Source organism: Clostridium sp. CAG:221, from assembly GCA_000435835.1.
In the GTDB taxonomy this organism is placed as follows: Bacteria; Bacillota; Clostridia; order Clostridiales; family Clostridiaceae; genus Clostridium.
In genome coordinates this window covers 1-57,671 of the sequence record FR883401.1, presented here as the reverse complement: position 1 = coordinate 57,671, position 57,671 = coordinate 1, and the positions used below count along the sequence as shown (strand labels likewise).

The 57,671-nt window shown below is 28.0% G+C and carries 53 protein-coding genes, 1 pseudogene and 1 riboswitch; of the genes and pseudogenes, 48 read left to right on the top strand and 6 right to left on the bottom strand.

Features of this window, described 5'->3' with window-relative positions; all coding sequences use genetic code 11:
• Positions 1-784: 784 nt before the first annotated feature.
• The 3 genes from Q5O44_RS07465 (at position 785) to Q5O44_RS07455 (ending at position 6,642) form a co-directional block, all read left to right on the top strand.
• On the top strand, positions 785-2,815 hold the full coding sequence (locus Q5O44_RS07465; RefSeq protein ID WP_022167781.1) for a site-specific DNA-methyltransferase: 2,031 nt from the start codon (positions 785-787) through the stop codon (positions 2,813-2,815).
• Between the two features lie 5 nt (positions 2,816-2,820).
• On the top strand, positions 2,821-5,799 hold the full coding sequence (locus tag Q5O44_RS07460) for a type III restriction-modification system endonuclease (protein ID WP_022167780.1): 2,979 nt from the start codon (positions 2,821-2,823) through the stop codon (positions 5,797-5,799).
• Positions 5,800-6,030: 231 nt separating this feature from the next.
• Entirely contained in the window at positions 6,031-6,642 is a 612-nt protein-coding gene (locus tag Q5O44_RS07455) for a DNA-3-methyladenine glycosylase (protein WP_022167779.1), read from the top strand.
• A 31-nt stretch (positions 6,643-6,673) separates the two neighbouring features.
• Here Q5O44_RS07455 and Q5O44_RS07450 read toward each other — a convergent pair whose 3' ends face one another.
• Positions 6,674-7,102: a tol-pal system YbgF family protein gene (locus Q5O44_RS07450; protein WP_022167778.1), complete on the bottom strand. Its 429-nt coding sequence runs from the start codon at positions 7,100-7,102 to the stop codon at positions 6,674-6,676.
• 166 nt (positions 7,103-7,268) lie between these two features.
• Between Q5O44_RS07450 and Q5O44_RS07445 the strand changes: the two genes are divergently transcribed.
• From Q5O44_RS07445 to Q5O44_RS07400, 10 genes are all read left to right on the top strand, one after another.
• Positions 7,269-10,517 (top strand): DEAD/DEAH box helicase, encoded by a 3,249-nt coding sequence (locus tag Q5O44_RS07445; protein WP_022167777.1) that lies wholly within the window; start codon positions 7,269-7,271, stop codon positions 10,515-10,517.
• Between the two features lie 15 nt (positions 10,518-10,532).
• A complete protein-coding gene (locus Q5O44_RS07440; protein ID WP_022167776.1) occupies positions 10,533-11,273 on the top strand; it encodes a DeoR/GlpR family DNA-binding transcription regulator in 741 nt (246 codons plus the stop codon).
• A gap of 72 nt (positions 11,274-11,345) precedes the next feature.
• On the top strand, positions 11,346-11,924 hold the full coding sequence (locus tag Q5O44_RS07435; protein WP_022167775.1) for a TetR/AcrR family transcriptional regulator: 579 nt from the start codon (positions 11,346-11,348) through the stop codon (positions 11,922-11,924).
• A gap of 21 nt (positions 11,925-11,945) precedes the next feature.
• Positions 11,946-12,926: a hypothetical protein gene (locus Q5O44_RS07430; RefSeq protein WP_022167774.1), complete on the top strand. Its 981-nt coding sequence runs from the start codon at positions 11,946-11,948 to the stop codon at positions 12,924-12,926.
• 307 nt (positions 12,927-13,233) lie between these two features.
• Positions 13,234-14,106 (top strand): DMT family transporter, encoded by an 873-nt coding sequence (locus tag Q5O44_RS07425; RefSeq protein ID WP_022167772.1) that lies wholly within the window; start codon positions 13,234-13,236, stop codon positions 14,104-14,106.
• Between the two features lie 11 nt (positions 14,107-14,117).
• A complete protein-coding gene (locus Q5O44_RS07420) occupies positions 14,118-14,993 on the top strand; it encodes a lipopolysaccharide assembly protein LapB (RefSeq protein WP_022167771.1) in 876 nt (291 codons plus the stop codon).
• A 12-nt stretch (positions 14,994-15,005) separates the two neighbouring features.
• A complete protein-coding gene (locus tag Q5O44_RS07415) occupies positions 15,006-15,782 on the top strand; it encodes a lipopolysaccharide assembly protein LapB (protein WP_022167770.1) in 777 nt (258 codons plus the stop codon).
• Positions 15,783-15,883: 101 nt separating this feature from the next.
• Positions 15,884-16,255 carry a methylglyoxal synthase gene (gene mgsA / locus Q5O44_RS07410; protein WP_022167769.1) on the top strand — a complete coding sequence of 124 codons (372 nt, stop codon included), beginning with the start codon at positions 15,884-15,886 and terminating at the stop codon, positions 16,253-16,255.
• Between the two features lie 214 nt (positions 16,256-16,469).
• Positions 16,470-16,754, top strand: coding sequence for a hypothetical protein (locus tag Q5O44_RS07405; protein WP_022167768.1), 285 nt, complete (start codon positions 16,470-16,472; stop codon positions 16,752-16,754).
• A 101-nt stretch (positions 16,755-16,855) separates the two neighbouring features.
• Positions 16,856-17,815 carry a M28 family metallopeptidase gene (locus Q5O44_RS07400; RefSeq protein ID WP_022167767.1) on the top strand — a complete coding sequence of 320 codons (960 nt, stop codon included), beginning with the start codon at positions 16,856-16,858 and terminating at the stop codon, positions 17,813-17,815.
• Between the two features lie 11 nt (positions 17,816-17,826).
• Here the strand turns inward: Q5O44_RS07400 and Q5O44_RS07395 are convergent, their stop codons facing one another.
• Positions 17,827-18,684, bottom strand: a complete 858-nt coding sequence (locus Q5O44_RS07395; RefSeq protein WP_022167766.1) for a S66 peptidase family protein — start codon at positions 18,682-18,684, stop codon at positions 17,827-17,829.
• 157 nt (positions 18,685-18,841) lie between these two features.
• On the opposite strand from Q5O44_RS07395, the gene Q5O44_RS07390 reads away from it, so the two are divergent.
• The 14 genes from Q5O44_RS07390 to Q5O44_RS07325 all read left to right on the top strand — a co-directional run bounded on the left by Q5O44_RS07390 (position 18,842) and on the right by Q5O44_RS07325 (position 31,669).
• Complete coding sequence (locus Q5O44_RS07390; RefSeq protein WP_022167765.1) at positions 18,842-19,174, top strand: hypothetical protein; 333 nt, start codon at positions 18,842-18,844, stop codon at positions 19,172-19,174.
• Between the two features lie 168 nt (positions 19,175-19,342).
• Positions 19,343-19,756, top strand: coding sequence for a hypothetical protein (locus Q5O44_RS07385; RefSeq protein ID WP_022167764.1), 414 nt, complete (start codon positions 19,343-19,345; stop codon positions 19,754-19,756).
• A gap of 261 nt (positions 19,757-20,017) precedes the next feature.
• Positions 20,018-21,394 (top strand): cobyrinate a,c-diamide synthase, encoded by a 1,377-nt coding sequence (locus Q5O44_RS07380; protein WP_022167763.1) that lies wholly within the window; start codon positions 20,018-20,020, stop codon positions 21,392-21,394.
• Between the two features lie 7 nt (positions 21,395-21,401).
• Entirely contained in the window at positions 21,402-22,460 is a 1,059-nt protein-coding gene (cobT, locus tag Q5O44_RS07375) for a nicotinate-nucleotide--dimethylbenzimidazole phosphoribosyltransferase (protein WP_370545569.1), read from the top strand.
• Positions 22,461-22,562: 102 nt separating this feature from the next.
• Positions 22,563-23,084 (top strand): bifunctional adenosylcobinamide kinase/adenosylcobinamide-phosphate guanylyltransferase, encoded by a 522-nt coding sequence (locus Q5O44_RS07370; protein WP_022167761.1) that lies wholly within the window; start codon positions 22,563-22,565, stop codon positions 23,082-23,084.
• Positions 23,085-23,111: 27 nt separating this feature from the next.
• Positions 23,112-23,891 (top strand): adenosylcobinamide-GDP ribazoletransferase, encoded by a 780-nt coding sequence (locus Q5O44_RS07365; protein ID WP_022167760.1) that lies wholly within the window; start codon positions 23,112-23,114, stop codon positions 23,889-23,891.
• On the top strand, positions 23,888-24,907 hold the full coding sequence (locus tag Q5O44_RS07360) for a bifunctional adenosylcobinamide kinase/adenosylcobinamide-phosphate guanylyltransferase (protein ID WP_022167759.1): 1,020 nt from the start codon (positions 23,888-23,890) through the stop codon (positions 24,905-24,907). The genes Q5O44_RS07365 and Q5O44_RS07360 overlap by 4 nt, the downstream gene beginning before the upstream one ends.
• A gap of 175 nt (positions 24,908-25,082) precedes the next feature.
• Positions 25,083-25,526 (top strand): zinc-ribbon domain-containing protein, encoded by a 444-nt coding sequence (locus tag Q5O44_RS07355; RefSeq protein ID WP_022167758.1) that lies wholly within the window; start codon positions 25,083-25,085, stop codon positions 25,524-25,526.
• 60 nt (positions 25,527-25,586) lie between these two features.
• Positions 25,587-25,720: riboswitch (cobalamin riboswitch) on the top strand.
• A 171-nt stretch (positions 25,721-25,891) separates the two neighbouring features.
• Positions 25,892-26,863 (top strand): adenosylcobinamide-phosphate synthase CbiB, encoded by a 972-nt coding sequence (cbiB, locus tag Q5O44_RS07350; protein WP_022167757.1) that lies wholly within the window; start codon positions 25,892-25,894, stop codon positions 26,861-26,863.
• 25 nt (positions 26,864-26,888) lie between these two features.
• A complete protein-coding gene (gene cobD, locus Q5O44_RS07345; protein ID WP_022167756.1) occupies positions 26,889-27,950 on the top strand; it encodes a threonine-phosphate decarboxylase CobD in 1,062 nt (353 codons plus the stop codon).
• Complete coding sequence (locus Q5O44_RS07340) at positions 27,950-29,056, top strand: alkaline phosphatase family protein (RefSeq protein WP_022167755.1); 1,107 nt, start codon at positions 27,950-27,952, stop codon at positions 29,054-29,056. The genes cobD and Q5O44_RS07340 overlap by 1 nt, the downstream gene beginning before the upstream one ends.
• A 37-nt stretch (positions 29,057-29,093) precedes the next feature.
• The gene (locus Q5O44_RS07335; RefSeq protein ID WP_022167754.1) at positions 29,094-30,611 is read left to right on the top strand and encodes a cobyric acid synthase; all 1,518 of its coding nucleotides are present in this window, start codon (positions 29,094-29,096) and stop codon (positions 30,609-30,611) included.
• Positions 30,604-31,140, top strand: a complete 537-nt coding sequence (locus Q5O44_RS07330; protein WP_022167753.1) for a cob(I)yrinic acid a,c-diamide adenosyltransferase — start codon at positions 30,604-30,606, stop codon at positions 31,138-31,140. The genes Q5O44_RS07335 and Q5O44_RS07330 overlap by 8 nt, the downstream gene beginning before the upstream one ends.
• Before the next feature lie 322 nt (positions 31,141-31,462).
• Positions 31,463-31,669 carry a cysteine-rich CWC family protein gene (locus tag Q5O44_RS07325; protein ID WP_022167752.1) on the top strand — a complete coding sequence of 69 codons (207 nt, stop codon included), beginning with the start codon at positions 31,463-31,465 and terminating at the stop codon, positions 31,667-31,669.
• Between the two features lie 72 nt (positions 31,670-31,741).
• Here Q5O44_RS07325 and Q5O44_RS07320 read toward each other — a convergent pair whose 3' ends face one another.
• Entirely contained in the window at positions 31,742-32,032 is a 291-nt protein-coding gene (locus Q5O44_RS07320; protein WP_022167751.1) for a hypothetical protein, read from the bottom strand.
• A gap of 125 nt (positions 32,033-32,157) precedes the next feature.
• Positions 32,158-33,903, bottom strand: a complete 1,746-nt coding sequence (locus tag Q5O44_RS07315) for an ABC-F family ATP-binding cassette domain-containing protein (protein ID WP_022167750.1) — start codon at positions 33,901-33,903, stop codon at positions 32,158-32,160.
• A 288-nt stretch (positions 33,904-34,191) separates the two neighbouring features.
• On the opposite strand from Q5O44_RS07315, the pseudogene Q5O44_RS07310 reads away from it, so the two are divergent.
• The 4 genes and pseudogenes from Q5O44_RS07310 to Q5O44_RS07295 all read left to right on the top strand — a co-directional run bounded on the left by Q5O44_RS07310 (position 34,192) and on the right by Q5O44_RS07295 (position 37,145).
• Positions 34,192-35,626 (top strand): annotated as a pseudogene (locus Q5O44_RS07310) (carbon starvation protein A).
• Positions 35,627-35,839: 213 nt separating this feature from the next.
• Positions 35,840-35,974, top strand: coding sequence for a hypothetical protein (locus tag Q5O44_RS07305; RefSeq protein WP_022167748.1), 135 nt, complete (start codon positions 35,840-35,842; stop codon positions 35,972-35,974).
• Complete coding sequence (locus tag Q5O44_RS07300; RefSeq protein ID WP_022167747.1) at positions 35,931-36,332, top strand: glycosyltransferase; 402 nt, start codon at positions 35,931-35,933, stop codon at positions 36,330-36,332. Before Q5O44_RS07305 ends, Q5O44_RS07300 begins: the two co-directional genes overlap by 44 nt.
• 57 nt (positions 36,333-36,389) lie before the next feature.
• A complete protein-coding gene (locus tag Q5O44_RS07295) occupies positions 36,390-37,145 on the top strand; it encodes an EFR1 family ferrodoxin (RefSeq protein ID WP_022167746.1) in 756 nt (251 codons plus the stop codon).
• A gap of 122 nt (positions 37,146-37,267) precedes the next feature.
• Here the strand turns inward: Q5O44_RS07295 and Q5O44_RS07290 are convergent, their stop codons facing one another.
• Positions 37,268-37,411, bottom strand: a complete 144-nt coding sequence (locus Q5O44_RS07290; protein WP_022167745.1) for a hypothetical protein — start codon at positions 37,409-37,411, stop codon at positions 37,268-37,270.
• 376 nt (positions 37,412-37,787) lie between these two features.
• Here Q5O44_RS07290 and Q5O44_RS07285 point away from each other — a divergent pair, with 376 nt between their 5' ends.
• The 11 genes from Q5O44_RS07285 (at position 37,788) to Q5O44_RS07235 (ending at position 50,639) form a co-directional block, all read left to right on the top strand.
• A complete protein-coding gene (locus Q5O44_RS07285) occupies positions 37,788-38,375 on the top strand; it encodes a 50S ribosomal protein L25 (RefSeq protein ID WP_022167744.1) in 588 nt (195 codons plus the stop codon).
• 248 nt (positions 38,376-38,623) lie between these two features.
• On the top strand, positions 38,624-39,844 hold the full coding sequence (gene fliB, locus Q5O44_RS07280) for a flagellin lysine-N-methylase (protein ID WP_022167743.1): 1,221 nt from the start codon (positions 38,624-38,626) through the stop codon (positions 39,842-39,844).
• Between the two features lie 112 nt (positions 39,845-39,956).
• Positions 39,957-41,339 (top strand): MATE family efflux transporter, encoded by a 1,383-nt coding sequence (locus tag Q5O44_RS07275; RefSeq protein WP_022167742.1) that lies wholly within the window; start codon positions 39,957-39,959, stop codon positions 41,337-41,339.
• A 104-nt stretch (positions 41,340-41,443) separates the two neighbouring features.
• Positions 41,444-43,114 (top strand): ABC-F type ribosomal protection protein CplR, encoded by a 1,671-nt coding sequence (gene cplR, locus Q5O44_RS07270; protein WP_022167741.1) that lies wholly within the window; start codon positions 41,444-41,446, stop codon positions 43,112-43,114.
• 159 nt (positions 43,115-43,273) lie between these two features.
• A complete protein-coding gene (locus tag Q5O44_RS07265) occupies positions 43,274-44,077 on the top strand; it encodes a hypothetical protein (RefSeq protein ID WP_022167740.1) in 804 nt (267 codons plus the stop codon).
• Between the two features lie 11 nt (positions 44,078-44,088).
• Positions 44,089-45,219, top strand: a complete 1,131-nt coding sequence (locus Q5O44_RS07260; protein WP_022167739.1) for an ATP-binding protein — start codon at positions 44,089-44,091, stop codon at positions 45,217-45,219.
• Between the two features lie 3 nt (positions 45,220-45,222).
• Complete coding sequence (locus Q5O44_RS07255) at positions 45,223-46,632, top strand: VWA domain-containing protein (RefSeq protein WP_022167738.1); 1,410 nt, start codon at positions 45,223-45,225, stop codon at positions 46,630-46,632.
• 178 nt (positions 46,633-46,810) lie between these two features.
• Positions 46,811-47,428, top strand: coding sequence for a hypothetical protein (locus Q5O44_RS07250; protein ID WP_022167737.1), 618 nt, complete (start codon positions 46,811-46,813; stop codon positions 47,426-47,428).
• A gap of 124 nt (positions 47,429-47,552) precedes the next feature.
• Complete coding sequence (locus Q5O44_RS07245) at positions 47,553-49,097, top strand: sodium-dependent transporter (protein WP_022167736.1); 1,545 nt, start codon at positions 47,553-47,555, stop codon at positions 49,095-49,097.
• Positions 49,098-49,213: 116 nt separating this feature from the next.
• Positions 49,214-50,131 (top strand): lipopolysaccharide assembly protein LapB, encoded by a 918-nt coding sequence (locus Q5O44_RS07240; protein WP_302637640.1) that lies wholly within the window; start codon positions 49,214-49,216, stop codon positions 50,129-50,131.
• Positions 50,132-50,216: 85 nt separating this feature from the next.
• The gene (locus Q5O44_RS07235; protein ID WP_022167734.1) at positions 50,217-50,639 is read left to right on the top strand and encodes a hypothetical protein; all 423 of its coding nucleotides are present in this window, start codon (positions 50,217-50,219) and stop codon (positions 50,637-50,639) included.
• Positions 50,640-50,752: 113 nt separating this feature from the next.
• On the opposite strand, the gene Q5O44_RS07230 is transcribed toward Q5O44_RS07235, so the two are convergent.
• A complete protein-coding gene (locus tag Q5O44_RS07230; protein WP_022167733.1) occupies positions 50,753-51,232 on the bottom strand; it encodes a GNAT family N-acetyltransferase in 480 nt (159 codons plus the stop codon).
• Positions 51,233-51,521: 289 nt separating this feature from the next.
• Here Q5O44_RS07230 and Q5O44_RS07225 point away from each other — a divergent pair, with 289 nt between their 5' ends.
• The 6 genes from Q5O44_RS07225 (at position 51,522) to Q5O44_RS07200 (ending at position 57,651) form a co-directional block, all read left to right on the top strand.
• Positions 51,522-52,505, top strand: a complete 984-nt coding sequence (locus Q5O44_RS07225) for a MerR family transcriptional regulator (RefSeq protein ID WP_022167732.1) — start codon at positions 51,522-51,524, stop codon at positions 52,503-52,505.
• A gap of 121 nt (positions 52,506-52,626) precedes the next feature.
• Complete coding sequence (locus tag Q5O44_RS07220; protein WP_022167731.1) at positions 52,627-53,328, top strand: ABC transporter ATP-binding protein; 702 nt, start codon at positions 52,627-52,629, stop codon at positions 53,326-53,328.
• A gap of 9 nt (positions 53,329-53,337) precedes the next feature.
• Positions 53,338-55,887, top strand: a complete 2,550-nt coding sequence (locus Q5O44_RS07215; protein WP_022167730.1) for an ABC transporter permease — start codon at positions 53,338-53,340, stop codon at positions 55,885-55,887.
• A gap of 185 nt (positions 55,888-56,072) precedes the next feature.
• Positions 56,073-57,059, top strand: coding sequence for a CRISPR-associated endonuclease Cas1 (gene cas1, locus Q5O44_RS07210; RefSeq protein ID WP_022167729.1), 987 nt, complete (start codon positions 56,073-56,075; stop codon positions 57,057-57,059).
• Positions 57,060-57,350, top strand: coding sequence for a CRISPR-associated endonuclease Cas2 (gene cas2 / locus Q5O44_RS07205; RefSeq protein WP_022167728.1), 291 nt, complete (start codon positions 57,060-57,062; stop codon positions 57,348-57,350).
• Entirely contained in the window at positions 57,328-57,651 is a 324-nt protein-coding gene (locus Q5O44_RS07200) for a CRISPR-associated protein Cas4 (RefSeq protein WP_022167727.1), read from the top strand. The genes cas2 and Q5O44_RS07200 overlap by 23 nt, the downstream gene beginning before the upstream one ends.
• Positions 57,652-57,671 lie beyond the last annotated feature (20 nt).

Sequence of the window (57,671 nt, the reverse complement as noted above, 5' to 3'; positions counted from 1 at the left end):
AACAAAAACTTGAAACATTACAATAGAAAAACATATTTATGTCTAATGTAAAAGATTTGAATGACCTATTTGATAATAAGGCTTATTTTTATAGACAGGAAGTTATGAACGATTAGTGGAATGTGGAGGAAAATTAATAGATGACTTTTAAGTTTTTTCAAAAGTATCATCTTTAATAGCAAATAATTATTCTGGTTTTTGTGGTTCATATGATATGAAACATAATATACTGCTAAGTGCGTGTACTTTTCATATTCAATATAAAGTAGAGCTTATTTAGATGTACTATAGCTTTGAATGCCAAGGAGTGCCGTATTATGGAAGCAATTCTTAAGGAAATATATGTAGAGAAAAACTGAGGCCTGCGAATATTAATAAGATAACTAAAGTTGTAAAAGAAATACAGATACCTATATTTCAAATGGATTTTGATGATTTAATCGCAGAATTCAATTTAGTTTCCCAAAATATATCAGTTGAAATTTTTAAATGCCAGTATAAAAACTTAAAAGATATTATCAACCTATAAAAAGTAAAAGAACATTAAACAAATAATCTAGAAAGTATCCTGTTAAAAATAAAGCTTAAAGTTCAGTTTCAAACATTTATATTATTAACTTATCCTTCTTTTATTCATAGACCATAAAAAATTTTATGGTCTGTTTTTTATACGTTTTGAAAAAGGATATTATTTTGGAAATGGTTAAAAGTTTCCTTAGATAACTGAAATAAAATTACATATATGGTAAAATATATAATATGATTTGTGGAAAGGGAGAATTGTATGTTAAAAGAAAATATTGAGAAAAACTCTAAGGTTAAACCTAATTCTTATCAGGTAAAAGTATTAAAGGAATGTTTTCCGCAATTTTTTAATAAAGAAATTGAATTTAACTTTGATAAATTTAAAGAATTTATACAAGCAAGTGATATAAATATATCAAAAGAGGGGTATGAATTAAATTTTTTAGGAAAATCTTATGCGCGATTACAAGTAGGTACAGAAACAAAGACTGTGATTACACCAAATATTGAACATAATAGAATTGAAGGTAATAGGAAAAGTGAGAATATTTATATTGTTGGTGATAATCTCGACGCATTAAAACATTTGCTTAAATCATATGAGGGACAAATTAAATGCATTTATATAGATCCACCATATAATACTGGTAATAATGATTTTATATATCCTGATAATTTTGAATACAATACAGAATTATTAGCTAAACAGGCTGATATTACTGAAGAGGAAGCTAATAGAATTTTAAATATGGCTGGTTCTAGTACACATTCAGCATGGTTAACATTTATGTATCCAAGATTATTTTTAGCGAAAGATTTACTGAAAAAAGAGGGATTCATTTTTATTTCTATAGATGATAATGAACAAGGCAATTTGAAACTATTATGTGATGAAATTTTTGGCGAAAATAACTTCATAGGAAATATAACTGTTCAAACTAACAAAGGAGGACAAGATTATTTAGCTTTAGCTAAGACGCATGAATATTTATTATGCTATTCAAAAAATGAAGATGCATTATTGAATAAATTGGATAACGAAAATTTATGTAGAACTATGGAAGATAAATTAGGAACTTATGAATTAAGAGAATTGAGAAATAGGAATCCTAAATTTAATAAAGCTAATAGACCTAACTTGTATTATCCTATCTATGTTAATCCAAATGAGTTTGATGACAATAAATGTAATAGTATTTCTTGCGAAAAAACGGAGGAATTTACAATTGAAGTATTTCCGTTAAACAGTAAAGGCGAAGCAAGTTGTTGGAGATGGGGACTGCCTAAACTAAAAAAAGAAACTAATGGACATACAATAGATGAGTGTCCTATAGTTGCTCGTAAGAAAAAGGATGGAAATTATAATATATATGAAAAATATAGGGGAACTCAAAGTAAAGCTAAAACAATATGGGAAATCGAAGATGGAGAATATATTTGGGATAAAAGTGAATACAGGACTGAAAGTGGAACAAAAAGATTGAGTCAACTTTTAGGTAAGGCATATTTTGACCATCCAAAGCCAGTTGAACTTATTGAAAGAATTATAGAATTAGCTTGTGATAAAAGTGATATAATATTAGATTTTTTCTCTGGATCTGCAACTACTGCAGAAGCTGTTATGAAATCAAATGCTGTAAAGAATAGGAATAATAAATATATATGTGTGCAACTTCCTGTTAATCTTGATGAAGTTTTAGATAATGCTAAAAGTAATGATAAGGAAAAATACAGACAAGCAATAGAATTTTTAGATAGTATAAAGAAACCTCATTTACTTAGTGAAATAGGGATTGAGAGAATAAAGAGAGCAGCAGAAAATATAGAAGCAGATACCAAAAAGCATATTGATTATGGGTTCAAGATATATAATTTAAATACACCTAATCAGAATACTCTTGATAAAATAATTTCATTTGATAATGCTATAAATACATTAATACCTGAAAATTATGAAGAGATGTTTGCGTTTAACAATGCTAGTGGAAAAGAAACAATACTACAAACATGGAAGATTGATGATGGTTATGGATTTATGGCAGAAGATATTGAGATTACTCTTGATAAATACGTATGTAATTTATGTGAAAATACATTGTATTTAATAGATACTGGTATTACTAGAGAGGATATAATGTCACTTATTGAAATGATTGAAAATGGTAAAATTAATATAGATAGAATAATTCTTTTTGGATATTCTTTTAGTTATAATCAACTGGAAGAACTTAAAAAGAATATAGCTTTAATTAAAAATGTAAATTCAATAAGAGTGATTGAGAGGTTTTAGTTAAAATGAAAATAAAATTAAAATCAAATCTTGAGCATCAAAATAATGCAATTAAAGCTATAGTTTCTGTATTCAATAATGTGCTTATAAATAGTAGTAATAATATATATCAAAATCCTATTATAGATTTAAATGATGATGATATTATTAATAATATTAAATTAATACAATCAGGAGGATGTGAGGGAATAGAGCCTATTTATGATAGGTATAGAAATACTATTAATAATAAAGAAATGCTAAATTTGGATATAAGGATGGAGACTGGAACAGGGAAAACATATGTTTATACTAAAATGATGTTTGAATTAAATAAATTATATAAGTTTAAAAAATTCATAATAATAGTTCCGTCTACACCTATTAGAGAAGGGACAAGGCAATTTATTTTATCAGATTATGTAAAAAAACACTTTAGTGACGATTACAATAATAAAGTATTACAACTAGATGTTTTATGTGCTCAAAATACAAAAAAGAATGGTAGAAAAATGATGCCAGCTGCTATTACTAATTTTGTTAGTGGAACAAAATTAAATGGAAATAGGATTAACGCTTTGTTAATGAGTGATAGTATGTTACTTTCAAAAGCTACAATGGAAAAGAATGATTATGATCAAACATTATTAGGACATTATACTCAACCATATCAGGCAATAGAAAGTACAAGACCTATAGTAATAATAGATGAACCTCATAGATTTAAAAGAGATAATAAAGCATATAAGTGTATTATTGAAAAATTGAAGCCTCAGTTATTAATTAGATTTGGAGCTACTTTTCCTGATAAAGTAGATGGAGTAAAAGATTACGAAAATCTGATATACAATCTAGATTCTAAAGTTGCTTTTAATAAACAATTAGTAAAAGGTATTGAAGTTGAATATTTACCTAATATAAATGAAAAAGATACCAAGATTAAACTTATAGATATTAATAATACAAATCCTAAAAGTGTAACTTTTAGAAATGAGTCTAATAAGAAAAAGTATAGTATGAATATTGGAACATCAATGGCTAATATTAATAAAAATTTTTCCAATATATTTGTTGAAGAAATAGGTAAATGTGATGATATAGCTAATTCAGTAAGGCTTTCTAATGGTACAATAATTAAAATGAATGATATAATTTATCCAAATATCTATGGAAAGACATATCAAGAGTTGATGCTATCTCTAGCATTAGATAGACACTTTGAGAAAGAAAAGGAGAACTTTTTAAGAAAAATAAAAATTAAAACTGTAGCACTATTTTTTATTGATAATAGGTATTCATATAGAGGGGAAGAAAATAATGGAGAATTAAAAGTATTATTTGAAAGGTTGCTAAAGAATAAAGTAAAAGAAATTATTCATAATATTGATAATGATACGGATAATAAGGATGAACTAAAAGAGTATAGGGAGTATCTAGAAGCAACATTGAATAATATTTCTAAGACAAATGGTGGCTATTTTTCAAATGATAATTTTGTAAATGATGAAGATATTAAAATAGAAATTGATAATATATTAAGAGATAAGGAAAAACTATTATCTATAAAAGATAAAAATGGTCAATATAATGTATTTAGATTTGTATTTTCACAATGGACATTGAGAGAAGGTTGGGACAATCCTAATGTTTTTACAATCGCGAAACTAAGATCGAGCGGTAGCGAAATAAGTAAGCTACAGGAGGTAGGAAGAGGGTTAAGGTTACCTGTAGATATAAATGGAAATAGGGTTTCAGATGAGCAATTTTACTTAAATTATATTGTTGATTATTCAGAAAAGAACTTTGCAGTGAAAGTATTAAATGAAATTAATGTTGATTGCATAAAAAATAAAAATATAAAATCTGAAATTGAATTATACTGTAATAAGAATAATATAGAATTTAAAGATATGTTTGTTAAATTGTATTTGGGTAATTTAATAGATAATGAATACAATATTATACCCGATAATCTGGAAATTTTGTATTCAAAATATCCAGATTTAATTTCTGGAATATACAATGATAAGATTATCGATAAAAATAAAAAAGAAAATTCAAGAGTAGGAATAAGAAAAGACAACTTTAATGAATTAAAAGATTTGTGGACAGCAATAAATCAAAAGTTTTATCTTGCATTTGAAGAATTAGATGAAGTAAGTTTAATTGAGGTAATTGTAAGTATACTAGATAAGAATATTAATTCTGAAATGGAAATAACAACTATTAGAACAAAAACAATTTGTGAAAATAATGAAATTAAGCTGAAATCAACAGAAAGTAAAGTTTATGAAACTAATGAGTTAATTCCATATAATGAATTTTTAATGAGAATTGAGAGAAGTACTAGTATTCCAATAACTGTATTTAATAAAGCTGTAATAAAATATAATAATAAAAATAAAATTGGTAATGATTTTTTTAACGTGAATTCTTTAAAAATTTTTATATCAGAGTTTCTCGAATGGAAAAAATTAAATTTTATTCATAGATTTACTTTTAAAAAGTTAGATGTTGATGTTAGGGAAACAGCATTGACTTATAGAGGTGGTAAAGTAAGAGACTACATTCAACAGGCAGATGTAGGAATAAAATGTTATTATGATAAAGAAACACCTCAAAAATTCTTGTATGATAAGTTTGTTTATGATAGTGAATTGGAAAAAGAAAATATAGAGAAGAGTGGTATTGATGAAGTAATTGTATTTGGTAAGATACCTAGAAGAAGTATAAAAATACCTCTTTTTTGGGGTGGAACATATAGTCCTGACTTCATGTATTTAATTAAAAAAAATGATGAAAGTATTCAATTGAATTTTATAGTTGAAACTAAGGATGTTAAATCTGAAAGCACTTTGAGAAAAGAAGAAACTGATAGAATAGAATGTGCAAAAGTATTCTTTAAAAAACTTAATCAAATAGAAGGATTAAAAGTTAGGTTTGATAAACAATTGAAAAAAGATAATATTGTTGTAATGATTAGAAAGATATTAAATTCTAAATAAAATATATTAATCAATATAAGTAAAAGTACGTTTATAAGAAAAATGATAAGAAAAGCTAGAATATTAGTTGAGAATGTCTAAAGATTACGTGTTTTTAGACATTCTCTATTTTAATATAACTGATAATTCTAAATAAACTAATATATGAATTTTTTTAGTTAAAAAGAGAAAGCTATTTATATACTTCAATAATTATAATAAATGTAAAAGGGAGAGGAGAGTGATAAAGTAGTGAAAGTAGATAGGGAATTTTACACTAGAGATTGTTTAGTTGTAGCTAAGGAATTATTAGGTAAGGTATTAGTAAGAAAAATTAATGGTAAAATAATTAAGAGCAGAATAGTTGAAACAGAAGCTTATATTGGAATGATTGATAAAGCTTCTCATGCATATAATAAGAGGCTTACAGAAAGAACTAAGCCGTTATTTATGGAGGGGGGAGTATCTTATATATATTTTATTTATGGACTGTACTATTGTTTTAACGTAGTAGCTGATAAGAGAGACTATCCAGCAGGAGTGCTTATTAGAGCAGTGGAACCTTTAAATGAATTTGAGTATTTATCACAAATACGGTTTGAAAAACCATATTCTGAGCTTACTAAAAGTCAAGTGAAAAATCTTACAAATGGACCATCAAAATTATGCATGGCTTTACATATAACTAAAGAAGAAAATATGAGAAAGTTATATGAAAATGAAGAAATATATATTGAAGATGATGGATTCAAGGTTATTGAAATTGTTGAAACTACAAGAATCGGGATAGATTATGCTGAGGAGGCTATTAATTTTCCGTGGAGATTTTACATAAAGGATAACATATATGTATCTAAGAAATAAAAAGTGCTGCCAGGATTTACTGGCAGCATTTTTATATGCATTCAATAATATCTCCACCCATGCATTCACAGCATTGGTCTAAGCATATTAAATCGCAACAACTTATATCAAAATCGCAGCAGCAATCATCACAGCAACAGCAAGAGCAACCACGGTTTCTTCTTCTATAGCCACCATGATAATAATCATCACAGTAATGCTTATGCCTTGACATAAGATTAGCATATGATTCTTTAATGAAGTCATTAGATGGATCTAATGATATGGCATTATTAAAGTAATATATGGCACTATCATACCATGATTTATTAAAGAGCATAAGACCATACATGTAATTCCACATGGCATTTTTTTCAGTGATGGAATTAAGCTTTTCTTCTGCTAAATCTATTTTTCTTTTCTTTATAAGATTAATTATTTCTTTAAATATATTTTCATCATAACTTTTACTAATTTCCATGGATAAATCATCTCCTTAAGGTATATTACAATTTTATGTATTTATATTTAATTATATACAAGTGAAAATAAGTTAACAACTTACTTGGGTAAATAATAATGTTTAATAAAAGAAAAACTTGGTATATAATATAATAGTTAATTTACTAAAAGCGTGAGGTGGAGCAGTGAATATTAGAGAGCTAAATAGTTTAATGACAAGTCATGATATAAAAAATAGGCTCCCAAGGGGACGAAGATCCGTAAATGAAGGGTTAGTACATCAAGTCAAATCTATGGTAGATCCACAGTATGACTCTTTAGATATTTATGGGAAGGTTATGTCAAGTGAAAGCAGGGAAATGTATAGTACCAATATTTCCATTGATATAAAAAATTTAAAATTAATATATACAGAATGTGACTGCATTGATTATAAAGACAATGCAGATTTTAATTCAAATTATATATGTAAGCATGTAGCTGCTACATTTTATAGATTTATAGATATCTTAGAAGAAAGACTTAAAGAAGAGAGCAGAGGTCAAGGTTTAAGTGCTAGAAAAATAGATATGGATTATAGCAAAAAACTGTTAGATCAGTTAGATGAAGATGATAATAAAAGAGAAATGCTAAATATAGAAGTTTCTTTAGAAAAGAAAAGCTATTTTAGAGGCGAGCCTTTTTTTGAAGCAGATTTTAAAATAGGTAGCAATCATCTTTATGTAATGAAGAACATTCCTGAGTTTGTTAAAGCAAGAATAAACGAAGAAAAATTAATTTATGGTAAAAATTTTATTTATGATCCTAAAAGACATTATTTTTCAGATGAGGATGAAAGAATAATAGATTTTATTGAAGAATATGCGGGGTTAAATGAAGCTTTAGGAAGTGGTCCTTTATATGGAAGAACAAGCAGTGGACCAATTTCTAAAAATAAGATGCTGGTGATACCATCACAGACATTAAGAAGATTTTTAGAGTGCTTATCCCATAAGAGAATAACATTTATAGAGAAAGATGAAGAAAAAAAGATAAAAATAAAGAAAGAGGATATGCCACTAAAGTTTAAATTGGAAGAGGACCATGACAGCATTAATTTAAGCATATCAAACAATCTTCCAAGGCCACTTACATATAAAAGTGATGTATATATTTATGATGATGTAGTATATCTACCGTCAAAAAAGCAGGCTCAAAAATATAAACTATTTTACTCAGCCTTAAAGGATAACGAAAAAATATCCTTCAAAGGTGAAAAGAAGAAAGATGTGTTTACTAAGATAATTCCTGCTTTAGATATAATTACAAAAGAAGTTAATCTTGATGACAATTTAAAGAAGAATATTGTAAAAGAAGATTTAAAGATACAAGTATTTTTTGATAGAGATAAGAAAAGTACTTGGGCTGATGTAAAGATGAATTATGGCGAAGAATCTTTTAATCTTGCTAAAGGACCAAATAATGAACAATATATAATAAGAGATTTAAATAAAGAACAAAATATTGAAAATGTTTTAAATAGACATAGTTTTTATAGGGATAAAGGAAAGTTTATCTTTAATGGTGATGATGATAAGTTATATGAATTTCTTTTAAGTGATTTAAAAGATGTAAAAGAGTGTGGAGAGGTATTTTATTCTGATAGGTTTAAAGATAGAAAAATTTATGGGTCTACATCTATGAAAGGATCCATAAAGAAAGATGGTAATAGCAATTTCTTAGAGTTTACCTTTGAAGTGGAAGAAGTTGATAAAGCAGAATTTGCAGATATTTTAAGAGCTTTTAAGGAAAAAAGGAAATTCTATAAATTAAAGAATGATTCATTTGTTAATTTTGCTGATGAAAAGGTAAAAGACTTTTTCACTTTAGCAGAAACATTGTCACTAGATAATAATATGGATGAAAATAGAATTAGGATTCATAGAAATAGAGCTGCATTTATAAATGAAGCAATAGAAAGTGGCAATATGTCTTATATAGATGGAAAAGAAATTGTATCACATATTTCTAATAAACTTAAGACTATTAAGGAAGTTAATTATAGCATTCCAGCAAAATTAAATGCTAAACTTAGAGATTATCAAATAACAGGATATAATTGGTTTAAGACTTTAAGTCATTATGAATTTGGTGGGATTTTAGCAGATGAAATGGGACTTGGTAAAACAATTCAAACCATAACATTCTTGCTTTCAGAAAAAGAGAATAATAAGAAATCACTTATAGTGACACCAACTTCATTAATTTATAATTGGAAAAGTGAGTTTGAAAACTTTGCTCCATCAATGAGGATTGCTGTACTGCATGGAAGTAAAGAAGAAAGAATTGAAATTATGGAAAATATAGAATCTTATGATGTTATACTTACAACTTATGGGACACTTAAAAATGATTATGAATGGTATAATGACAAAGAATTTGATTATTGCATCATAGATGAAGCACAGCATATAAAGAATCCTCAATCTATAAGCAGTGAAACTGTAAAAGAGATAAAAGCTAAAGTCAAATTTGCCCTTACAGGTACACCAATAGAAAATAATCTCTTAGAATTATGGTCAATTTTTGACTTTGTAATGCCAGGATACCTTTATAATAAAAATAGGTTCCAGGAAAGATTTATTGGAACTAGGGAAGGAACTGTAGCTCTTAAGAAGATGATACAACCTTTTATTTTAAGAAGGCTTAAGAAAAATGTTATGATGGAATTGCCAGATAAAATAGAAAAGAAGTATTATGTGGAAATGAATGAAGAGCAGAAGAAAGTATATTCATCTTATATTGCTGATATAAAGGAAAAGATGAATGACAAAGATATTAATAAAGATAAGATAACCATATTTTCATATTTGACAAAGTTAAGGCAGTTATGCTTAGATCCATCTGTTATTGTTGAGGGGTATAATGGCGGAAGTAGCAAGATAGATACAGCACTTTCTATAGTTTGTGATGCCATTGATGCAGAAAGGAAGATACTTTTATTTTCGCAATTTACATCAGTACTTGACAATATAAAAAAGACATTAAAAGAAAATAATATAGATTATTATTATCTAGATGGTGCAACAAAAGCACAAGAAAGAATAAAACTTGTTAATGATTTTAATAGTAAAGATGATGTTAGCGTATTTTTAATATCTTTAAAAGCAGGAGGAACAGGACTAAATTTAACATCAGCAGATATGGTAATTCATTTTGATCCATGGTGGAATCCAGCCATAGAAGATCAAGCAACAGATAGAGCCCATAGATTTGGACAAAAAAGTAATGTAGAAGTAATAAAACTTATTGCAAAAGGGACCATTGAAGAAAAGATAATTAAGCTACAAGATGATAAAAAGGAAGTAATTGGAGAAGTAATGAATGGAGATTATAAGAATGGAAGTTTACTTGGAACATTAAGTGAAGAGGAAATAAAGGAATTATTCTTATAATTGGGAGGGAAGAAAATGCTAATTGAAGAGAGAAAGAAAATAATATTAGAAAAGTTAAAAATCAATTCTATGGTAACTTTAGCAGAGCTCATAGATGAAATTGGTGCCTCTGAATCAACCATTAGAAGAGATCTTCAAATGCTTGATAAGGAAGGAAAGTTGAAAAAGGTTCATGGAGGAGCAGTAGCCATTGGAGATGACTATTTTAAAAATGACTATAAGGTTATCCTTAGACAGGAAATAAATAAAGGTGAAAAAAATGAAATAGCAAAGTTTGCCTCTAAAATAGTTGAAGATGGTGATACTATATATATAGATGCTGGAACAACTACAGAGCATATGATTGATTATTTAAAGAATAAGCAGATTACTGTAGTGACAAATGGAATTGCTCATGCTAAAAAATTAGTTGATATGAATATAAAAACTTTTATTTTAGGTGGGGAAATAAAAGGCGTTACAGAAGCTATTGTAGGTGTTAGAGCTGTAAAGGACCTTGAAAGCTACAATTTCACAAAGGGATTCTTTGGTGCAAATGGAATAAGTTTAGAAAATGGATGTACTACTCCAGATGCCAACGAAGCTATGGTAAAAACAGAAGCAATCAAGAAATGTGGCAAGGCATATATACTTGCAGATAAAAGTAAATTTGATGAAAATAGCTTTATAACTTTTTGTAAGATGGAGGATGTAATAATAATTACTGATAAAGAAGAGTGTGAAAAATATAAAACAGAAATATTTAAGATAAAGTAGTAAGGCTATGATTTGTGTCTAATAATTAATGCAGATACTTAAAATAAATCTAGGGAGAAAAGGGAGGAAGAAATGAATAAAACAAAAAAGGCAATATTTAATGCTGCAATAAAAGTGTTTTCGATAGAGGGATATGATAGTGCCACAGTAGAGGAAATAGCTTCAGAAGCAGGAGTGGCAAAAGGGACATTATATTACAATTTTCAGGGTAAAGAGGAAATTTTTAAATTTGTAATAGATGAAGGAATGAAGCTAATAAAGAATGAAGTGCTTGATGCCATAAAGGATATTGATGATCCTCTTGAAAAGTTAAAAATATCAGCTAAAGTACAGCTAAGATATGTGTATAATAATAAAGAATTTTTTAGAGTAATAATGAGTCAAATATGGGGAGATAAGAATCGTCATCAAGAAATGAGACAAGAGATTAGAAGACTTGTAAATATAAACTCAAATAGAATAAATGATATAACTAAGGGAAAAGCAGATAAAGATGTGTTAGAAGTTTTAGGATGCTGCTTTATAGGGGTGTTATTTTCTTCAGCATTATATGAAATTTTATATGAAGACCAATATTCAGAAAATTATATAGTAGATAGATTTATGGAGTATGTTAATTTTTCAATAGAAAAGATTAATAAAAAAGTATAATTAAGAAAAGAGATAATGTTTATGAATACAAAAAATATCACTTATTCAGCTGTTTTTTCAGCTATATTTGTTTTGCTAAGTATAATAGCTATTAGTACCGGTATTGCATATTCCTTATTCCTAGATATAATAGTACCTATATATGTATGTATTGTATTTTTAAAGCTTGACAGAAAGTATGCAGTATTTATGAGCATTACGTCACTTATGATTGTTTTTTTCATTTTAGGTAATGTGGTAGCAGCAATTTGGATGGCACAAGGTATGATAATTGGATTTATATGTACTTTATTTATTAGTAGGGATAGCTGCATTTTTGATGATTTATTGTTTTCATCAATACTGGCCACTTTTGTAATAATATTTGTGGATATATATTTTTCAGCGCTTACAGGATATAGTTTAATTAAAGATTCAGAAGAACTTTTAAAAACTGTAGTAAAGACATTAAGTACATATAATCCATTAATGGTATTGCCAGATTATTATTCATCACTAATAATTTATTTAAGTATTGCAACTATACCAGTAGGAACAGTAATGGTGGTTTATTTAGGATCTATGACATTGGGAAATAAATTAATGATTTTAGACAAAAATACTAAAAGAAAGTTCAATATAATAAAACAATTTAAAAAGTATGGTTCACTATTATGTTGCAGTAAAGAAGCTTATATATTTTCTATAGTATATGTGATTATAGTAGAGTTAATTAAAGTTTTTAATATTAAAATAACAATAGATTATTTAAGGGTAGTTATTATGTCTATGGAAGTAATATTCTTTTACTTTATTGTTAAAGATTCACTTTCATTTGTTATGAAGTATATAATAATAAGAAATAAATCAATGGTATTATATAAAATATTATTAATATTTTCAGTGTTTTTATTATTAACAAATTTTAAAATTACAGTTTTATTACTTATTATTTCATCATGGATAATAAATAATAAAATAGATTTAAGACAGAGGCAGATAAAGGCTTTAGAAGCAATTTAATTTTTTAAATAAAAAAACAGTAAAATTAATTTTTACTGTTTTTTTATTTTTTGGAATTTACATAATTAAAGTTTCATATATATAAATATAAATAAATTCAGAGGTGATATAAATGAGTATTTATGTATTGAAAGAGTATGTTGAAAAGTGCATAGCTTTAGGAAAAGAAGCAACCTTTGAAGGATTAAAGAAGTATTATAGCAATAAAAGTAGCAATAAAAAGATATAGATAGCATTTAAGTGGAATTTATAAACTAATTATGTTATTCTAAATTATATTAAAAAATTTAGAAGGAGAATATATAATATGGATAAAATAGGAAGTAGAAATAAGGGAATAATTTTAATTATTATTTCTGCCTTTGGATTTGCTATGATGTCTGCTTTTGTAAAATTAGCTGGTGATCTACCGTCATTTCAGAAAACGTTTTTTAGAAACTTAGTTTCGTGTTTTGTAGCAATGTTTTTTATCATAAAGCACAAGCAGAGTTTTTTTGGCAAAAAAGAAAATCAGAAGATATTAATAACAAGATCAACCTTTGGTACTTTAGGTATAATATTTAATTTTTATGCCATTGATAAACTTGTGTTATCAGATGCAAATATGCTTAATAAACTAAGCCCATTTCTTGTCATTATTTTTTCGGCATTATTTTTAAAGGAGAAAATTAACTTAAGACAATTGATTTCAATAATTATTGCCTTTATAGGAGCCTTATTTATAATTAGGCCTGAATTTAACATGGCAGTAATGCCAGCTATAGTTGGAGTGTTAGGAGCAGTATGTGCTGCAGCAGCTTACACATGCTTAAGATTCCTTGGAGGAAAGGAAAAACATTATACAATTGTATTTTATTTTTCAACCTTTTCTCTAATAGTAATAGCACCATTTATGATTGCTGTATATAAGCCTATGAGTTTTATGCAGTTTGTTTATTTAATATTTGCTGGAATATTTGCCACTGTAGGGCAGTTTGGTATTACTTTAGCATATAAATATGCACCATCAAAAGAAATTTCAATTTTCGATTACTCCAATATAATTTTCTCAGCTATAATAAGCTTTGTAGTATTTGGAGTTTTACCAGATTATATGAGTATAATAGGATATGTAATAATCTTTGGGGCATCCTTATATATGTATTTGTATAATAGAAAATTAGATAAGGAAAAAGCATAGGAGAAATAGTTATGAAGGACAATTATGAAAATATAGAAGAGGTTTTTACAGAAATGCTAAAATACAGTGTTGATGAAGCCTTTAAATATTGTGATGAAGGATATGATGAAACTAAAAACCCAGAATTCCTTCTTTATAAAGGACATGCACATCTTGTTTCAGGAGAGTATGAAGAAGCTATATTATCAGTAGATAAGGCTTTTGAATTAGGATGCGATTATCAAGTATATGGTTATAATGTAAAAGCTGAAGCACTACTAGAATTAGGTTTGTATGTAGAAAGTAGAAGATACTATGAAAGAGTAATAGAATTGTCGCCAGACAATTATATAGCTACTATATTCCAAGTGGAACTTGATATTAGAGAAGAGTTCTATGAGGACGCTATTAGTAGAGCAGAAGCATATATAGAAAACTATGGAAATAATAAAGATGAAGTAGCAGATCTAAAATCAGCTATAGCATGGACATATATGGTAGATTTAAATTTACCACATGAAGGCTTTGAATACTTTAAGGAAGCTATAGAGCTAAATGAAAATTGCAGCAGAGCACATACAGGAATAGGTATTTACTATAATCATATTAAGGAATATGAAAAAGCCATTGAAAGCTTTATAAAAGCTATTGAATGTGCACCTGAAGATGGAGAAAACTATTTTGGACTTGCGGTATGCTATAAAGAAATAGGAAAATTTGAAGAAGTGGAAAAGAATTTAATTATGGCCAATGCACTTTTGCCAGAAGATAATAGAATATTATATGAGTTTGCTTTTGAACTTTTACGTCAGGAAAAAAAGGAAGAGGCAATAGAGATGTTTAAAGAAATACTAATATATAATCCAGATGATGAAGAAGTGGCAGGTTTAATCAGTTCACTTAATTAGGAGGAAATTATAATGGAAATAAGAGAAGAATTTTTATGGGGATACGCGGAAAAATTAGAAGAAGATGCAGCTACAGCACTTGCCTATGCCATGGAAGAGTTAGAAAATAGTAAAAATCCAGAAATACATGTTTATGTAGCTGATGCTTTAATGGCATTAGATGATTATGAAGGTGCAGTGGAAGAAATTAATGAAGCTCTAGAAAAGAATATAGTTAATGTTAATTACGCTAAAAGTTTAAAAGGTGAAGCACTATTTTATTTAGAAAGATATGAAGAAAGTAAGAAGGTATTTACAGAAATTTTAGATAGCAATCCTAACAGCTTTTTTGTGGTAGCATACCTTACTGACATAGATATAAAGCTTGGTAAATATGCAGAAGGTATTGCAAGAGCTGAAAAAGTTCTTAGCTCAAATACATTAAGCAATTCAGATGCAGCACATATAAAAGCAAATGTAGGCTGGATCAAGCTAAAATATTTACATAAAGCCAGTGAAGCAATGGTAGATTTTGAAGAGGCCCTAAAATTAGATGCAAATATGGGTAGTGTCTATATAGGCATAGCAGAATATTATATGTCAAATAAAGATTATGAAAAAGCTTTAGAAAATTATGAAAAAGCAATAGATTTAGATGAAGGTAGTGTTGACGTTTATTATAATTTAGCAATGTGTCTTAAAATGATGGGCCATAAGGAAGATGCTTATGAATATTTCAATATAGTTTATCAATATGATCCTAGCTATAAAGATGTAAAAGAAATAATAGATGAATTAAATAGGAAATAATATTAAGAAAGATGTTTTTATAAGTAAAAACATCTTTTTTAATATATAAATTAAAAAAAGTGATATTATATAGGTAAATAGGGAATATGGAGGATGAAAAAATGAGAATAGCTTTAATAGCACATGATAAGAAAAAAGAAGAAATGATTGAATTTACAAAAAAGAATGAAAGTATTTTAAAAAAAGTAGAACTAGTTTCTACAGGAACAACTGGGCTTAAAGTAATGGAAAATACTGATTTAAAAATTTATAGATATAAGAGTGGACCTTTAGGAGGAGATCAGCAAATAGGTGCTTTGGTGGCAGACCATAATATAGATATGATAATCTTTTTAAGAGATCCACTAACATCGCAGCCACATGAACCGGATATAATGGCACTTTTAAGATTATGTGACGTATACAAGGTACCACTAGCAACCAATGTAGCATCAGCTCAACTTTTACTTGACGCCATTGACGTAAAATTATAAAAATGAAAAATCCCACTCAAAATATGAGAGGGATTTTTTTTGATTATATATAGTCTTAAATAAAATACTCGTAAATGAGTATAAACATTAATAAAAAAATCAGTTCAGCAATTAACCATAAAAAGAAATAGGAAAAAATATAGTATACATAATAATGAAATATAAAGAGTAATACTTAAATAAAATGTTTATACTAACTTAGAGGTGATAGTTAATGAATTTAAGTACAGGAATAAATCTTCAAAAAGAATTAAATGCAATTATGAGAAGAGTGAAAAAACCTAAAATCCATGATAAGGAAGAGTGTATTTTTTGCTGTGATGATAATTATGATGATGGATATGATTATAAAAATCATGAGGTCTATGATTTAGAAGATGAAGATGAAAATGAAAATTTGGATATGAGAGATATGATGCAATTTGATTCAAAAATCTTAATGTATTTAGGTGTAGGAATTGCATTGGGTGCATTAGGAGTATATTTGTTAAGAAGATAGTTAATTGAAATCATATGAAAATTAAATGACATAGAATTGTAAGTTTTATGTCATTTAAAATTTTATATTTAATTTTATATTTATAGAGAGAAAGTGAATAAATGAAAAAAATAATAATCAAAGTTTTAGCGGCATTACTGATAGTTACACCAATTAATATTGAAGTTCAAGCACTACTTTGTAAAGAACAATATGAAGTTGAAAGTACGGAAAATGTTCAGGAGATAATGGAAACATTATGTTCAGATAAATGTAGGGGAAGAGTAGTAGCAACAGATGAAAATTTAAGAGCTGCCCAGTATATAGAGAATTATTTTACATCAATAGGTTTAGATATATTTGATGGAGACAGCTTTTATAATGAAACAGGTTTAAGATATCGTGGCAAGGAGAATTTTGCTATTAATAATGTGGTAGGTGTTATAAAAGGAACTGAAGGTGAAAACGCAGTGTTTTTAACAGCACATTTTGATCATATTGTAGGACAGAACGGCCAGAAATTAATGGGAGCCATAGATAATGCATCAGGGATAAGCGTAATTTTACAAACTGCTAGGAAACTAAGTGCAAAAGCAAAAGAAAAACCTTTAAAAGATGATATTGTTATTGTTGCTTATAATGCTGAAGAAACAGGCTTAAATGGAAGTAATGAGTTTATGAAAAAATATAATAAGAAATATAATAAGTGCTATAATATAAATATTGATTGTGTTGGTGTAAAAGATTGTATGGAACTAGCAATGGGAAATAATGATGCTAAATCTGAAGGATTATACAGTGCCATGAGAAAAATATTTAATGAAGAAGAAGTTCCGTATAATGATAATGTTTATGCAACTAAAAATGGTGTTATCAGAGGAACTAGCGATCATCAAATCTTTAGAATGTATGGATATCCATCGCTAGTCATTGGTGATGATAATATAATAGATATTGTCCATACTGATAATGATAATCTTGATAATGTAGATTATAGTGATTTGGAAAAGTTAAGTGAAGTAATATATAAATTTATATCTGAAAATCGCTATGATATGAATGAAATAAAAACTGGAAATTAAGTTTCCAGTTTTTATTTTTTTAAGCAATAATGTTTGCCAATTATAATACATTTACAATCTTCACCATGGCCTAGTTCAAAAGATTTAGCTATAGGAATGGAGGAGTCTATTAGAGAAATAATCATTTCTTCAATGGAAGGTTTATAGTTTTCCCTTTCCATTTCAGTAAAGGTTCCAAGTATTATACCTTTAATATTATCAAAGGCACCTACTTGCTTATATTGACTAAGGAATGTTGCCATCTTTGCACAATCGCCACTTAAACTTTCAAGGAATAATATTTTATTATTAAAGTCAGGCTGATACTTGGTGCCCATAAGCTTAAGGAAACAACGAATATTACCACCAACAACCATACCTTCCATTTTAGAACCACGAATAAATTCATATTTAAAGCTAGGCGTATTAGATTTCATAAAGCTATTTAAAAAATATTCTTTTTGCTCAATAGAGTATTTTCCTATTAGGTGTCTTAATTGATAATGATAAGTTGTTATATTTCCATTAGAATTAATGGCATTTAATAGTGTTGATAAATCACTGTATCCGAAAAATGGTTTAGGATTGTTTGATATAACTTGAAAGTCAATATAATCTAATGTTTCGTTAGAAAGGTCTCCACCAGAAAGGTCAAAGATAGCTTTTATATTTGTGTCTTTAAAATATGTATTAAGTATATCTGCTCTTTCCTTACCACTACCATTAAATGGACCTTGTTTTTTGTAAAACACAGGTGAAAGAATAGGATTTAATCCTAGGTCTTTAAGAGCTTCAATTAAATTATCTATTTTATTTTTATTTGCAATATCAATACCATTGGAATTAGCCACAAGACCAATGGAATCATGAGTTTTTAATAATGAATTCAAATTAACATCTCCTTATTTATAGTTATTTACTATATTATAAGCATATACTTGATAAATTTATAGATAATATTATTAAAAAGCACCAGATTTTGATATTACTTATGTAAATGTGATATACTGTAGGGGTGAAAGATTAAGTTTATGAGGTGTTGTACTAATGGAAGAAAAGATTTTACAAGAATATATAAAAAATATAACAAAGGCCAGTACATATTTTATATTTAAAAACGGGCCAGTAAAGAAGTTACAGGAAGAAGGTAAACTAACAGCTGAAGAAGTAAAAGAAATGCAAGTTTATATGCAAAATCATTTAGCATATTTATATAATGTGTTATTAGAAGAAAATAATTTAAAGAAATTTGATTTAGTAGTAGGAACTATGAATAATTTCTATGTAAATGACAATGAAAATATTGAATTATGTGATGATGGATTTGATAAATTCTTTGAAGGATTGTTCCCAAAAACTAGTAATATTACAATGAAATAAATAAAATAATGATAAGATTATCCTATAAATAGTTTAATGGAAAGAGTAATGGATATAGTTAAGGTAGTTTTAGGATAATCTCATCATTTAAGTTTATTCACTTAAGTCTAAAATTATATCGAAACAAAGCAATAAAATTATATTATAGAAAACATAGGAGATGATTTAATGTACATAGCATTTGGAAATAGAGTTGTAGATAGCATGGATATGAAAAAATTAATTGAAGACAATACTGAGTTTAAAGTAATAAAAGATATGAGTAAGGGTTCTAAGAGAGAAGATATAGTAGCTTTTAATTTAAGTATGAGCATTGATTTATTAAATGAAGAATTAAGTGAAGAATTTAATTTAAGTGAAGTAGATGAAGATACTTTATTTGAAGAGTATATGGCTCTTACAGAAGAAATAGCTGTAGAAATTGAAGAATTCTTAGATGATGATGCAATAATGGAATTTGCAGCATATAAAATGGATCCATCAGATAATGATATAAAGGCAGTAATTGTTATAGCACAGGAAGAGTTAGGAATGCCTAAGGTTAAAGATGTAATGAGAAGATTATTAACTCAAGTTGAGTAGTTTAATGAACAAATGCTCTGCGGATTTTAGGAGTAAGTTGTTATATTATTTAGTTATAATATTGCTGGATGGTATTTTTATGCCATACGTATTTTTGATATACCTATAAATATAATAATATCACCGCTTAGTGTTTATAATACTGAGCGGTTTTTTTAATAAATAGTTGTTACTCTAGGAAAATCAAAAAAGTCGTTAGATATAATATTATGACATGATTAAATTCAGTATATGTAATAATAGCATAAGGAGAAATTAGTAATGAAGAAGAATAAATATCCAAGGTTAATGATTGCGGGAGTAAAAAGTGGTAGTGGGAAGACTACTCTTACATGTGCTTTACTTAAGGCTTTAAAAAATAGAAATTTAAACTTAACTTCTTTTAAATGTGGACCAGATTACATAGATCCAATGTTCCATTCTGAAGTTATAGGAATTAATTCTAGAAATTTGGATTTGTTTTTCAATGAGGAAGAAACTATTAAAAGTCTATTTTGTAAGAATGCAGAAAATAGTGATATAGCAATAATTGAAGGAGTAATGGGATTTTATGATGGTATCAGTGCTGAAAGTACAGCTGCCAGCTCATATGACTTAGCAAGAGTGTTAGAAACACCAGTGGTCTTAGTGCTTGATTGTGAAGGAATGTATCTTTCAATTGTTCCAGCAATAAAAGGTTATATTGATTATAAAAAGGACAGTAATATAAAAGGTGTAATCTTAAATAATGTATCACAAATGATTTATGGAGAAATGAAGGAAGTAATTGAAAAAGAATTAAACATCAAGGTTCTTGGACATCTTCCTAATATGAAAGAAATAAGCTTTGAAAGTAGGCATTTAGGACTTATTACAGCAAAAGAAGTTGAGGAATTAGAAAGTAAGCTAGAAGTTATGGCAGAAAAAGTATCAGAAACTGTAGACTTAGATTCTTTAATTGCTTTAGCAAATGAAGCTCCAGATATAGAGCATAAAAGTATTCATATAAAGAAGATTTATGATAATATTAATATTGCAGTGGCAATGGATAAAGCATTTTGCTTTTATTATGCAGATAATTTAGATTTGTTAAGGGAAATGGGAGCTAATATAATTCCATTCAGTCCTATTAATGATGAAAAGCTTCCTGAAAATATTGATGGGTTAATTATTGGAGGAGGTTACCCTGAAGTATATGCTAAAAAACTTTCTCATAATAAATCTATGAGGAATGATATATATGAGGCTATAACACTTAAAGGCCTTCCAACCATAGCTGAATGCGGAGGGTTTATGTATCTTAATGAAACTTTAGAAGATATTGAAGGAACTGAGTTTAAAATGGTTGGTGCAATAAAGGGGAAAAGCTATAAGACAAATAAATTAGGCAGATTTGGATATATAAGTTTAACAGCACAGGAAGATACATTGATTTGTAAAAAGGGAATGAGTATAAAAGGACATGAATTTCATTACTGGGATAGTACTTGTAATGGACAATCTTTTAAAGCACAGAAGCCTATGAGAAAGAAAAATTGGTTGTGCATTAATAGCATAAATAATTTATTTGCAGGATATCCTCATTTACATTATTATTCTAATATTGACTTTGCAAGTAATTTCATACATAAATGTAACGATTATAAAAAGGGGAGATAGAATGTCAATTTATTTAAAGGATATATTATCATCGATTAAAGAATTGGATAAAGATGCTATGGAAATGTCACAAAAACGCTGGAATAGTATAGCAAAGCCGCTTAACAGTTTAGGGCTATTAGAAGAAGTAGTTATTAAGATGGCTGGAATAACAAGAAACCCTAATATAGACATTAAAAAACGTGCTGTTGTAGTAATGTGTGCTGATAATGGGGTAGTTGAAGAAGGGGTAACTCAAACAGGACAGGAAGTTACGGCAATTGTAGCTGAAAATATGGTTAAGGGTGATACTTCTGTTGATAATATGGCAAAGTGTGCAAATGTTGATGTAATACCTGTTGATATTGGCATAGCTAGAGATATGCATATTGATGGATTAATAGAAAATAAGTTAATGTATGGTACCAATAATATGACAAAGGAGCCTGCCATGGCAAAAGATACAGCCATAGAAGCAATAGAATGCGGTATTAGAATAGTTAAAGATTTAAAAGATAAAGGTTATGGAATAATTGCTACAGGTGAAATGGGCATTGGTAATACCACCACCAGCAGTGCAATTGCAGCTGTTCTTTTAAGTCGAGATGTGGAAGAGGTAACAGGAAGAGGTGCAGGATTATCATCAATAGGCTTAGATAAGAAAATAAATGCAATAAAGAAAGCAATAGAAATTAATAAGCCAAAGAAGGAAGATCCAATAGATGTGCTAAGTAAAGTTGGAGGACTTGATATTGCAGGACTTGTGGGAGTATTTATTGGTGGAGCAGCATTAAATATACCTTTAGTCATTGATGGATTTATTTCTGCAGTGGCAGCTTTAGTAGCAGTGAAGATTTGTCCAGCAGTTAAATCATATATCATACCATCCCATTTATCAAAAGAGCCAGCAGCAATTGCAATTATGAAAGAGTTAAATTTAAAGCCATTTATAGATTGCAATATGTGCTTAGGAGAAGGTACAGGGGCTGTAGCAATAATACCACTATTAGATATGGCTCTTTCAGTGTATGGTAATATGAGCACCTTTGAGGAAATAAATGTTGATAAATATGAGCCTTTAAGTTAATTTATAATTATATTGTTTTTAGTATTAAATCAGAAGCATCTAAAAAAGAAGTTTCTGATTTAATATGCTTTATAAGTATAATCTTTTAAAGGAGGTAAATTTATGATTACATTAGTTAGTGGAGGAGCAGCCAGCGGAAAATCAGAATATGCAGAAAATATAAGTATGTCTAGAAAAAATGGCACATTAATATATATTGCAACGATGATGCCCTATGATAGTGAATGTTATAAAAAGATAGAAAGACATAGAGAAATGAGAAAAGAAAAAGGATTTTTAACATTAGAGTGTCATTATGATTTAAAGTCAATAAAATGTAAAGATATTTCTAAGGATAGTACAATTCTATTAGAATGTATTTCTAATTTATTAGCCAATGAAATGTATGATCAAAATAGATGTAGAGAAAATGCTGTTTTGGAGATTGTTGATGGAATACGCAGCTTAAAAGGCAAATGTGAAAATTTAGTTATTGTAACTAATGAAATTTTTTCTGATGGAAATAAATATGATAAAGATACAGAAGAGTATATTAAAAACTTAGGTATAATAAATAAAGAGTTGTCACATATTGCTGATGAAGTAATAGAGATAGTTTATGGAATAGAAGTAAGAATAAAATAATTCTATTAATAAGTGAAGTAATTGGAGGTGATTAACATTAAAACTATATTTGAATCAATAATAATTTCATTTTCAATGTACTCTAAAATTCCTATGCCTTATGTTCAGTGGAAAGAAGAAAATATGAAGTATGCCATGTGCTTTTTTCCATTGGTTGGACTTGCAATAGGAATAGTGATGGGAGCATGGATGTATCTAGCTAAATTTTTAGGAATAGGCAATATTTTATTTGCAGGTATTGCTACTATCATACCAGTTATTATTTCAGGTGGAATACATATTGATGGATTTTGTGATACAGTGGATGCTAGAAGCTCTCATCAAAGTGCTGAAAGGAAACTAGAAATTTTAAAGGATCCTCATATTGGTGCCTTTGCATTAATATATTGTGTTGTTTACTTTATAGCAGTATTTTCATTTTGGACTGAAATAAATATAAATATGGATACTATAATTTTTATAGCTTTGGGATTTATGTTATCAAGAGCCTTTAGTGCAGTATCAATTGTTACATTTAAATGTTCAAAAAATAGTGGTTTAGCGTATATGTTTTCTAATGCAGCTGAAAAACAAGTGGTAAAGAAAAGCATGTTTGTTTACATTGTTATGATTTTTACTATTATGCTATTTATAAATAGTTTATTAGCAATTATTACAATACTTTTAACAATTTTATGTTTTGTTAAGTATAAGAAAATGTCGTATAATGAATTTGGAGGAATAACTGGTGATTTGGCTGGATATTTCTTGCAAATGTTAGAACTTATATTATTAATAGCTGTAGTTATTTTTGGAGGAACATCATGATAGAGTTTGTAATAGGCGGAACAGCACAAGGAAAACTTAAATATGTGTTGGATAAGAATAATCTGACAAAAGAAGATGTTTGTAACGGTGAAGAATGTGATTACAACAATATAAATAAGAAAATATTATACAATTTCCATTTATTGTGTAAAAGACTTTTGAAAGATAAGATAAATATACTTTCTTTTGTTGACGAGTTACTAGAAAAAAATAATGACATTATTATAATTAGTAACGAAATTGGATATGGAATTGTACCATTAGATAAGGAAGAAAGAATTTGGCGAGAAGAAACAGGAAGAGCATGTACAAAAATTGCTAGGAAAGCAACTATTGTTACTAGAGTAATGGCTGGTATACCTATAAATATAAAAAAGGAAAGCACATATTATAAGAGAAGTGAAAAGAAGAATTTCAGTTCAACTTTAACTGTTGCTTTAATTCGTCATGGTCTTACTGAAGGGAATAAGGATAAAAAATACATAGGCATTACAGATGAAAGTCTTTCTTTAAACGGTATATATGCACTATTTGATTCTATATCAAAAGAAATTTATCCAAGAGCTAATAAAGTATATTCAAGTCCAATGAAGAGGTGTGTGGAATCTGCTAAAATGATATATCCTAAAGCAGAAATTATAATAAAAGATGATTTGAAGGAAACAAACTTTGGCGATTTTGAAAATAAAAATTATGATCAGTTAAAAGATGATCTTAATTATCAAAGATGGTTGGCTAGTGGTGGGACTTTCCATATACCTAATGGAGAAAGTAGGGAAGAGTTCAGTGAAAGATGTGAAAAATGCTTTGAAGAAATAATTAATCAATCCTTAGGTGAAGAATGTGTTGCTTTAATTATTCATGGTGGTACAATAATGGCTATTTTGGATAAATACTCTAATCCACATAAGGACTTTTATAATTGGCAAGTTAAAAATGGACAAGGTTATATTATTGAAATTGATAAAAATACCTGGATTAATGATAAGAAGGTACAGGTCATAAAAGAAATATAATAATAAAAAAGATATAGTGAATAAAAATATTCCACTATATCTTTTTTATCAAAATCAACACCTCTATATTATTTTTCAAATTATTTAATCATCCTCTCTACTTAAATATAGTAATAAAAGTATAAAAAAATAATAGAATTACAATGAATAGACTGATTAAAATAGGAGAAATTTTATGACAGAGTTTTTTAGTAATTTTGGTAAAAAGATATCTAATGTAGGACAAGAAACTGTTAAAAAAACTAAGGAAATAGCTGAGATAAGTAAAATAAGCAGTAAGATAAAAGATGAAGAAAAGAAGCTTGATGGTTTATATACTGAACTTGGAAAAAAATATTTTTCTTTGTATTCTAGAAATCAAGTGGCGGAAATACAAGATATTTGTTCATCTATAACAGAGTCAATACAAAAAGTGAATGCTATGAAGAAAGAACTCCAGCTTTTGAAGGGAGTAAGAATCTGTAGTAGCTGTGGAGCAGAACAGGATAATTCAGTGGCTTATTGTTCAAAATGTGGGGCAAAACTTGTGGAAGAAGTGAAAGCTGAAGTAGTGGAAGACATAGAAAGTAGTGAAGAAGAACCAGTAGCTAAAGAAGATAGTGTGGAGAAAGGTAAATAAAATTGCCTTAATCTTTGACTATTAATAATTCCTATAGTATACTTTTATATTGTATTTATAAAGAATTAGAATAGAATAAGTATATTATACACAAGGAAAGTTGGGTGAAAATCCTACGCAGGGCCGCTACTGTAATTGGACAAGAAATTTAGTATAAGTCCATAAGCCAGATTGCTTGTTATAATATATACACGAAAACTCTGCGGACTACTGGAGTGTGTTGATTATATAATTGGTATAATGATAATTAAAGTATTTAATATCATTTATACCTTAGTTTTGTTAATTAATAACGCTTAGTAACCAGAACGTTACTGAGTGTTATTTTTATATGAAAAAACAGTTTAGTAAGAAGGAGGTTTAAAATGACTATTTCTTTAGTAGCATTAGTTATGGGATACATATTAGATTTAATCTTTGGTGATCCATATTGGATGCCACATCCAGTTAGATTTATTGGAAATTTAATTAGTATATTAGAAAAAGTAATTAGAAGATTTATGCCAAAAACTAAAAGAGGAGAGTATATTGGAGGGATTATCCTTACTGTCATGGTAGTTTCCATTTCAATGGTTATTCCACTGGTAATAATATTAATGGCTAAATCTATAAATACATATTTAGCATTAACTGTGGAAACTTTTATGTGCTATCAAATTCTAGCAACAAAATCTTTAAAAGTTGAAAGTATGAAGGTATATGATGAATTGGCAAAAAATGATTTACCTTCAGCTAGAAAAGCAGTATCAATGATTGTAGGAAGAGACACAAAGGATTTAACTTTTAGTGGAGTTGCCAAAGCAGCTGTGGAGACTGTAGCTGAAAACACTTCTGATGGCATAATAGCACCAATGATATTTATAGCTATTGGTGGAGCTCCAATGGGATTTTTCTATAAGGCAATAAATACAATGGATTCCATGGTTGGATATAAAAATGAAAAGTATATGAACTTTGGTAGATTTGCAGCTAAACTAGATGATGTTGTAAATTATCTTCCCGCAAGAATTTCAGCATACCAAATGATTTTATCATCTTTCTTTTTAAGATATGATTATAAAAATGCCTTTAAGATTTACAAGAGAGATAGATATAATCATGCAAGTCCTAATTCTGCACAAACTGAATCTGTTTGTGCAGGAGCTTTAGATGTACAGCTGGCAGGTAATGCATATTATTTTGGTAAACTTTATGAAAAGCCTACCATTGGAGATAATATCAGAGAAATAAATTATGATGATATTAAGAAAGCCAATAGACTTTTATACTGTACATCTATTATTTCTATAGTAATTATATCTGTAATAAAGATTACCATAATTTTAATGGTAAAATAATTTATAGTTGAGGGCGTGATTTAAGATGAAACTTACTCATGGTGGCGATATATATACATATAAGGAAATGTTTAAAAGAGAGGCTTTAGATTACTCTGCCAATATAAATCCACTTGGAATGCCCAGAGGAGTTAAAGAAGCTTTAATTGAATCAATAGATAGCTGGATAAACTATCCTGATCCTTTATGCAGAGAGCTTAAAAGTGATTTAGCAGATAATGAAAATGTAGATAATGAATATATTATTTTAGGTAATGGAGCTGCCGATATTATTTTTAGGCTTGTATATGCTTTAAAACCTAAAAAAGCAATTGTTCTTGCACCAACCTTTAGTGAATATGAAGAAGCATTAACATCAGTAGAGTGTAAGGTACAATATCATTATTTAAAAGAAGAAGATGGATTCCTGCTAAGGGATGATTTTATAGAGTGTATCAGCGATGAAATTGATATGGTGTTTATTTGTAATCCTAATAATCCTACAGGAGAACTTGTTTCAATAGAGTTATTAGAAAAGATATTAAAGAGATGTAGAGAAAAAGATGTTATGTTAGTAATGGATGAATGCTTTAATGATTTCATTGAAGAACCTGAGAGATATACTATGAAAAATTACTTAAAAGAAAATAAAAATTTATTTATCTTAAAGGCTTTTACCAAGATATATGCCATGGCTGGACTTAGACTTGGTTATGGATTAAGTAGTGATGAAAGGCTATTAAAGAAGATGACATCAGTTTCTCAACCTTGGGCAGTTTCCATTCCAGCACAAATAGCAGGAGTACAAGCCCTTAAGGAAAAAGAGTACTTGAAAAAGACTGAAGAACTTATAAGAAAAGAAAGTAACTATTTAAAGGAAGCTTTAAGAAAGTTAAATATGAAGATTTATGGTTCTAAAGCTAATTACATATTTTTTAAAGATGAGGATGGTCACGAATTAAAAGCATACTTAGAAAATAGAGGAATAATGATTAGAGATTGCAGTAATTATGTTGGACTTACAAAAGGATATTATAGAATATGTGTTAAAGAGCATAAGGATAATAAAAGATTAATTAATGAAATAATATCCTTTAGAGGCATGTAATGAAAAATATAATGATTATAATAGATGGTATGAATGATGATATCTTAGAAGAATTAGCTAATATGACGCCTTATGAATATGCATCACCTAAGCATATGGAATATATGAAAGCAAGGGGAGTTTATGGGTTATTAAAAACTTGCCCTGATGGATTCACTGCTGAAAGTCTTTGTTGCATATTGACACTTTTAGGGCAAGATAAAGGTGTTATCCCATTAGGTAGAGCTTATTTAGAAGCTTTAGCAGAAGCCCTAGATATAAAAGATGATGAAGTTGTTATGAGATGTAATTTAGTTGCACTTGATAGCCATGGAAGGTTAATTTCATCTACTGGTGGAATTTTAAATGAAGGCCAGTATAAGAAATTTTCAACAATGATGAGTAGCAGTTTGGAAAGAGAAAGTATTAAAATGCATCATATGGGGTCCTATAAAAATCTTCTAGTAATTAAGAAAGAATGTATCACTGAAATAGCAGATTTTCCTCCACATCAAAATGTAGGGAAGAATATTCAAGATTTAGTACCAAGGAATAAAATACTACAGGAGTTTGTTTGCCAAAGCCTTAATGTGCTAAATAAGCAAGAACACAAATATGCCTTTCTACCTTGGGGATTATCTATGAAAGCTGATTTACCAAGCTTCTATACCTTACATAAAACTAAAGCTGCCAGCGTCTGTCATACAGAAATAGTTAGAGGAATTTCTCTAGCCATGGGAATGGATACTCCAAGAATGAGTGAAACAACGGCAGATATAGATACCAATTTAAAAGAGAAAGCTAATTTAGCAATTAAGCTTATAAAGGATAATGATTTTATACTTGTTCATGTAAATGGCACAGATGAAGCTTCTCATAGAAAGAATCCCTTAGAAAAGGTAAAATTTATCAAAAGAATAGATGAAGAGCTAATAAAGACTATATTAGAAGAAGTAAAAGAAGAGGTTAATATCCTTATTACTTCGGATCATTCTACCCTTAGCAGCACAGGCAACCATAGAGGGGATTTACAGCCTTTCATTTTATTCAATAATAGAATTAATAGACATAAACAATTAGGAATAATAGATGGTAAAGAAGCTATCAGGTTAATGAAATACTTTTAAGTTTTTATATTAAGAAATAGAGAAAGGACGGCTTACGATGGCAAAAGTTATTATGATACAAGGAACTATGTCCAATGCTGGAAAGAGTTTGGTAACAGCAGGACTTTGTAGAGTATTTAAACAAGATGGTTACAAAGTAGCTCCATTTAAATCACAAAATATGGCTTTAAATTCATTTATCACTAAGGAAGGATTAGAGATGGGAAGAGCTCAAGTAATGCAAGCGGAAGCTTGTGGTATTGAACCTTCAGTTAATATGAATCCTATACTTTTAAAGCCAACTAATGATGTGGGTTCACAAGTTATAGTAAATGGTGAAGTTTTAGGTAATATGAGTGCTAGAGATTATTATAAAAAAAAGACAGAGTTAATCCCTCATATAATGGAGGCTTATAATAATTTAGCAAAAGAATATGACATTATTGTTATGGAAGGTGCAGGAAGTCCAGCAGAAATCAACTTAAAGGAAAATGATATTGTAAATATGGGTATGGCGAAGCTAGTAAATTCACCGGTATTACTGGTAGGTGATATTGATAGAGGTGGGGTATTTGCTTCCATTGCAGGAACTTTAATGTTATTAGAGGAAGATGAAAGAAAGATGATTAAAGGTACAATCATTAATAAGTTTAGAGGTGATGTTAATATCTTAAAACCTGGACTTGATATGATTGAAGAAATAACTAAAACTCCTGTAGTGGGAGTAGTACCTTATATGGAACTTGATATAGACGATGAAGATAGCTTGTCTGAAAGATTTAATAATAAGGGAACTGTAGATTTAATAGATATAGCTGTTATCAGATTACCTAGAATATCAAATTTCACAGATTTTAATACCTTTGAATATATACCAGGTGTAAGTTTAAGATATGTAAAGTCAGTTAGAGAATTAAAGGATCCAGATATGATAATATTACCTGGTACAAAGAATACAATGGAAGACTTAAAATGGCTTAGAGAAAGTGGTTTAGAAACACAAATTTTAAAACAAGCAGCTAAAGGAAAGGTGATTTTTGGTATCTGTGGAGGATATCAAATGCTTGGAATGGAATTATCAGATCCATTTAACGTTGAAAGTGGAGGAACTATGGCTGGGATGGGCTTACTTCCTACAAAAACTGTATTTGAAAAAGAAAAGGTGAGAACAAGAGTAAGTGGTAATTTCAATGAAGTAAGTGGTATTTTAGCAGAATTAAGCTATGTAGAATTTGAAGGATATGAAATTCATATGGGACAAACTACTTATGATTTTAATGAAGAAGAATTAACTACTATAGATAATGTAAATGGTGAAGATATAATTAAAAATGATGGACTTTATAAAGATAATGTTTATGGAAGCTATATTCATGGGATCTTTGATAAGGAAGAAGTATCAAAGGCAATAGTGGAAAGTCTTTGTATTCATAAAGGTATAGATTATTCAAGTATAAGTACAGTAGATATTGAAAAGTATAAAGAAGAGCAATATGATAAACTTGCTGAAGGCATAAGAAATAGTTTGGATATGAAGGCTATTTATAAAATATTGGAGAGTGGAATAAATGGATAAGGAAAAGTTGGGATTAATTCATATTTATTGTGGAGATGGTAAAGGTAAGACAACAGCTTCATTGGGATTAGCTATTAGATCTGCAGGTGCTGGATTCAAAGTATTTATTCTACAGTTTTTGAAGAATTGGAATACTAGTGAATTAAATTCCTTAGAATTAATTCCTAATATAGAAATTATTAGAGGGAAAGAAGGAAATGTTTTTACCTTTGGAATGACTGAAGAACAAAAAGCTAAGTCTAAGGAAATACATCTAAATAACTTTGCAAAGGCGAAGGAAGTAGCTTTTAATGGTGAATGTGACATATTAATTTTAGATGAAGTTATAGGAGCTTATAACAGAAATCTTTTAGATAGAGAAGATTTACTTAACTTCCTAGATAATAAGCCAGAAAACTTAGAGGTAATCTTAACAGGTAGAAATCCAGCTGATGAACTTATAGAAAGAGCAGATTATGTATCTGAAATACAAAAGATAAAACATCCTTTTGATAAAGGAATAGTAGCAAGAAGAGGAATAGAAAAATAATATATTGGTATTGATAAATCGTAATTTTGAAAAAATAATCAGTAGATTTAAGATTTTTACTGATTATTTTTTTTATTTAAATAAATAACTTAAATGAAATACTCGTAAATGATTATTGGTAATAAAAAATAAAAATTCTAAAATATCATGATATATTATCTACAATTAAAAAAATAAGAAAATTATTAAGGGATTTCTTTTTAATGTCAAAGCATAGTATAATATATTCAAATAAAATTAATGAAAAAAGTTAAAATAGTTGGGATTAAGTAAAATAAATATTAGATTCTATTTTTTTATAAAGAGAAAGGAGAAAAGTGAAATGAAAATTAGCAAGAATATATGTCCGCTTTGTGGTAAAGCAAATAATTGTGGGTATGAAAATGGATTATCACATAGCGGTTGTTGGTGTGAAAAAATTGAAGTTCCTAAGGAGTTACGAGAAATGATACCTGAAAATTTAAAAGGCAAAGCTTGTATCTGTAAAGAATGTGTAATTAATTATAAAGAGAAAAATAATATGGATTAAATACATACTGTAAAATTAAAAAAGCTATTAGCATAATTACTGCTAATAGCTTTTTTGATTTCCAACTAATCATTATGATTGAAATTGGTTATTAATATATTTGGCTGAATTAAGAACGGTTGGAATATTTGCACCCTGATTTGTATATCCATTATTTCCACACCAATCAGAATTAAAACCACTGCAACCATAGATTTGGTTATAAGGTCCCCAGAAGCTACCTAGGCTTCGTCCACCACCAAAGAATAAGAATAATATTACTAGCGAGTTAAAGCAAGGATTACTAAAGGCTGGAAAATTATTACCATAATTATAAAAAGGATTGCAGCAAGAAAGTCTGTTGCTATAATCATCAAATGACATGTATCTCATCTCCTATCATTAGATTTATATTATATAGTATTAAAAAAAGATGAGTTTGTTTAAATTATTAATATTTAAAGAAAAAAACTCTAAAATACTTTTGTATTGTAGAGTTTTTATATAATCTAATTTCTTAATAATTTAACTTGTTTTTCTAATTTCTCACATAATTCTTTGGCAAGAGGGAAATTGTTATCTTTTAAAGCCAATTCTATTCTTGTTTCAAGTGATTTTTTATTTTGTTCAATTTCTAAATAGTCTTTTCCAAAATGATTATCATAAATCATTCGCCTAAACTTTCTCATACGCATTTTTTTAATTGTTTTATCTTCAACTATTAACACGTAATCCATGCAGTTAACTATAGAATAGAAGTCATGAGAAATCATTAAAACAGCACCATTAAAGTTTTTAATAGCTCTTTCTAAGGCTATTTGTGAGTATGTATCTAAATGACTAGTTGGTTCATCAAGAAGTAACATTTGTGCATTACTATCAGAAATCTTAGCAAGTTGAAGCATGTTTTTCTCTCCACCTGATAAAGTTTCTATCTTTTGATCAAGTTTTTCTTCATTAAAACCATATCTTTCAATATATGATAGAATTTCTTCAGATGTTTTAAAACCAGCATCAAAAAATTCTTCACGGATAGTATTTGATTCCTTTAGTGTTCTTCCTTGTATTTGAGAAAGATACGCTATTTTAGTATCTTTATTTAACTTAATTGAAGGATGATTGTTGTTAAATATTTCTTCAAATAAAGTAGTTTTTCCAGTACCATTTGAACCTACAATTGCTACTTTATCAGTAGATTTAATTTCGAAATTAACATTCTCTAATAATGTTTCATCAAAAGCAACATTGTAATTATTAACTTCTAAAGCAATAGTATCTTCTAAATTGCTAGATGTAACGAAATTTATGTCCGGTTCTGTAAGAGCAATAAAAGGAGCTTTAATTCTACGTTCTTCTAATCTTTCTTGAATTTTAATTCTGGCTCTTAAAGTTTTTCCTCTAAATTGTTCAGCATTTTCTGTTGCTAATTCTCTTAACCTATCAATTAATTTATCATTTCTTTCAATTTCAGCAGTATCAGCAGCTGCTAATTCTTGTAATTCAATTTTAGTTTGAAGTAATGAGAAGTTATAGTCAATATAATTTCCATCAAACTCTTGTAGTTCCATGTTTTCTAAGTGAAGTATTTTATTAAAACAGTGATTTAACAAGTATCTATTATGAGTAATAACTAACATAGTTCCTTTATGTGTGTTTATTAAATCTTTAAGTGAATTAAGATGTTCAAAATCTAAGAATACATCTGGTTCATCCATGATTAGTAAATCAGGACTATTTATCATTGCTTTAATAATTTGAATAAGTTTAAATTCTCCACCACTAAGTTCAGAAAGCTTTAAATTTTTGTAACACATTAAATTAGTAAGGTTTAGTTGTTTATCAATAATCTTTTCAAAGTTATCTCCACCAATTGCTTCAAATGCATCTAAAGCTTCTTGATATTGCTCAAGTAAAGCATCAATATCAGAAGATGTTTCCATTTCAGTACATATAGAAGTAATTTTATTTTGAAGTTTCGTAAATTCTTCACTAATATATTCAAAAACTGTGATTTCTTTTAGTTTGTCTACTTCTGAGAATTGACTTACATACCCAATTGTACAATTTGGTTCTTTCTCTACAGTACCGTCAAACAGGTATTTTTCTTCATCCATAATTATATCTATTAGTGTGCTTTTTCCAGTACCGTTTGTCCCTATAAAAGCACAATGTTGTCCATCTTCTATGGTAAAGGAAATGTCTTTATATAAATCTTTGTTAGGAAATGAGTATGCTAAATTAGAAACTTTTATCATATGATTACCTCTCTTTATCATTAAAAAAGAGCCTACAAAATAAGCTCCGTAATATATTATCTTATTAATTGTAAATTAAACTTTATTTTATGTAGCATTTATATTTTTACTAAGTTTAACATTGATAGCATAACATTAATTTTTTATAAGTTCAATGATTTCATATATATTACAGTTTTAATTTGCAAGCTTTTTAAAGCAAAATTATAAAATAAATTAGAAATAGTATGTGATAATGTTTTCAAAAGGTGTAAAATATAATTGTAAATAAAAAAAGAAAGTGGTTTTGTGGTTAGTTTCTTTGTCTGTTTAGCAATACTAGTTATTGGGTATATTGTATATGGTAGAGTTGTAGAAAAAGTATTTGGACCTGAAATTAATAGGCCTACTCCTGCAATTGCTCATTCAGATGGAATTGATTATATGCCAATGAAAACCTGGAAATCTTTCCTTATTCAACTTCTTAACATTGCAGGGCTTGGTCCAATATTTGGTGCTTTATCAGGTGCTATCTGGGGGCCAAGTGTATATCTTTGGATTGTATTTGGTACAATTTTTGCAGGTGGTGTTCATGACTTTTTAAGTGGTATGTTATCTGTAAGAAATGATGGTGCTAGCATATCTGAGATAGTAGGAATTTACTTAGGAAAAGTAATGAAAAATGTTATGAGGATTTTTTCTGTTATCCTTCTTGTAATGGTTGGCGTTGTATTCATGGTAGGACCAGCAGGGTTACTTGCCAAATTGACTCCTAATTTTATGAATATTACATTTTGGACTATAGTTGTGCTTATATATTATTTTTTAGCAACATTACTTCCAATAGATAAGATTATTGGAAAGTTATATCCTATCTTTGGAGCATGTCTTATTATAATGGCTGTAGGAATAGCAGGAGCTACTATTTTTAATAATGGGACAAACCCTATGCCAGAAATTACTTTAAATAATTTACACCCAGATGGAAAACCTATTTGGCCATTAATGTTTATTACAGTTGCTTGTGGTGCTATATCAGGTTTTCATTCTACTCAGTCACCAATGATAGCTAGATGTATTGAAAATGAAAAGAATGATAGAAAGATATTTTACGGAGCAATGGTTGCAGAAGGTGTTATAGCGCTTATTTGGGCTTCAGCTGGAGTGGCATTTTATAATGGGACTGAAGGATTACTTTCAGCTGGTGGAGGATGTTCAACTACCGTTTATGATATGTCCATTGGATTATTAGGACGTGTAGGGGGAGTGCTTGCCATGATAGGGGTTATAGCTTGTCCTATTACATCTGGTGATACTGCTTTTAGAAGTGCTAGACTTACAATAGCTGACTGGTTTAAAATTGATCAAAAGGTAATTAAGAATAGATTATTTTTATCGGTACCTTTACTTACAATTGGCTATTTAATTTCACTTATTGATTATCAAGTTGTATGGAGATATTTTTCATGGTCAAATCAAACACTAGCAATGATTGTATTTTGGGCAGGAGCTGTGTATTTAGCTAAATATGCAGGGTTTGCTAAACCAATGTCATCTTTGCTGGCAGCTTTGCCAGCCACCTTTATGTCAGCTGTAACCTGTACTTATTGACGAAGGATTTAAGCTATCAACTTCAATTTCATATCCTATAGGAATTATTTTTGCTATTATTTGTTTGACAGTATTCTTATTTAGAACATTAATACCTGCTTTAAAAGCTTCTTCTAATAAAGTAAAATTATAATTTTATAAAATATTTAAAACACTCAAATATAAATTTGAGTGTTTTTCTTTCATTAGCTCTGTTTATGCAAATGTTATAAGAAAATATTATAAATAGAAAATGATTTTTAATAATGAGATTGTACTATGAATATATAAATTAAGCGAGAATTAATTTAATTATATTCATTTAATGTAAGAAGAATATTTATAATTTTAAATTTAAGGAGGAAAAATGGCCAATATATTAATGGTTAACGTACCATATTCAGGGCATACAAATCCAACAATTCCGTTGACGAGATTTTTAGTTGAAAGAGTTATCGGTGATTTTAAATACTGGGAAAGTAGATATACAGACATTAGGTAAAATACCAGATAATATATACGCCTATTCTTTTGTACCTCAAATTGAAGTACTTCAGCATGCAGATGTATTTTTGACACATTGTGGCATGAATAGTGTTAATGAAGCAATGGCATTGGGAGTTCCAATGGTTGCAATGCCATTTATAAATGACCAGCTTTCAAATGCTAAGCGTATAGTAGAGCTTGGAATAGGAAAAAGAGTTCGTTCATTTCCCAGTAGTGGAAAGCAATTATATAATGCAGTTATGGAAGTTTTATATAGTGATATGGTTAAGGAAAGAAGTAGGAAAATTGAAAATCAATTAAAAGATAAGTATTCCTTGCTAAAAGTAGTTTTAGCAATTGAGAAATTATTATAGAATATATCTTAAAAGTAATAATATGGTATAATTGAAAAAAGTTTTTGGAGGGTGTCAATGAATAAGATATATTATTTTACAGGTACAGGAAACAGTTTACAAATTGCAGAAGATTTAAGTGGAGAATTAGGAGAAAGTTCAATTAATAAAATAGCAGAATATTCTGGTGATTTAATTGAAGCAGATACCTTAGGAATTATCTTTCCAATATATTTTTGGGGGCTTCCTTTAATAGTTTGTGAGTTTTTAAAAAAATTAAATGTAAAAAAGGATACTTATATTTATGCCATTGGAAATTTTGGCGGACTTCCCGGTAAGGCATTGGATCAATGTGAAGAGATTTTGCATGAAAGAAAATTGAAGTTATCAGCTGGTTTTTTAGTTAATATGCCAGGTAATTATATTATAGGTTACGGAGCTATAAGTAAAAAAGTTCAAGAAAAGCTTTTTAAAAAGGAAGCAGAAAAAATATTAAAGATAAGTGAATGTATAAAAAATAAGGAAGTATTAAAAATTGAAAAAAGTCATTTAATCTTTGATAGGGTGTTTACAAATTATTTTTATAAACATATTAATGAATGTAATGAATTAGATAATAATTATACAGTAGATGATACATGCACAGGTTGTGGTCTATGTGCTAAAAGATGTCCAGTAAATAATATTGTAATGGTTAATGATAGGCCAATGTGGAAACATCATTGTGAGCTATGTGTTTCATGTATTCAGAGTTGTCCAAAGAAAGCAATTGATTATAACGGAAAGACTAAAAATAGAGAACACTATTTGAATCCAAATGTAAAAATAGTTTAAACCTAGATTATATAACGTGGAGAAAATTTACTAAACACTGGAATGTAAGTATTGAAGCAAGTGAAAATAGAATTAATAAAAGTATGGCTTAGACCATTGGTCTTATCCATACTTTTTGATTTTTATAATTTTTTCTTTAATACTAAGCCTTTGCTTCTGATGCAAGTACATTCTTTTTCTTCAGTTGTGTGAAGACATTGATATTTAACCTTTTTAGGTGCTTGAACTTCTACAGTTTTCTTTTCTATTTTTTCATTAGTAGTCATATTAAATCTCCTTTATATGCATGTACAAAATTGTACGATATATTTTATTAAGTAATATTATATATATTTTAATAGTAATTATCAAATAATTAACCTATGGACAATTAAGAAGAAAAACTAAGAATTATAGAGGAGTTTAATAATAATTTTAAAAGAGGAAGATAGAATAAATATATTTGGAAAATAAAGTAAAAATACTTCTAGGAATAATTTTCACAAAGTATTATAATTAAATTGTTAAGTGAATTTATGAAAATTTATGAAAAAAATAAGCTGAAAAAAGTTTAATTGCCAAATAAATGGCAATAATTATAATAAATAATTTTTTATATTCGCTATAACAAAATGTAGTCAATAATTGAAAGAAGGGGTTATTGTGGAAAGTATAGTATTAAATGTAAGTGAGAGAAATGAAAAGGGTAAAAAAGTAAGAATGCATGGAGAAGTACCAGCAGTACTTTATGGATCACATTTGGACAATACAGTATCAATTAAGATTACTAGAAAAGATATGTACAAACTTTTAACATTGGCTAAAAGTTCAATTCTTTCTTTAAAATTAAATGGACATATTGAGAATTGTGTAGTTAAGGAATTACAAAAAGATTCTTTTGGAAAGGTAATACACATTGATTTCCAAGATATTAAGAAAGATGAAAAGATTAAGATGAAAATACCTGTAGTATTTGATGGACAGTCAACTTTAGAAGGTCGTCAACTATTATTAGAAGTTCTAATTTCAGAAGTTGAATTATATGGTGAAGCAGATAAGCTCCCAGAAAATATTAAGTGTAATGTAGGAGAATTAAATATTGGAGATAAAATATTTATTAAAGATTTAGTTATCCCTGAAGGAATGAGATTAGATGTTGATGAAAATGCAATAGTAGCAACAATTGCTGATAACAGTGCTGTAGATACTGATGAAGATCAAAGTGAAGACGGAACAGAATCTAAACAATAGGAAGAACGGAATAATTATAAAAGTAAGATATCATTTATAAATATATAGTGAAAAGCATGGAAATATTTTTTAACTTCCATGCTTTTTTATTAATTAAATTTCCTACAGGACAAGGAGAAGAATACTTTGCTTATAAGATTAAATAAAATGAAAGTTTCATTGTAAGTATAAATGGTATAATATAAATAAAGTGAGAAAACTTATACTTAAGTATAATAATGGATTTTTATAAGAAAAGGACGAAGGAAATGTATAATAAGCTAAAAGTTACGTACCCTAATAATTTTGCAAGATTTAAGTGTATAGGGGGAGAATGTGAAGATACCTGCTGTCAAGGTTGGGATATAGAAATTGATAAAGATACTTTTGATGAGTATTTAAAAGTGCAAGATCAAAAAATGAAAGCAATGTTATCAGATAATATTAAGAAAAATAATTATTGTACCAGTGATGATTTAGATTATGGAATAATAAAACTTAACGAAGATAAGAAATGCCCATTTCTAGATAAATGTAATTACTGTTCAATTTATACTGCTATAGGTGAAGAGTATTTATCGAATATATGTACACAATTTCCAAGGATACTAAATAAAATTAATAATGAATATGAAATATCCCTAGATGTATCATGCCTTGAAGCAGCAAAAATCATGTTGCAAAGTGAGGATAAGATTTCTTTCAATAGCAGTGAACAGGTATTTGAAAAGTATATTATCAATGATGAATATAATACTAATTCTAAAAAGTATAAGAAATCACCTATTAAATACTTAAAAGAAATAAGAGCTTTTTCTATGGAAATAATGCAGGATAGAAATTATCCGTTAAGTGAAAGACTTTATATTTTAGGAGATTTCATTATGACCTTAGAAGAAAAAATGGAAGAGGATTATAAATTAGCGCATAGCTTTATTAAGGACTATGACAGGGAAAATATTGCTCAGAAATATAAAAAAAATAATATGGATTATATTTTTCAAATTATCTTCTTTAAAAGTATAATAGAATTTTCTAATATAAGAGAGCAGGCTATAAGTGATGATTTTAAGAAATATACTGATGAGGTTTTAGATGGATTTAATATTAATGATATAGATAATTGTGGAAATTATGAAGAAAGATATATAAGCATTTTCCAGGAATATAATAAGAATTTCATAAAAAAATATGAATATATCTTTGAAAATTACTTAGTAAATTATATGTATAATAATTTATTTCCCTTTACAGAAAGTGATGATATGTTAGAGGGATATATAATGCTTGTAGTGAGATATTCCTTTATAAGATTTTACTTGGTAGGAAGATATATAAGTAGTAGGCAAGAATCATCAGAGAATATAATAAAGCTGATTTCCTTATTTGCTAGAGATATTGAACATGATAAAACTTATATGTCTGAAATATATGATTATATAGAAAAAAATCAGTATGATAATATGAATTTTGCCAACAAACTTCTATAAAAGGAAATTGTATATTAATAAAATTTTAAGTATTTGAAAAGCAAATGGTTAAACTATATAATGTGAATGAAGTAAGTAAATAACAATTTGAAAAAGGAAATTGGAGGAGGATATGAGAAATAATAAAAATGAACTTGGAAGCCTTCCTGTGAATATGCTGTTAAGAAAGTTTGCAATACCTAGCATTATCGCAATGCTTGTTAGTGCGTTTTATAATATTGTAGATCAGTTTTTCATTGGAAGAAGTGTAGGAGAATTGGGAAATGCTGCAACAAATATAACATTTCCACTTAGCACATCATGTATAGCCTTAGCACTATTACTGGGGATTGGAGGTGCATCTGCCTTTAATTTAACTTTAGGTAGCGGTAAAAAAGATAAGGCACTTTATTATATTGGAAATTCAGCAATCTTGTTATTTTTAAGTGGTGTGGTATTATGTGCAATAGCACAAATATTTTTAACACCTATGCTTAAGTTCTTCGGTTCTCCTGAAAATGTATTGGGCTATGCTAAAACATATACTAGATATATTTCAATTGGCTTTCCATTTTTAATTTTTGCTACTGGTGGTGGGCATTTAATAAGAGCTGATGGTAGTCCTAAATATACCATGATATGCAATTTATCAGGTGCAGTTATAAATACTATCTTAGATCCAATATTTATTTTTGGCTTTAATATGGGAATGGCTGGAGCAGGATTATCTACAATTATAGGGCAAATTTTTTCAGCTTATTTGGCTTTCAGATACTTTAGGAGATATAAAACAGGTAAGATTGAAAAGAAGCATTTGAAACTTAAAGGTGAGTATATTGGAAAAATAACTTCTCTTGGTGCAGCACCATGCTTTAATCAGCTTGCCATGATGGTAGTACAGATAGTTATGAACAAGTCATTGACGTATTATGGAGCATTATCTGTATATGGTGAATCAATACCTCTTGCTTGTGCAGGAATCATTACAAAAGTAAATCAAATATATATGTCTGTGGTTATAGGATTGTCACAGGGATTACAACCTATTGCAAGTTTTAACTATGGGGCAAAAAAATATGATAGAGTAAAGAAAATATATTTATTGGCTCTAAGATACGGTTTAATAATATCAGTAATAGCATTTTCTATATTTCAGCTTATGCCACGAAAGATTATCTCATTCTTTGGCTCAGGCTCTGAAATGTATTATGAGTTTGGAATTAAGTATTTTAGAATCTTTTTATTCTTTACATTTGTAAATTGTATGCAGCCAATTTCTTCAAATTTCTTCACAGCCATTGGTAAACCTATGAAAGGTATTTTTCTTTCTTTAACAAGACAAGTACTATTTTTATTACCATTATTAATATTATTACCGAGATTTATTGGTATAGAAGGAATAATGTATTCAGGACCAATCGCTGATTTTAGTGCTGCTACTGTATCTATAATTATGGGAGTTTTAGAATTATATAGTCTTAATAGAAAAGAGCATAAAGAAGAATTGGTAATGTAAAAAATATTTACTGTAACAGCTAGGTATAATATCCTAGCTGTTTTTTTGATTATTAAAAAGAATTTTGCACAAACTTAAAATAAAAGTAATTTTGGAGGTGTAATATGAAGCTTGCAACTATTAGTAATTTAAAAAAGTATTACGGAGATAGATTAATATTAGATATTGATAAATTTGAAATAGAAGAAGAAGATAAAATAGGAATTGTAGGTGAAAATGGTGCAGGTAAGACAACACTTCTTAAAATAATTATAGGAGAAATTAAAGCTGATGAAGGAAAAGTTCATTTAACAGACAGCTATTCATATATAAGTCAGTTGGAAGAAAGATGTATTACTTGTGAGGTCACTAAGGTAAAGAAGATTTTCAATAGTCCTAGTGAGTATAAAGAATATTTATCTGGTGGTGAAAAGGTCAAGATACAAGTAGTTAATGCTTTAAGTGAAAATAGAAAGCTTATTATTGCTGATGAACCTACTTCTAATTTAGATAGTGAAAGTATTAAAATCTTAGATAATATGTTTAGCAAATATAAAGGTGCATTACTTGTAGTTTCTCATGACAGGAATTTCTTAAATCATATATGCAATAAAATAGTTGAAATAGAAGATGGTAAAATCAAGATTTATAAGGGAAATTATGATGACTATAAAAGATTAAAGGAAGAAAATATAAGTTATGAAGAAAATGAATATAAAAAGTATATCAGTGAAAAAAAGAGACTTGAACAAGTAATTAGTGCTAAGAAAGTTTTAAGAGATAGAATAAAGAAAGCACCGAAAGGTATGGGAAAATCTGAAGCTAAAACTATAAAAATGGGAGATCAAAGAGGAAAGAAGAACATTGAAAATAATATAAAGTCTGTTGAGAAAAGAATTGAGCATATGGAGGTAAAGAAAAAACCTAAAAGACAACAGCAAATTGTAATAAATATAAATGACGGTTGTGAAATTACTGCTAAAAATTTAATAGAGATAATTAATTATAATCTAAAGGTTAATAATAAGATTTTATTAGAGAATATAAATTTAAAAATAGTAAATGGTGTAAAGGCAGCATTGATTGGAGAAAATGGTTGTGGTAAGACATCTTTATTAAATAGGATAATGGATTTTATGCAAGATAAAGAAGTAAATGGGGTTAAAGTAGCAAAGGGTGTAAAGATAGGATATTTTCATCAAAAGCAAGATATGCTCGATGAAGATAAAAGTATATTGGAAAATATGAAAATTGATTCTACACTAGATGAATGTTTTATTAGGACTAACTTAAGTGAGTTTGGTTTTAAGGATAATGATGTACATAAATTGGTAGGATGTTTGTCAGGTGGAGAAAGAGTTAAAGCAGCTATATGTAAGATTATACTAGCTGATAATAATTTTTTAATGCTAGATGAACCAACTAATTACCTTGATATAAAAGCAATAGATGCATTAGAAAATGCACTTATAAATACAAATAAGACTATACTTTTAGTATCTCATGATCTAGAATTTATAGATAATGTGTGCAATTATATAATAGCCATAAAAGATAAACACATTTTTCAGTTTAATGGTACATATAATAAGTATTTAGAACAACTGACCAACAATGAAACAAGTGAAGATGAAAGACATATTAATGATGAAATATTACTTTTAGAAAATAAGCTATCCAAAGTAATTTCAGAGTTATCAATAGTTACTGATGAAGAGGTAAAGAAAACTTTAAATAATGAGTATATGAATATAATGAATGAACTAAAGCAACTCAAAGAAAAAAATTCTAAATAATTATGTTAAATTTAAAAGTGGAGTTAAGTAGAGTTACTCCACTTTTAAATTATTAATTTAAAGAATGAAAAATTATTCTTTAAATTAAAGTTGAAAGTATTTATAATATTAGTAGATAATTATTATTAAGTAAAAACTTGATAGGAAGGAGCGATTAAAATGGATGAAGCAAAGATATTAGGAATGCTGAAATTAAATCCAATAGCTATAAAAAATATAGATAATCCAACTGATGAAATGAAAATTATGGCTCTTAAAAGAGATGGATTATTATTAAGATACATAGATAATGCTACAAAGGAAATGGAAGAGATAGCAGTAAAAACAAATCCAAGAGCCATAGAGTTTATAGATAATCCAACTGAGGAATTGATGAAGGAAGCTGTTCTTGCAGGATGGAGCAATTTAAATTATATAAAAAAACCAAGCTATGATGTTCTAAAATTAGCTATAGAACAGAGGGGTTGGGCAATACAATATGTTAAAGAACCAATTGAAGAATTACAAATAATGGCTGTGAAAAAAGATTATGATTCTATTAAATATATAAAAGAACCATCTGAAACAGTTCAAGTTGAAGCAGTTAAGGTTAAGTATGATGCTTTAAGGTATATTAAAAATCCTTGCTTTAAAGCAGAAATAACTGCTGTTAAAAATAATGAAGCAGCTATAAACTTTATTTATAACTTAGATGCTGCAAAGATGAAGGAATTTTTAAAAGCCAATGTATTAGTTATAAAATATATTGTAAGAAAAATTGAAAAAGATGATGTTATTGAAGTACTGAAAGAAGTATTATCAAAAGATGATGTTGATGAAAAATATGTAAGAGACTTCTTAAAGTGCAATAGTATTGATAAATATAGTGATAAGATAGATATAGATAAGATATTATTTATCTATAAGTATGGTAGTAAGAAGGCTAAGAAAATAGCTGTAGATGAAAAACTAAGGACTATTTAGGAGGACATAAAATGAATTTTATAGATACATTAAAAAGTGTAGAATTAGTATTAGCCAGTGGTGATGTACCTTTAGTAGTAGGGGAAAGTGGTATAGGTAAGACCGCATTAGCTAAGAAATTATCAGAAAAAAATGGATGGAGTTTTATTGTAATAGACGGAAATTTATTAAAGGAAGGGGAAATTGGAGGACTTCCTACAGTTGAATCTTATAGTAAAGTTGATGGTAATGGAATATTACATGAAGTTAAGACTACAGTATATGCTGTTCATAGCAAATTAAGAGAAGTTGATGAAGAAATAGCAAAAGGAAATTCAGTGCTTTTATTCATTGATGAAATTAATAGATGTGAACATACAGTACAGCAGGAGCTAATGAATTTAATATTAAATAGAGAAATAAATGGATATAAACTACATGACAATGTAAATATACTAGCAGCAATGAATCCATCTAATAAATATGATTCAGATTTTGATTATCAAGTAGTTGATATGGATGCAGCACAAGAAAATAGATTCGTATGGCTTAATATGGAAAGTGATGAAAACGCATGGTTAAAATGGGCCATAGAAGCAGGTATAGATAGTAAAGTAATAGAATTTATTTCAACATTCCCTGAATATTTAAATAAAATAAATGAAGATGATATAAGAGCAACTCCAAGAAGTTATGAAAGAGTATCTAAATCATATAAGATTTACAAAGAAAGTAATGGTGAAATACCAAGAACAGTATTTTTAAATGTAATAAAAGGTAATGTAGGAAAGGTTATTGCAGAAGAATTTATTAGCTTTGTGGAAGCTGAACATAGTGCCCTTATTGCTTATGAAGATATCTTTGTAGGAGAAAGTCTAAGTGAAGAAGTAAAGGAAAGAATTAAATCTGAAAGTCACACTAGATTGTATTTATGTGCTAACAATGTTTTAAAAGTATTAGAAAATCAATTAAATGATGGAAACATACATAAGGAATTTCACCTTGATAGATTAATTGAATTTTTAAAAGTTTATCCAATAGATTTAATGGTAGGTATAATGAAGGATATTAAAGTTAATTATCCAGCAATATATGAGGAAGCACTTGAAAATGAAAAGTTTATTGAAAGCTATTTTGAATCTTACAGCATGATAAGGGGATAAAATATGGAAAGCTATTTTGAAAGGCAAGTAAAAGATCTTTACGATAAAGTAAATAACATTGTAGATAGTGCTGATATGTATAAAGCTAAGAGAAATGGAGAAGAATTTCGACCTGAAATAACAAAAGAGTTTAAGGAAGAGTTTTTTAAGCTAGTTGATAAGGTTATCTTAAGTCTTATGGAAGATAAAGATAATTTTTATGGATATTTTTTATTTCAAATGGGAAGGGAAATAAGATTTGATATAACCAGTGCCAGCGGAGTAAACTTCAAAGGTGCTAAATATGTAATTTATTTTAATCCTATATTATTCCTTCAACTGAATATGAAGCAAATGGAGACAACTATAAAGCATGAAATACATCATATTTTATCACTTCATTTATCTAGAGCAAAAGAGCTTAAAAGCAAATATAGTACATTAGCCATAAATTTAGCAATGGACATAGTAGTAAATCAATATTTGGACAATCTACCGCCTTATTCAACTACCTTAAAGGGAGTAAACAATAAATACAATCTTAATATGGAAGCATATAATACATTAGAGTACTATGCTGAAAAGATACAAAGTGAACTTGATCTTATGGAAGAGGATGATGAAGGGGAAGAAGATGATAGTCAAATGACAGATTCTATGGAAGATTTTTATGATCCTGAAAAGATGCATGATATGTGGCAGGAAAGTGATGAAGTAGATGAAAAAACTTTAAAGGAATTTGCAGAAAAGGTTATAAATGCATCTCAAAAGGGAACAATACCTTCACAAGTGGAGTCATTAATAGCTAATTTAAAGAATATCCAAGGAGAAATACCTTGGAATATCATGCTTAAGAAGCTTATGGGTACTGTTGAAAGTAATAAGAAAAAGATCATAACTAGAAGAAATAGAAGACAGCCAAATAGACTTGACTTAAGGGGAGAAATAAGAAACCATAAGGCTGAAATTACTGTGGCCATTGATATAAGTGGAAGTATAAGTAATGATGAATTTAAGCAAGCTATAAAAGAAGTATTATCTATTGTTAAGAATTATAACCATGAAATTACAATCATTGAATGTGATAAGGAAATTAAAAGAGTTTATAAGGCAAAATCAATGAGAGATGTAAAGGAAAGGCTTGCAGCAGGAGGTTCTACTAAGTTTACCCCTGTATTTGAGTATGCCAATAATAATAAGTGTAATCTTCTTATATATTTCACTGATGGCAAAGGAGAGAAAAAACTTGAAGTAGTTCCAAGGGGATATAAAACTTTATGGATAATATCAGGAAGAGGTGATAAGCTTTCGCTAGATGAAGCTTATGGACCAGTAAAAAAACTTAGCAAGGTAGAAGTGAAAGATAATGAACTTGAACTAAAGGATGTTAAGACTGATGGATATTCAATGAATAATCAGGAACCTATTTTTTAGTTTAGTTTTTAAGAATAGTAAATAAAATTAACTTTATTTCATAAAATTTCATGAAGACATTTGAAAGTAGGATATAATATTAATTGTATATCCTACTTTATTTATAATATTTTAAAAATAAGACATATGGAAATACATTAATGCTATAATAATAAAAATTAATATTGGAGCTGATTAAATGTTAAAAAACTTTAGAAAAATATTTACTAAGATAAAAACTAAAGATATTTTAGAGAATAATTTATCTCATTTTGAAGATGAAATACATAAAAATATAAGAATTAATGACACAGAGCCTTTCATCAATGAAGAAGATGAAGATATTAAGTTAGATGATGTGAAAGAAACAGCTACTCGTAACATAGTAAGAACAAGGTTAAATGCATATGTTATTAAGAATAAAGAAGAAGATTTTAGACTTATGGATTATGATATGGATACTGGTGAAGTAGTTTGGATTGAAGGAAAATTGTTTAACAATCTTAGAGGCCTTCAGAGAGTTAGATGGAGTCCATCATCAGGTTCAGCAACTGTATACTATGGATATATCAGCGTGGAAGACAGTGGAGATAAATTAGTATCCAGTGTATACATAATGAATATAATTAAAGATATGATAAAGAAAGATTCTTTAGGTGATATAGTTTATAATATAAAAAATGACACTATTACTATTAATTATAAAAATCCTTCTGAAACCCAAAAACCTAAAGTATTTCATATATATGGTGTTTCTTCAGTGGTTGAGATGGAAATGTTACTTAATAAAAATGGCTTATCTTTAAATAGAGAATAGAAGATTTTATTAAATTTTTTTTATAAACCATGAATTTATAAAGAAATTTTTAAAAAAGTAATTTTATTTTTACCAAATCAATATAATTATTACAAGTATTTTATTATTTTGATGAGGTGATAATTTGGAAGTAAGAGAAGAATGGGCTTCAAGAACTACTTTTATTTTAGCTGCCATAGGCTCGGCGGTAGGGCTTGGTAATGCATGGCGTTTCCCAGGGCTAGCAGCCAAATATGGAGGAGGAGCTTTTTTACTGGTATATACAATTGCTATGCTAGCATTGGGAATTCCTTTGTTAACAATGGAGATAGCTATTGGTAGAAAAACAAGAGAAGGAGCTCCTGGAGCTTTTAGAACCATAAATAAAAAATCAGAGTTTGTTGGTTGGGCAGCTACAACTAATGCTTTTGCAATTTCAACTTATTATGCAGTAGTTTTTGCCTGGGTAATTGCCATGGCTGTTTTTAGCTTTAAATTTGCAGGAATGGTAGGTGATTCTCAAGCAGCAAGTTCTTTATTTGCTAATATAACAGAAACTTCATGGACTATTTCAGGTGCTCAAATACCATGGGTTATGATAATAATGCTTTTAGTGGCTTGGACTTTAATTTATCTATGCATAAGGCGAGGAACTGCCAGTGTAGGAAGGGTAGTAAAATATACAGGTCTTACATTACCTTTGTTATTTTTAATAATAATGGCTATTAAGGGGATTTCCATGCCAGGTGGTATGGAAGGTATAGGAAAACTATTCACCCCAAATTTCGCCCAAATTATAGATGAAGGGTTAATGTCAAATTTGATTATTGATGCAATTGGGCAAGTATTTTATAGTCTCTCTATTATGATGGCTATCATGATTGCATATGGTTCTTATTTAAGTGATTCAGCTAATATTGCTAAAGATGCTACAGTAATAGCTTTTGCTGACTTAGGTGTAAGCATCTTATCAGGAATTGTCATGTTTACTACCATGTATGGTGTTGGAATGACTACAAATGATATGTCAGCATCAGGAATAGCAACTGCTTTTATTATTTTTCCGCAAGCAATAGCAAATTTAACAAACACTGGATGGGTTAATGCAGCCTTTGGTATGATATTTTATTTATGCTTAGCTTCTTTAGCTGTAGACTCAGCATTTTCCATAGTAGAGGGTGTTTCAACAGGAGTGGCAGATAGATTTAAATTAAATAAGAGAAAAACCACAATGACCATATGTATTATTGCAGCTTTAATTTCCTTAATCTTTATATCTAGATCAGGATTAGCATGGCTAGATATTGTTGATAACTGGACTAATCAATATAATATGATTATAATAGGCATTTTAGAATGTATAGTAGTTGGATGGATCTTAAAGCCAACAAAGGTTTTAAAGGAAGTTAATAGGAATTCTTTAGGATATAAGATTCCTAAATGGTGGTTTATAGGATCAATTAAGTTTATTGCTCCAATAGCTTTAACTGGATTCTGCATTTGGAATTTATATTCATTATTTGCTGGTGGAGGTATATATGGAAAGGAGTCAGGCTATCCATTATGGTCTAATATTATAGGTGGATGGGCAGTAACATTTTTAGTCTTTGTCAGTGGATTTATTGCTAAAGTTATAATAAATCATCGAAAGAAAAATGGTTTTGTTGATGAAATAAAAAAATGGGATTAGTTAAACAATTAAAAATATTAGGAAATTGTATTTGTTACATGATATAATTAGAAAAAATAAGGGGCTGTTTTTAACTACGGCCTTTTATTTTTGCAGTTGTAAAAAAAGAGGTGGATATTTTGGATAATACATATATGTTTGAAAATTATATTTCCATTGGGAGAAGCTTTGTGGCAGAAAAGAATTATCTTAAGGCTTTAAAGTTTTTAAAGAAAGCTTATGCTTGTCCAGAAGGAAAAGATGATATAGATTTAATTTTAGATTTAGCATTTCTTTATGATAAAATTGCTGATTTTAATTCAGCAGAAAAGATGTATAAGATGGCATTGGACATTGATAATACTTGTGCCATAGCTTATTATGGTTTAGGTATAATTTATGATGACGATGAATTATATGAAGAAGCCATTGAATGTTATAAAAATGCCATAGAAAATGATAATAAATATGAAAAAGCGTATTTCTTTTTAGCCAATGCTTATGATGAACTTGGTAATAAGGAGGAAGCTATTAAAAACTATAAAGAGGTACTTAAGTTAAATTCAAAGGATTTATGGGCAAATGCTAATTTAGGATGTATTTATGACGAATTAGGAGATACAAAGCTATCATTTAAATATATGGAAAAAGCACTGGAACTCTCACCGAAACATTTTAGAATTCTCTTTAATATGGGTGTATTCAGTAAAAAGCTAGGTAATGAAGAAGCGGCTATAGAGTATTACAAGAAATCAATTGAAGTAGATCCATATTATCCATACAGTTATCTTAATTATGCTGTAATTTATCGTGAAAAAGAAGACTATATGAAGGCCATAGAAATAATTAATGAAGGAATAAAAGAAAATCCAGAAGAAAGTTTCCTTTATTATAATAGAGCATGCTTCTATGCGGCCATAAGTGAATTGGATTTAGCATTAGATGATGTTTTAAAATCCATTGAGCTAAATGACTTTTTTGTAGATTACATGAAGAAAGATAGGGAATTAGACGGAATTAGAACTTTAGAGAGATATAAAAAAATATTTAACTAGTGCTTCATATAATTAGCTTATATGTAACATAATATAATGGAGTTTATATAAAGAGGCAGATATTATATAAAGGAGATATTATATTATGTTGGAGAAAATTGAGGATATTAATTTGCTTAATCTGGCAAAAGATATTAAGGAAATGATTTCAGATGGCAAATTAAAGATTAAAACAGATGATTATCAAGTGGAACTTGAAGTAAATAATGATTTTAAGGAGCTAAAAGCTTTAAAAAGGTTATTAGAAATTATGGTACATGAGAATTTTCTAATGACGGAGCTATATTTTGAAAATAAAGATGATTTTAAAAAATGTTTTAATGAAGAATATAGCAGTAAACTAAATGAAATATTTCATAGTGTAAGAGTTAAGGAAATTAAAGTGCAAGGTGAGGATAGCTATATGGGAACCTTGATCTATCATGAAATATTTGGCGAAAAGATGATTTTTAAATTAGCATTTATTAGGTATCTAAGAAGATTTCAACGAGAAGAACATTGGAAGTAAATAGGTACTTTATATATATTTTATGTTAGAATAAAAAGTCCAGTAATAAATGTTACTGGACTTTAATTCTTAATATAAGAGATCTATATCTATAGTAGTTCTATTTATTTTTCTTAAATAATTTTATGCATTTTAATAGCATTAGATTTATATCCATTCCATTCTAATTCAATTTTTTCATTGGGTACGAAACCTTGTTTTTTCCAAAATTTAAGTGCATTTTCTTCATAATCATATACAACATCTATTCTAATAGATTGAACATTGTTGGATTTAAACATTTTTTCCAACTGATTATATATTGTTTTACCTAATCCATTACCTTTTAATCTATAATCAATCATTAATAGTGATAAATATACTTCATGGCTAATTTTAAAGTCACACAGTCCAATTACTTCACCTGTATGATCTTTTATTATTGATGAATTAAAACCAATTTTCTTCATTTCTTCAATTTCATTAAGTATAAATTCTTTAGAAACACTTGAAACTCCTAAATGATTACACAAAAATGATTTATTAGAATTATAAATATCTAAAATTCTATTTATGGCATTTAGGTCTATCTCGTCAATTATATAATTATCCACTTCTAACTCCTTTAATATTATCTTCCTATGCTATAACATTTATGAATTATTTTATTATACCATAATTTTTATAAAGTTATAATTATTTGTAAATACCTGCATAATTAACTTTAAGTTGTTCTTTTAGTTCTTTGCATAGAAGTGCCATAAGGTGTATCAAGAGCATTAATATAATATCGACTATTTATGAGTTAAGGAAAAGGAATTTTAAGGATAATATGAAGGATTTGGAAGAAAAATATAGAATAATAATTTTATAAGTGTTCAGTGATTTAAAGAGGAGGATGAAATGGGGGATTCAGATACTTGTAAAGAAAATATTAAAGATAAAATAGGAATAGAATACTTTGATAAAAAGGATGCATGTAAGATTGCTAATGTAAGTCCTAATACTATAGATAATTACAGAAAAAAGAACATAATATCAGTTAAACGTTATGGTAATAAAAACTATTATAGTCTTTCAGATATAGAAATATTGAGAAATAATGTTGTACTAAATAAGAAAAATATTAGAAAAGATCCAGTAGTAGATAACATAGAAACTGTTGAGCCTAAAGATATAGTACCTAGCAACAATAAAAGTAGTAAAAGTAGAAGAAGTGCCAGTGAGATAGATAAGCTTAGGCGAATAATAGATGATTATGCAGAAGAAAATGCTGTGTTAACAAAAAAAGTTAATCAATTAACATTATCAATAGGTGATAAGGAGAATAACTTAAGAAAACATAAAAATAGCATGGAGTCTTTTGGAAAAGAAATGGATAGTTTAAAAACAGAAATAGCAATATTAAGAAAGAAACTTAATGAAAAAAATCAATTTATTAGTGAGTTGAAAGAGAATAATTTAGAATTAAATGAGGAAATCTTAAAAGCTCAAGCAGATATAATAGAACTAACAACTACTAGAAACAATGCTAAGGAGGCTTTCAATAGTTTAGTTGGAGAAATAAAGGGGATTGTTGAAGAAGCTTCCAATAAAAGTTCTGAGATAGCAGAACTGAAAGTTTATAAAGCAAATTATATAAAAGTGCTTGCAAAAATAGCCAAGCTAGAAAAAGAGAAAAAGGCAGAACGTGATGAAGAGGTACGTCAATTAATTAAGGTTAATAGTGACTTAAGTGAAAAATGTGATAAGCTAATGCGACAAGTCGATGAATACCAAATGCTTATTTTAGATAAAGTAGAAAGCAAGCGTTTAGGTAATAATGAAGATGATAACGAAAAAAAATCTACATTTAAAGATAAGATTATAGATTTATTTAAAAAGTAATAATGATTGTAGTTTTATTTGATGGTTGTTATTTAAATCTAATATAATTATACTAAAATAGTATCATTAAGTATAAAACGTATACTATGAATAACTATAAGTATGATTTCAGGAGGAAAAAATGTCATATATACAAGTGATAAATGAATGTAAAAGATACAAAATGGGAGAAAGTACAATAGTAGCAAATAATAATATCAATTTTGAAATAGAAAAAGGTGAGTTTGTTATAATTTTAGGACCAAGTGGAGCCGGTAAGTCTACAGTATTAAACATACTTGGAGGAATGGATAGCTGTGATGAAGGACAAATAATTATAGATGGGGTGGATATTTCAAAATATAATAGTAAGCAACTTACCAAATATAGAAGAAATGATGTAGGATTTGTTTTTCAATTTTATAATTTAGTACAAAACTTAACAGCTAGGGAAAACGTTGAACTGGCTTCACAAATAGTAACTAATGCATTAGATATTGATGAAACATTAAAATTAGTGGGGCTTGAACATAGAAAAAATAACTTTCCTGCTCAGTTATCAGGAGGAGAGCAGCAGAGAGTGGCTATAGCAAGAGCAATAGCTAAAAATCCAAAGCTTTTACTTTGTGATGAACCAACAGGTGCTCTTGATTATACTACTGGAAAGCAAATATTAAAAACATTACAGGATACCTGCAGAAATACTGGAACAACAGTAATTGTTATAACACATAATTCAGCTTTGGCACCAATGGCTGATAGGGTAATTAGAATAAATGATGCTAAAGTAAGAAGCATTGAAGTTAATTCAAATCCATCATCAGTTGAAACAATAGAGTGGTAGGAGGAGAAGATGAAAAGAAAAGCATATAGTAAGTCAATATTAAGAGAAATTAAATCATCAAAAGCTAGATTTATTTCAATATTAGTAATCATTTTGTTAGGTGTTGCCTTTTATTCAGGTATAAAAGCTTCTGGGCCTAATATGAAGGCAGCAATTGAAAATTTTTATAATGAATATCATTTGATGGATGCTAAGATAGTTTCAAGTGCAGGCTTAAGTGAGGAAGATTTAAAGCTCCTAGACAATAGCCATAAAATATTAGATTATTATGCATCACATACAGTAGATGCCAATTTAACTAATATAAATAGTGTTGTTAAATTTATGGAATATGACCAAGATAAATCTGCCAATATAAATTCTTTAGAAGTATTAGAAGGTAGGCTACCAAAAAATCCAGGAGAAATAGCACTAGATGAGCAAGCTTTAAAGTATGGTTATTTTAAAATTGGTGATACGTATACAATTCAGTGTGATGATGAGATAAAAAATCAATTAAATAATAATTCATTTAAAATTGTAGGTATTGTTAGAAGTCCATTATATATAGAAAAACTAGCAAAAGGTACAACTACTGTAGGTAAGGGTCTTGTAGATTACTTTGTGATATTAAATAAGAACGATTTTTCTATGGAAGCTTATTCTGAAATATATATTACCTTTAAAAATACTAAAGGCTTAGAATCATATAGTGATGAATATGCTGAAAAAATGGAAGAAAATATAAGATATCTTGAAGAATTATTTTCAAGTAGACCTAAGGAAAGACTTGAAGAAATAAAAATAAAGGCTATAGAGGAAATAAGCAAGAATTATGTGGATGCTATAGGAAGTGAATTATATATATCTATGGCGGAAAATCAATTACCAGAAATTGATGAGGTGAAATATTATTTCTTTAATAGAAATGATAACCCAGGATATTCTGAATTTTATGATGTAGTTAAAAGAATCAATTCCATTGCAACAGTCTTTCCTATATGCTTCTTTATAGTAGCGGTACTAATATGTCTTACTACAATGACGAGAATGGTAGAGGAAAATAGAATAGAAATAGGAACATTGAAAGCTCTTGGCTATAGTAATAGAGAAATATCAATAAAATATATTATTTATGCTTCATTGGCTAGTATCATAGGTGGTATTTTAGGAGTAATTGTAGGTTTTAACATATTCCCTAGAGTAATTTATACAGCTTATAATACTCAATATGCTCTGCCAAACTTAAGCATAGTTTATTATCCGTCATATATTATTCAATCTTTAGTAATATCAATTTTATGTACAGTTGGTGCATCACTTTTAGTGTTAAAAGTAGATTTAAATAGTACGCCTTCAACATTGATGAGACCTAAGGCACCAAAGAGTGGAAAAAGAATACTACTAGAAAGAATTACACCAATTTGGAAAAGATTAAATTTTAATGAAAAGGTTACATTTAGGAACTTATTTAGATATAAGCAACGTATGATAATGACTGTATTTGGTATAGCTGCATGTACAGCTATGATTATAACAGGTTTTGGTCTTAAGGATTCCATAGGAGATTTAACAAATAAGCAATTTAATAAATTATGGAAGTATCAAGCTACGGTAATATTTAATGATAATACAACTATAGAAGATGATGATGAGTATAATGAAAAGCTAATGAGTTTAAAAGGATACAAAAATAGCTTAAATATCCATCAAGAAATGGTCACTATTTCAAAAGAAGATATTAATAAGCAAAATGTTACTTTATATGTTCCAGAAGATAAGGATAAATTCAAAGATTTTGTTTTATTGAATGATAGAGTCTCTGGTGAAGAGTATATCCTATCTGATGATGGTGCTATTATAAATGAAAAGTTAGCTAAGCTACTAGGAGTAGTTAAAGGCGATGAGATTACCTTTAAAGATTCTGAAAATAATTCATATATAATAAAAGTAAACAATATATCTGAAAGCTATCTAAGTCATGGAATTTATATGTCAAAAGCCTATTATGCTGATGTATTTGGTAAAGAAGCTAAGTATAATTCTCAATTTATTATGTTAGATGATAGTAATTATGAAGATAATGATATTGCTAGTAAGTTAATGGAAACTAATAAGGTTATTAATGTTACAATGACTTCTTATTTAAGTAAAACAACTAATGAAGCAATGGACACTCTAAACATTGTAGTGATAATATTAATAATATCAGCAGGAGGACTAGCATTAGTTGTTCTTTATAATTTAAATAACATAAATGTTTCTGAAAGAATTAGAGAATTATCAACAATTAAGGTTTTAGGTTTTTATGATCATGAAGTAACTATGTATATTTTGAGAGAAAACTTCATATTAACAGCTTTAGGTATAATTATAGGGATGTTTATGGGTAAAATACTTCATGGATTTGTAATTACAACAGCTGAAGCAGATAATATGATGCTATCACCTAGTATTTATGCAGCTAGTTTCATTTATTCAATTATTTTAACAATAGTATTTTCATTAATAGTAATGTTTATGATGCATAGAAAATTAAAAAAAGTAAATATGATAGATGCTTTAAAATCTAACGAATAAATAATAATAAAAAACCACCAGATAAGCTGGTGGTTTTTTATTATTAGAATTAAAATGATGAGTATTTATTTTAGTAAGGAGAAACTTGTAATTATATTTTAGAATTTTGAAAATATTAAATTATATTGATTATTTATATGTAAATATGTAAATAATTTCAAAAAGAGGATAAGGAGTGATAGATATTGGAATTGATAATAAATACTCGAGGAGCAAAATTATCTAAGGTAGATGATAGGTTTCAAGTAACTTATGAAGGTAATAAACAAGAATTTTCAGTAAAAACTATAGAAAAAATTTTAATAACTACATCAGCATTGGTAACAACAGATTCATTGAAGTTAGCTGTAGAAAATAATATTGATGTAGTATTTTTAGAATATAATGGAGAGCCTTATGGTAGAGTATGGCATTCAAAACTAGGAAGTATAGCAACAATAAGAAGGAAACAATTAAAATTAATAGAAAATAGGATTGGAGTAGAATTAGTAAAGAGTTGGGTAACTCAAAAGCTTCAAAATCAAATTAACCATTTAAGTAAATTAAAGTTAAATAGAGAAGAAGAAAAAGTTTTAATTATTAATGAAACTATTAATGAAATAATAAAACATAAGGATGAAATAGAACGATTAGAAAACGAAGAGATAGGAGAGATTAGAGGGCTTATTGAAGGGCATGAAGGATACTCAGCAAAAAAATATTTTAATACTTTAGGAAGATTAATACCAGAAAAATATGAATTTGTTGGAAGAAGTAAAAATCCAGCAACAGATATGTTTAATTGTATGCTTAATTATGGATACGGAATACTTTATTCAAGAGTAGAACAATCTTGTATTATTGCTGGATTAGATCCGTATATAGGCATAATGCATACTGACAATTATAATAAGACGGCATTGGTTTTTGATTTAATTGAAATGTATAGGGGTTATATGGATGAAACAGTATTTAGCTTATTTTCAAAGAGAAAGGTTAAAAAAGATATGTTTGATAAAATAAGTACAGGTGGTTTTTGGCTTAATAAGGAGGGAAAAAAGCTATTGATTGAGGAAATTAACACCAGATTTGAAGATAAGATAAAGTATAAAGGAAGAATGATAAAATTAAAGAATATTATTCAATATGATTGCCATAATATTGCCAATAAAATATTAAATGAGGTGATGTAAATGCTATATTGGGTTATGTATGATATTTCTGAAACTAAGATACGAAACAAGGCAGTTAAGATATGTAAAAATAAAGGATTATATAGAGTTCAAAAGAGTATTTTTTTAGGTTCATTAAACAAGAATCAAAAGGATGAATTAAAAATAATGATGGAAAGAATAGTTGATAAAGATACAGATTCTATTTATATTTTTCCTTCAACTACAGAGTTATTATACGATACAGAATTGATTGGAAATGGATTTGATAAGGAGTTGGTAAGTAATAATGTTATATCAAAATTCATTTAATGAATTAGAAGAATATATTACTCCATCTGAAATTATTGAGTTTTTGTATTGTCCAAGGTTTACTTATTTTATGAAATGTTTATCAATCAAACAATATGAAGAAAATAGATTTAAAGTACAAATAGGGCGAGAAAAGCATACTAACAAAAGTAATAGTAGCGTTTTAAATGTTAGAAAAAGAATTGGTGGAGTGAGCAAAGAACAAGAAAAGTATTTAATATCTAAGAAATACGGATTAAAAGGAATAGTAGATGAAGTGTATGCGTTAGATGATGGTAGCTATGCTCTGGTGTTAGTATAAAGTAGTGGACACATTAAATC

Coding starts and splice junctions, on each gene's coding strand:
- Q5O44_RS07465 (WP_022167781.1), top strand. CDS start 785: ATGTTAAAAGAAAATATTGAGAAAAACTCTAAGGTTAAACCTAATTCT.
- Q5O44_RS07460 (WP_022167780.1), top strand. CDS start 2,821: ATGAAAATAAAATTAAAATCAAATCTTGAGCATCAAAATAATGCAATT.
- Q5O44_RS07450 (WP_022167778.1), bottom strand. CDS start 7,102: ATGGAAATTAGTAAAAGTTATGATGAAAATATATTTAAAGAAATAATT.
- Q5O44_RS07440 (WP_022167776.1), top strand. CDS start 10,533: ATGCTAATTGAAGAGAGAAAGAAAATAATATTAGAAAAGTTAAAAATC.
- Q5O44_RS07435 (WP_022167775.1), top strand. CDS start 11,346: ATGAATAAAACAAAAAAGGCAATATTTAATGCTGCAATAAAAGTGTTT.
- Q5O44_RS07430 (WP_022167774.1), top strand. CDS start 11,946: ATGAATACAAAAAATATCACTTATTCAGCTGTTTTTTCAGCTATATTT.
- Q5O44_RS07425 (WP_022167772.1), top strand. CDS start 13,234: ATGGATAAAATAGGAAGTAGAAATAAGGGAATAATTTTAATTATTATT.
- Q5O44_RS07420 (WP_022167771.1), top strand. CDS start 14,118: ATGAAGGACAATTATGAAAATATAGAAGAGGTTTTTACAGAAATGCTA.
- Q5O44_RS07415 (WP_022167770.1), top strand. CDS start 15,006: ATGGAAATAAGAGAAGAATTTTTATGGGGATACGCGGAAAAATTAGAA.
- mgsA (WP_022167769.1), top strand. CDS start 15,884: ATGAGAATAGCTTTAATAGCACATGATAAGAAAAAAGAAGAAATGATT.
- Q5O44_RS07405 (WP_022167768.1), top strand. CDS start 16,470: ATGAATTTAAGTACAGGAATAAATCTTCAAAAAGAATTAAATGCAATT.
- Q5O44_RS07400 (WP_022167767.1), top strand. CDS start 16,856: ATGAAAAAAATAATAATCAAAGTTTTAGCGGCATTACTGATAGTTACA.
- Q5O44_RS07390 (WP_022167765.1), top strand. CDS start 18,842: ATGGAAGAAAAGATTTTACAAGAATATATAAAAAATATAACAAAGGCC.
- Q5O44_RS07385 (WP_022167764.1), top strand. CDS start 19,343: ATGTACATAGCATTTGGAAATAGAGTTGTAGATAGCATGGATATGAAA.
- Q5O44_RS07380 (WP_022167763.1), top strand. CDS start 20,018: ATGAAGAAGAATAAATATCCAAGGTTAATGATTGCGGGAGTAAAAAGT.
- Q5O44_RS07370 (WP_022167761.1), top strand. CDS start 22,563: ATGATTACATTAGTTAGTGGAGGAGCAGCCAGCGGAAAATCAGAATAT.
- Q5O44_RS07360 (WP_022167759.1), top strand. CDS start 23,888: ATGATAGAGTTTGTAATAGGCGGAACAGCACAAGGAAAACTTAAATAT.
- Q5O44_RS07355 (WP_022167758.1), top strand. CDS start 25,083: ATGACAGAGTTTTTTAGTAATTTTGGTAAAAAGATATCTAATGTAGGA.
- cbiB (WP_022167757.1), top strand. CDS start 25,892: ATGACTATTTCTTTAGTAGCATTAGTTATGGGATACATATTAGATTTA.
- cobD (WP_022167756.1), top strand. CDS start 26,889: ATGAAACTTACTCATGGTGGCGATATATATACATATAAGGAAATGTTT.
- Q5O44_RS07340 (WP_022167755.1), top strand. CDS start 27,950: ATGAAAAATATAATGATTATAATAGATGGTATGAATGATGATATCTTA.
- Q5O44_RS07335 (WP_022167754.1), top strand. CDS start 29,094: ATGGCAAAAGTTATTATGATACAAGGAACTATGTCCAATGCTGGAAAG.
- Q5O44_RS07330 (WP_022167753.1), top strand. CDS start 30,604: ATGGATAAGGAAAAGTTGGGATTAATTCATATTTATTGTGGAGATGGT.
- Q5O44_RS07325 (WP_022167752.1), top strand. CDS start 31,463: ATGAAAATTAGCAAGAATATATGTCCGCTTTGTGGTAAAGCAAATAAT.
- Q5O44_RS07320 (WP_022167751.1), bottom strand. CDS start 32,032: ATGTCATTTGATGATTATAGCAACAGACTTTCTTGCTGCAATCCTTTT.
- Q5O44_RS07315 (WP_022167750.1), bottom strand. CDS start 33,903: ATGATAAAAGTTTCTAATTTAGCATACTCATTTCCTAACAAAGATTTA.
- Q5O44_RS07305 (WP_022167748.1), top strand. CDS start 35,840: ATGGCCAATATATTAATGGTTAACGTACCATATTCAGGGCATACAAAT.
- Q5O44_RS07295 (WP_022167746.1), top strand. CDS start 36,390: ATGAATAAGATATATTATTTTACAGGTACAGGAAACAGTTTACAAATT.
- Q5O44_RS07290 (WP_022167745.1), bottom strand. CDS start 37,411: ATGACTACTAATGAAAAAATAGAAAAGAAAACTGTAGAAGTTCAAGCA.
- fliB (WP_022167743.1), top strand. CDS start 38,624: ATGTATAATAAGCTAAAAGTTACGTACCCTAATAATTTTGCAAGATTT.
- Q5O44_RS07275 (WP_022167742.1), top strand. CDS start 39,957: ATGAGAAATAATAAAAATGAACTTGGAAGCCTTCCTGTGAATATGCTG.
- cplR (WP_022167741.1), top strand. CDS start 41,444: ATGAAGCTTGCAACTATTAGTAATTTAAAAAAGTATTACGGAGATAGA.
- Q5O44_RS07265 (WP_022167740.1), top strand. CDS start 43,274: ATGGATGAAGCAAAGATATTAGGAATGCTGAAATTAAATCCAATAGCT.
- Q5O44_RS07260 (WP_022167739.1), top strand. CDS start 44,089: ATGAATTTTATAGATACATTAAAAAGTGTAGAATTAGTATTAGCCAGT.
- Q5O44_RS07255 (WP_022167738.1), top strand. CDS start 45,223: ATGGAAAGCTATTTTGAAAGGCAAGTAAAAGATCTTTACGATAAAGTA.
- Q5O44_RS07250 (WP_022167737.1), top strand. CDS start 46,811: ATGTTAAAAAACTTTAGAAAAATATTTACTAAGATAAAAACTAAAGAT.
- Q5O44_RS07235 (WP_022167734.1), top strand. CDS start 50,217: ATGTTGGAGAAAATTGAGGATATTAATTTGCTTAATCTGGCAAAAGAT.
- Q5O44_RS07225 (WP_022167732.1), top strand. CDS start 51,522: ATGGGGGATTCAGATACTTGTAAAGAAAATATTAAAGATAAAATAGGA.
- Q5O44_RS07220 (WP_022167731.1), top strand. CDS start 52,627: ATGTCATATATACAAGTGATAAATGAATGTAAAAGATACAAAATGGGA.
- Q5O44_RS07215 (WP_022167730.1), top strand. CDS start 53,338: ATGAAAAGAAAAGCATATAGTAAGTCAATATTAAGAGAAATTAAATCA.
- cas2 (WP_022167728.1), top strand. CDS start 57,060: ATGCTATATTGGGTTATGTATGATATTTCTGAAACTAAGATACGAAAC.
- Q5O44_RS07200 (WP_022167727.1), top strand. CDS start 57,328: ATGTTATATCAAAATTCATTTAATGAATTAGAAGAATATATTACTCCA.